This window comes from Phormidesmis sp. 146-20 (assembly GCF_052939475.1).
The window spans coordinates 1-54862 of sequence record NZ_JBJPHT010000049.1 but is presented as its reverse complement, the minus strand read 5'-3'; the positions used below and the strand labels follow the sequence as shown (position 1 = coordinate 54862).

Below are 54862 nucleotides of genomic sequence, written 5' to 3'. Positions count from 1 at the left end.
GGAACTCTTCTCCCCTAGAATGACCGGGATTCTATTTCTTGGCAAGTCCCTTAGCTCGACTTTCTCCTGAACAACGAAGCAAAAATTCTGAAGCAACCCAATGCTACAAACCCGGAATCAATCTCTTGAAATGAGCAAAATCACGCCACCGATAATTAAACCCATTCCAGCCAGACGATTGATGGGAATCGACTCCCCAAAAATAAACTTGCCCATCAGCACCGCAAACACGTATTGCAACGCCACCGCCGGGCCAAGGACACTCAGCTTTACACGAGTCAACAGCAGAATGTAGAGAATAGCCCCGATCGCATAAAAAAACAACCCAATCACCAATTCTGGCGTGGTCGCAATCCCCAGCACATGACTCAAGAAATTTCCAGAACTGACGCGACCTAGCTTTAGGGCACCCGTTTTGAGAAAAAACTGTCCGCCCGTGCCTGCGGCGATCGACAGCAAAAACACAAGAAATTCTTGAAAACCCACAAGTTATCCTTTAGGTAAAGTCTATCTAGCCCCAAACAAACCCACTTCAGAGGTTCAAGCTGCCAATCATAGTAACGGTATAACATTTCTAAACCGTTGAAATAAGCAACTCTCACCAGATCAAAAGGTTCTAGTTTTCCAGACTACAACTAGTTTAGAAATGAATCAGGCAAATTATGATATCCCTTAAAAAGACCCCGAAGCGTGAGGATGCTCACAGACATGGAAAAAACTTCCGCTTTTTGCACTGACACACAAATTTCCGTTTGGTTACGCGCTTTGCTGAGTTTGGCCTGGGCAGATGGCGATTTTGACCAAGCAGAACAGTGTCTAGTTGCGTCGATCACTCACCACGAGTTGACGATCGAAGAAGACGCAAGAGCCTTTCAGCCCGTCACGTCAGAGGAGTTGTCTACAGCCTTTGGACAAGACCCCAAAATGGCAGAAAATTTTCTCAGAACGGCGGTGATGGTGTCTCTGGCGGATGGCTCCTACACCTCTAAAGAAGATGATCTGCTGCATCAATTTTGTCAGGCGTTGCAGTACCCAACTGAGATTTTAGAAACCCTGCGGCTGACTCTAAACGACCGCACCCCTCCCCAATCTGAACCTCAAGCCGCGATCGCTTCAACTCAGCCACAAGTAGGCGCTTCTCACCCGGATGACTTGCTCGATCCCTTGAGAGCGTGGTTAGACAATATGGAGATTCATGATCCCAAGGTGGCTCACTTTTTGTGCAAGATGATTCCGCCGCAGTGTCCCTTTGAGCGAGACATCAAGCTCTTTGGTCACAAAATCGTCCACATTCCCCCGTTGTGCAAGCTCAATCCACTTTACGAACAACTCGTCGGACTGCGGTTTCGATCGCTCTCCTATTTGGCAGATGACTGCGGCGAAGATGTTGCAGAGTATTGCTAATCAAACGTGCGATCGCTTAGGGATAGATCAAAATTTTGTAGGTTTCTGGCGTGGGCTTGACGGCTCGATCGACTGCTTGCGATAAATCCTTGAGGGGGTAGCGATCGCTCACCAAAGCATCCACATCAATGCGACGGTTAAATACAATATCTGCCGCCAATGCTTGAACGCGATACGAAGAACTGTAGCTGCCCATCAAATCAATCTCTCGCCGATAGAGAACATTGGGATTGATCGGAATCTCAACTTCATCGGGAAACTCAGCAAAGAAGAGAATCTTGCCACCTTTGCGAGTGCAGTCTAACGCTTGAAAAAACGCCTTATCGCTAGAAACCGCCAGCAGACTCGTGTCAACGCCCATTCCTTGAGTCAGCGCCTGCACTTTGTTGGGCAAGTCAGCATCACGAGCATCAAACGCCGCATCCGCCCCTACGCTCAAGGCTTTCTCAATGCGAGACGGCATCAAATCTGTAACGATCGCCCTTGCCCCAAAATACTTCACCAACATGATGAACATGAGTCCGATCGGCCCCGCCCCCGTAATCAGAACCGTTTGACCGGGAGAAATTTGCGCTTTTTTCACCGCTTTTAAGCAACAATTGGTCGGCTCGACAAAGCTGGCCTGCTCAAACGTGATGTCATCAGGAATCTCAATCAGTCCCCCATTCCGAACAATGTGACCCGGAACCTTGACGTATTCTGCAAACCCGCCCCCACTGGGAGCAAACCCCGCCGTTGTGGTGATATTTTTGTACACATCGCACATTGAGAAATTTTCATTCAGACAATAGGCGCAGTGCATACAGGGAATGTGATGAAGCACCACAACCCGATCGCCCGTTTGCCATTTCTGAATATCGGAACCGAGGGCGGCGATCGTTCCAGCCGTTTCATGCCCAAAAATTCGCGGCGGCTCATAGAGCGGATACTTAATTTTCTTGATATCTGACTGACACAGACCGACAACCCGCACCTGCACCAGCACCTCATCCGCCCCAACTTCGGGCAGCGGCACTTCTTCGTAACTCAGTTGGTCAACCCCACGAAACACCTGTGCCTTCATCGATCGATTCCTTCAAAACCCTTCGATTGTGACTGTACCATTAGCAATTGATAAAGTTTTGAGTTTTGGCGCTGAATGCAAATTTTAGAAACTGAGGTTCTCATCGTCGGAGGAGGAACCGGAGGAACGGCCGCCGCCATCCAATCTGCTCGACGAGGCGCAAAGACGATTTTGGTGAGCGAGTTTTGCTGGCTAGGAGGAATGCTCACCAGCGCTGGCGTGACGGCTCCCGACGGCAACGAATTGTTAGCCTTTCAAACGGGAATCTGGGGCGCATTTTTGCAGGAATTACGGCAGCGACAGCCCGAAGGATTGGACAACGCCTGGGTGAGTTTTTTCACCTACGATCCTCAAATTGGCGCACAGATCTTCTCAGATTGGGTGTCCGAACTGCCGAATCTACAGTGGATTTCAGGACAGGTGCCGCTGGAAGTCTTGCGCCAGGGCAATCTCAAAGAGACATCTGCTGAACCCGGTCTCAAAGAGATATCTGCTGAAGCAAATCGCATCACAGGCATCCGGTTTGAGAATTTAACCATTTTTGCCAAAATCGTTCTCGACGGCACTGAGCTGGGTGATTTGCTGGCTTTGGGAGAAGTGCCGCATCGCTGGGGGTGGGAGTTGCAGTCAGAATGGGAAGAACCAAGTGCGCCGATCTCTTCGAGTTACCCGCAAGGGGTCGCGTCGAGTTACCCGCTAGGGGTTGCGCCCAATGCCCTCACTCAGCGGTATCCAATTCAAGCGCCTACCTGGGTCGTCGTTTTACAAAAATTTGCCAAAGCCGCTCCCAAAATTCCACCGCCGCCCCACTACAATCCAGAAAAATTTGTGGGAGCCTGGGACAATCATGGAGCCGAAAGCTTTTTGAACTACGGACGGCTACCGGGCGATCGCTTCATGATCAACTGGCCAATTCGCGGCAACGATTATGGCGAAGGCGTAGAGAGACTGATTGGCAGCACAGAGGAACGATTACAGTTTCACCAAGAAGCCCTCTGGCACACCCAAGGCTTTGCCCACTTCATCCAATCTCAATTAGGTCAGCACTACGGCCTCGCCGAAAACATCTTCCCTCACGCCCCCAAAGGAGAAGATCGCACCCCTCCCTCTTCCCTCTTCCCTCCTCCCTCCTCCCTCCTCCCTCCTCCCTCCTCACCAAGCGGAGCCTACGCCCTGCATCCCTACTACCGCGAAGGCAGACGGCTCATCGGATTGGTGACCGTGCGCGAACAGGATATTTTGCCCAAGGGACAGGTCGCCCCCTTGCCTCTGGTCACGATCGCTCAAGGCTGTGAATTTGCCGAAAATGTGTGTCAGGCGATCGCGATCGGCAATTATGCCAATGACCATCACTATCCCAGTGGTGACATTCCCCTCGCCCCTAAATCGATTCGCTGGGGCGGTCGCTGGACGGGCACTCCCTTCACGCTTCCTTACGGCTGTCTCGTTCCCGAAACGATAGACGGACTGCTAGTTTGCGAAAAAAACATTTCTGTCTCGCATATCGCCAACGGAGCCACTCGCCTTCAGCCGATCGTATTGGCGATCGGGCAAGCCGCAGGAATGGCGGCCGCTTTGTGCATTGAACAAAATTGTCAGCCCAGAGAACTCCCCGTGCGATCGCTCCAGGAAGCCTTACTACAAGACCCGATCGCCCCTGCCGCCGTCGTTCCTCTCTTCAACCTGCCCCCCGACCATCCCGACTGGCTCAAGTGGCAGCGCTACTACCTCGATTTTCCCGAATCCTATGCCAATACTGGCTATTGCCCGATTGCTTTGAGCTACCCGCAAGGAGTCGCGCCCCATACCTCACGCCTCACGCCTCACACCTTACCCTTCTCAGGCATCTTCCATCGCCACGCCGAACAGGATTACACGCTGACCCTAGATCCCCCCGAATCGAGCAAGTCCTGGAAATTGGTGACATTGGATGCGGAGATCGATCGCCAACTCAGCGATTTCACTTCGGGGAAAACACTTAGAACTTTGGGTAAACTAAATTACACTGAGAGCTGGCTACTCGTGGAAGCCCTTACGTAATTCTCCTGTCACAGAGGGGTAAATACACACCGTCCAACTTCGTTTACGCAAGACCACTGAATTTATAAAGGCTACATAGATTTGTCCTGATGCCTCAGTAGAGGGTCTGTATTTGGCAGTAGGTACACCGAAACAGATTCACTCTTATGCGCCTTCAAACTTCTGTGATGGTCAGTCTATTGCTTACATCCGCTGCGATCGGTCTTCACCAGGTCAAGTCTCAATTATTGGGAACCCCGATCGCCAGCGCTCCTGCTCGTGTCTGCCCTGCCTCCAACAACAGCCCGCTCTGTCATCGAGGAAGCGGTCGGCTAGAAAACAATTTCAATCTCAAAAGTGTGAGGCTGGCTTAACGATTCTCTTGTGGCTGAAGATCGATCGCCCTCGATCATTAGCTCATTCAACTCAGGAGCAAGTAGCCCCCAATTTCTCCAGGTTGAGACTTGAGAGACTCCTTTCAATTCACTGCCAAAACACAACCTCTTCAGGATCGTCTAGACCATCTGCTCAAGAGCCTGTTCCTTCTAACTAATCCCTCATCAGGATTTCTTGCTCAAAATTTGCTGTCTGGCAGTGGAAGCACCTGATCAACTAGGTTCGCTTCCATTTTGCCTTTTGGGTAGCTTTCGGTTGATTCTTCATCAAATCGGGAACTTTACATAAAGCGTATTTAATAACATTGATTAGGGATAAAATTGTGAGCAAACGACCCAGATAAGCTAGCTTTGCTATCTCTGACTGCCCTGAGCCAACTGTTTAGCCCTCGGCAAAAAGCAGTATCCCCAATAACAGGCTCAGTAAATTTTCAGAGCAATTCTGTATTTACTCTTCCATAAATGTTCCTGAATATGACAAACGATCTCGATCTGATCAAGCTCCTTAGCCCCAGTGCTATGGATCAGATCATGCTCTATCTCGCCTTCAGTGCCATGCGAACCAGTGGACATCGACACGGGGCGTTTTTGGATGCGGCCGCCACAGCCGCTAAATGTGCCATTTACATGACCTACCTGGAGCAAGATGGCAACCTGCGTATGACAGGGCATCTTCACCACATTGAGCCAAAGCGTGTCAAAACGATCGTCGAAGAAGTCAGACAGGCCCTCACCGAAGGCAAGCTGCTCAAAATGCTGGGTTCGCAAGAGCCGCGCTATCTGATTCAACTCCCCTACGTCTGGCTAGAACAGTATCCCTGGCAACCGGGGCGATCGCGCGTCCCTGGAACCAGCCTTACGTCTGAAGAAAAGCGCCACATTGAGCAAAAGCTTCCTCCAAATCTGCCCGATGCTCAACTGGTTAATTCCTTTCAATTTCTGGATTTGATTGAATTTTTGCATGGGCGATCGCAAGAAGAGTTGCCCACCGATCAGCAAATGCCCCTCAGCGAAGCGCTTGCAGAACATATCAAACGCCGCCTGCTCTACTCAGGCACGGTCACTCGCATCGACTCCCCCTGGGGAATGCCTTTCTACGCCCTGACTCGCGCCTCCTACTCTCCCGAAGATCAGGAAGAACGCACCTATGTGATGGTCGAAGACACGGCTCGCTTTTTTCGGCTGATGCAAGATTGGGCCAATCGCCAGCATCGAGTCATGCGGGTGTTAGAAGAGTTGGATATTCCGGTCGATCGCCTCGATCGAGCGCTTGAAGAACTAGATGAGGTGATTCGCGCCTGGGCCGATCGTTATCATCAGGATGGTGGCAAGCCTTTCGTCGTGCAAATGGTCATTGGCCCGGTCGATCAGTCTTAAAAAATCCAGTCTTTAAAGATATAAGTCGTCAGCGAAGTAAGAGAGAAGCAGATTGGAGCAGTCCGATCGCCAGTCCTAAAATGCCGCCCAGATTGACGATCGCTTGCAGTTCACTCTTCACGATCCCATTGATGGCATTTTCTAAATCTGCGGGCGAAGTCGCTTTGACGCGATCGATAATTACCTGATCAATATTCAAAATTGGGATAGCCTGCTCGACAATTTTCTCCAAATCCCGCTCTAGATAGCGTTCCAAAATTAAGGCGAGTTCCTGACTGATTAATCCCAGAGAACTGCTCACCGCCTCTGAGGTTTGGAGACGAGTCAAAATTACGTCAGCCACATTTTCCCAATCTACCGACGCGCTCAAGCCTTGCAGCACTTCTGAGCCACGATCCTGTAGATACACTCGGACACTTTCGCGCATTGTTTTGCGAAGCTGGCGCACAGTCGAAACGGGCAAATTTTGTAAAGAGAGATTTTGCAGCCATTCCTTCGATCGCTGCTTGACTCCTAATGAAAACACCAACTCTGCCAAAACCGTATTGCAAGCCTCTCGCTCATCCAAACAAAAGGTACGCAGACGAGTCAGAGAATTTCGTACCCCAAACAGATTGGCTACGACCCAATACGTGCCGCTGGTTTTTTCGCGAAAGCCTTCGTCAATTACCTGAATATTGCGATCGGTCAAAAAGTCGATCAAGGTTAGACGAATGCGATCGGGCGGCAAAACGACCTGTAGCAGCCAATCGGCCAACTTATCCGCTTGCTCATCACTCAACTGAAACTCTAAAACAATTTGATCAAAAATCTGATTGAGCTGATCTTCGAGAAAGTCATCTCGTCGAGCCAACACCTTCAGCAGTCGCGGCAACGATTGACTAAACAAATCTCGCAAAATATTTGCCAAAATCTTGGCGGTTTTCTGTTCCTTGCCGGATTGAATTTGATCCAGCGCCAGTTTTAAAAGCCACAGCAAAGCTGACTCGACTCGTTCAGTTTTGAGCAGCCGTCTCGCCAATTTTTGCAGTTCTTCGGGCGTGAGCAGCGACCCCATGATCGTGTCAGAAATACGCTTGGCCAGTCGCTCCTGGTTACGAGGAATCAGACCAGGGGTAAACGGAACCCGCTTGCCGCCAATGTAAAGAGTCCGATAAGGGCGAAACAACATCTTGATCGCCACATCGTTGGTGAAATATCCAATAATTCCACCGACCACAGGGGGACTAATGATGAGCCAGAGGTTTGAGAGATCCACAGGTTAGGGAGGGATGAGGGAGGTAGGGGGAGAGATGAGGAATGAGGGATGAGGAATGAGGAATGAGGGATGAGGGATTAAACGCGGATCTCTTTAAGAGAAATCACGATCGAGATCTCCGAGATTTCTGTAGAGGTTGGATTTCAACGACGCTGATTAAAACCGCTAACGTGTTCGTCAGGAGCGAATTTTAAGAATTTTGAGTTACATCCCTCATCCCTTCTTAAGGGCTAACACTCCCATCGTACCGCCCGCGATCAGATAGTGTGTGGCGATCGTAAAACCTGCTTGACGCGCAAGGCTGACCTGTTCTGGGCCCGTCGGAAATTTGTCGAGGCTGGGCGCAATGTAGGCATACTCTTCAGTGAAGCCAAATCGTTGAGCCGCCGGGACGACCACTTCATCGAGATACCACTGCTGAAAGCTTCTCACCCACGGATGGTCGGGTCGGTGCATGTCGAGAATGGCGGCGGTGGCTCCTGGTTTGAGAACGCGATGAATTTCCTTCAAGCTTTGCAAAATATCGAGAACGTTGCGTAGCCCGTATCCCATCGTGGCACAGTCAAATTGACCATCCTCAAAGGGCAAACTCAACACATCAGACTCGACCCAATGAATGGGTGGTTTCAAACAGCGGCGATCGGCGCGATCGCGAGCCACTTCTAACTGAGCCGCAGAGAAATCAACGCCGTAAACCTGTCCCGTTTTGCCTACTTTTTCGGCGAGCATTTGGGCGATGTCACCGCTGCCACAGCAGAGATCAAGGCAGATGTCTCCCTGTTTTGCACCGCTCCATTTGACGGTCATTTGTTTCCAGATGCGGTGTTGTCCCAGGCTAAGGACGGTGTTGAGTTCGTCGTATACAGGCGCGATGCGATCGAACAGGGCTTGAATTTGGTCAGAGTTCATCCGAAGTTTTGGCGTAGCGATTTTGGATTTAACGTCAGTTCGACAACGTTTTTTCGCTTCGATGTTTGGCGCTTTTGCCCCTCATCCCCTCAATTCTGGAGGACTTTAAGATAAGCGTTCCGGTTCAAAGTTCCTCAAGCTTAGGGGATTTAGGGAGCAACCCAACTTCATAAACCGAAGCGGACACTCTCATCGAATTCACGTTGGATTCAGTGTCCCATCAATGAGGGGGTTTAAATCTTCAAATCCCCAGCTTTTGTGAGAAGTCGGGGATCGAGAAACCTCTTCAGGCGTTTAGACGGTTCATCCGACTCTACACGGTGGCAACGGCGGGAGCGTAACGGCTACAAGTCAAAGCTAATGAGACTTGTTGAGCAGAGAGATGCAGCAACAACAACTCATCTTCTCTAAGGGTACAGGGCTGTCTCCATTGCAGAGAAAGGACGGCCAACACCTCCCCTCGCAGCGTCACCGGAACAATCAAATGAGCCTGAATTCCAGAATCTGTGTAGTGTGCGACCTCAGAGAGACGGGCATCTGTGGAAACGTTCAGCGCTACCTGCATTTTTTGAGCAGCGATCGCCGCCTTTGCCAGCGGGTCAATGTCTAACCAATTTTCTAAAACAGACGTTGACTGATAGGTGCCTTGAGGTGAAATTAAATTTTCTTTCTCAACCAGTTGTAGGATACATCCGTCCGCATAAAAGTTTTTGCCAAAGGCGATCGCGATCGGTTCCAGACTTTTCTCCAGGCTAGAGGCTTCTTGAGCGACCGAGACGATCGACGAGAGGAGGGCAGTTTGGGCTTGCGATCGCCGCAGTTCTTCGGTGCGTTGCTTTAGCAAGTCGTAAGTTTCAGCCGCCCGTCGCACGACAGCTTTCAGTTCGTTAGGGTCCCAGGGTTTGGTGATGTATTTGTACACCTGCCCGGAGTTGATCGCTTCGACGAGATCCTCAACGTCGGTGAATCCGGTCAAAATGATCCGCATCGTATCGGGAAATTGAGGCACTGTGCGGCTGAGAAATTCTGTTCCTTTCATCTCGGGCATTCGCTGGTCAGAGATAATGACGGCGACTTCTCCCTCTTCAGATAAGACTTTTAGCGCCTGAATGCCGCTTTCTGCTTTGAGTACCTGAAAGTCTCGGCGGAACGTGCGATAGAGCAGATCAAGGTTGTCGGGTTCGTCGTCTACCACGAGCATCTTGGCCTTTTTGGGGCGTTCCAGGCTCATCAACTGTCGGCTAATTGTATCGAGCGCTGGAATCACAGGTTCCATAAATGATTAACTCCTTTGCAAAGCTGGTTGGGGACAGCCGATCTCTTTGAGTTACCCGCGAGGGGTCGCGCTACAGAAATCCCGGTTTGGGCGTTCGGCAAAGGATTCGGCTTGAATTCTCTTAGTCTTGCCAGTTTCATTCTTTTATTAACAGTCTGGTGAGAAGAACGGCGATCGAGCAGGTGCCAATTTCCGGTCTCTCCAGGTCTGCCCTCAAGCGGTAGAGTTAAGATATTCGGAGTTTGTCGGGAGCGGCAATATGCTGACGTATCTTCTAGCTTTCGCAATGGGTTTGGGCAGTCTCGCCCTTTACTTGTCTGCCTTCTTTTATCCACAGGTCTACCGCAAAGGAGACTTGATCTGGAGCGGAATTGGATTATTTTACGCCTGGGTACTATGGGTTTGTGCAGAACGAATCACTGGAGGCGTTTTATTAGGCCAAATGGCCAGTATTTCGCTGATTGGCTGGCTGGGTTGGCAAGCGTTTAATGCCCGATTGGGACGGTCAAGCGAGTTGCCCTCTACGACTGATTTGCAGGCTGGGGTGGGTCGCGTCCTTTCGCCCGAAATCACTGCCAAACTCAAGCAGCAATTCAACACCGTCAAGGATTGGGCACAGGGACTCGTCGCAACCACTCAGTCAAAAGCTCCCGAAGCGCCTGCGGTCAAACCCTATCAGCCCCTTAAGCGAGAAGATTTTGGTCAGCCAACCGTCACCGTTGAGACGACTGCTGAAAAAACACCCCTTGCGGCTAAAAACGATCCTTCTGCGGAGACTCCTGCAAACAAACCTAACATCGTTTCGACTGTTACAGAACGTGTGAAGTCGATCGCCATCTCCTTTCAGAAGCCCAAGAAAAACACGTCAACCTATGTCAGAAAAGAGTTTCGTGATGAACCCGTCGCCGAAGATGCAGACGCAGAAGCGTTTGACTTTGAGGCAGACAGTCCTGAAGTCAGCAATTCTGAGCCAGCGCAGACGGTTGAATCGATCCCCGTGGAGTCAGCACCCATTGAGGCAGTTGAGGAAGCTGCGATCGACGAGCCAACCATCACAGAAACGACCCTGACAGAAACAACGGTGACAGAAACAACGGTGACAAAGATAAGGGTAACGGATGTGCCTTCCGACTCGATGATGCCTGCTGACGAACTGCTGCAAGAAGAACTCGAATTTGAAGCCAGCCGCAACGATTTAGACCTGTCTCCTCATAATGCTCCTCCGGACGACGAAGAACCGACAACACAGACTTCTAATCCCGTAGAGGTTTCGGAAGAAGATGTCCTGGAAGAAGAAGTGCCAGAAGTCCATAACTCTGAAGCCAGCGAAGACGAAGAGATCGTTCCGCCGCCCATTCCTCCGCGCCCGCCTCGCCCCGATCTCGTAGAAGCCGCGATCGCCGATGCCGAAGCCAAACATCTGCCTGCTGACCCGCCGGAGACAATCGAAGACATTTCTTAAGCCGATTAGACCAAACTGCACTGATTTGTAACAGGTATATTACAATGTAGTATGCCAATGTAGAAGACTGTCCCTCTCTTACCCCACTCCCCAAAATGACCACAGAACCAGGATCTTATAAAGACACCGTTAACTTGCCTAAAACTGCTTTTGACATGCGGGCGAATGCTGTCAAGCGAGAACCCGAACTCCAAACATTCTGGGCAGAGCAGCAAATTTATGAAACGCTGTCACAAAATAATCCTGGTGAGTTGTTTGTTTTGCACGATGGGCCGCCCTATGCGAACGGGGCGCTGCATATCGGCCACGCGATGAATAAGATTCTCAAAGACACAATCAATAAATACCAACTGCTGCAAGGGCGAAAGGTGCGCTATGTACCAGGGTGGGATTGTCATGGGTTGCCGATCGAACTCAAAGTTTTGCAAGCCCTCAAACCCGAAGAGCGCCGCCAACTTACGCCGATCACGCTGCGCCAAAAAGCCAAAGACTTTGCCTTGAAGACGATCGACCAACAAAGTCAAAGTTTCCAGCGATATGGCGTATGGGGCGACTGGAGAAATCCTTATCTGACACTCAAACCAGAATATGAAGCGGCTCAGATTGGCGTATTTGGTGAAATGGTCGTGAAGGGCTACATCTATCGAGGATTAAAGCCCGTCCATTGGAGTCCGAGTTCTAAAACCGCCCTCGCAGAAGCCGAACTTGAGTATCCCGAAGGCCACACCTCGCGCAGTTTGTACGCAGCCTTTGAGGTGCGAAACTTATCGCCAGGGTTGCAAGCGCCCCTTGATTCATTTTTGGGCGAATTGGGTGTGGCGATCTGGACAACCACGCCTTGGACAATTCCTGCCAATCTAGCGGTGAGCGTTAATCCTGATCTGGTTTACTCCGTGGTTGAGGTGGGAGACGGGTCGGTTAGCCAGTTCAAATATCTGATTGTGGCAAAGGATCTGGTCGATCGCCTTTCTGAGATTCTGGGCACGTCGCTCACCATTCAAGCCTCAATGATGGGTCGGTTATTAGAACACACCACGTATCGCCATCCTTTATTCGATCGCATCAGCGAGATTGTAATCGGCGGCGACTATGTGACGACGGAGGCGGGGACTGGCTTAGTTCATACGGCTCCCGGTCACGGTCAAGAAGACTATCAGGTGGGACAGCGTTACGGGTTGCCGATTCTGGCTCCGGTGGATGACAATGGCGACTTTACCGAAGAAGCCGGCCCGTTTGCAGGACTGAATGTATTAGGTGAGGGCAATACAGCCGTGATTCAAGCGTTGGCGGAGGCACGATCGCTGCTCAAAGAAGAACCCTACGTTCACAAATATCCCTACGATTGGCGCACCAAAAAGCCGACGATCTTTCGGGCGACTGAGCAGTGGTTTGCTTCGGTAGAAGGCTTTCGGGATGAGGCATTGAAGGCGATCGCCAGCGTTCGGTGGATTCCGGCTCAGGGCGAAAATCGGATCACGCCAATGGTTGCGGAGCGATCGGACTGGTGCATTTCTCGGCAGCGCAGTTGGGGCGTTCCGATCCCTGTGTTTTACGACGAAGAAAGTGGCCAACCGTTGATGAACGCAGAAACGATCGCCCATGTGCAAGCGATCGTCGCCGAAAAAGGCTCGGATGCCTGGTGGGAACTCTCTGTTGAAGAATTGCTCCCCGAAAAGTATCACGGCAGAGCCTACCGCAGAGGGACGGACACGATGGATGTCTGGTTTGATTCTGGCTCGTCTTGGGCGGCGGTTTGTGAGGCGCGATCGGCGTTGCGCTATCCGGCTGACCTCTATCTCGAAGGCTCTGATCAGCATCGGGGTTGGTTTCAATCAAGCTTACTCACCAGTGTTGCAGTTCACGGACAAGCTCCCTACAAGACGGTGCTAACGCATGGCTTTACGCTGGATGAACAAGGACGCAAGCAAAGTAAATCATTGGGGAATGTCGTCGATCCGATGGTTGTGATCGAAGGCGGCAAAAACCAACAGCAAGAACCACCCTATGGAGCAGACATTCTGCGGCTGTGGGTTTCGTCGGTGGACTACACCAATGATGTGCCGATCGGCAAAACGATTCTCAAGCAAATGTCGGATGTCTATCGCAAGATCCGCAATACGGCAAGATTTTTGCTGGGCAATCTGCACGATTTTGATCCCACACAGCACGCGGTTTCTTATCAAAACTTGCCAGAACTCGATCGCTACATGCTGCATCGCATCACTGAAGTGTTTACCGAAGTTCAGGACTCTTTTGAGAGTTTTCAATTCTTCCGCTTCTTTCAAACGGTGCAAAATTTCTGTGCGGTGGACTTGTCCAACTTTTATTTAGATGTCGCTAAAGATCGGCTGTATATCAGTTCGGTTAATGCGTCTCGTCGTCGGAGTTGTCAAACTGTGTTGGCGATCGCCCTAGAGAATTTGGCGAAAGCGATCGCGCCCGTTCTTTGTCACATGGCGGAGGATATTTGGCAATCTCTGCCTTATTCGACTCCTCACAAATCGGTGTTTCAGTCCGGTTGGGTGACGTTAGAAGAAGAATGGAACGTGCCAGAACTTTCAGAAAAATGGGAGACACTGCGGCAAATTCGAGCCGAAGTCAACAAAGTTTTGGAAAAAGCACGGGCAGAAAAAGCGATCGGTTCCTCCCTCGAAGCCAAAGTTTTGCTCTACGTTCCCGATGCCCAACTGCGTCAGACGCTCACCCACCTCAACTCACCGACTGGCAATGGTGTAGACGAATTGCGCTATCTGTTTCTCACATCTCAAGTGGAATTGGTGGGAGCGCCCGATCGACTTGCTGGCTCAAAGTATCGTTCTCAAGCGGAGACATTAGAGATTGGGGTCGTGGACGCAGACGGGGAGAAGTGCGATCGCTGCTGGAATTATTCTACTCACGTCGGCAAATCTCACGAACACCCCCTACTTTGCGAACGCTGCATTCCGGCTTTAGAAGGACAGTTCTAACCATTCAAAGGGAGTTAGCCGTAGTCACATTTGCAATCCCCCATCGAAGTCATCTACCCCGACCAAGACGTTGATCCCGATTAATTGTGAGGGACGATCGCTACTGGTCTGAATCCCGTTTGCCCGTGAAATTGATCCCAGTTAGCGAGGAATCTAATCGAATTTTTCCTCGCAGGTTGTTTTGCGAAAAGGTGCCCTCAATTTTTACCGTTGGCGATCGTTCACCGTCTTTTTGACAGTCATCCAAGTAAGAGAGAAGACCTGACAATTCTAGTTTTTGCTCCTCCCAGGTGCCTGACAGCGAAGGTTTTTTTCTAGCTGCCGTGATCGTCTGACTCGTCTCATTCTTCGATAAAAGTGAGGCACTGAGATAAACGCCCGACTGCTGAATCATCAAAACCACCGGATCGTCGTCTTTCAAACATCCAGGCAGATTTTGGGCTGGAATACGATAGCGACCTTCAATTTTGGTAGAAGCTTTGAGATTGGCTTCTCCATAAGCAGTCGTGAAGCTAAACAGGGCCACCACAATGCCGATCGACCCCACATAAAACGTCAAAGACTTGAGATTCATCGGCTAATTCCTCCCCGACTCAAGGCTGGTGCTGGTCAAAATCGAAGTCAGGTGAGACGCAACATGGCTATAGCGGCGAGTGATCACCAAAGAAGACCGACAGCGAACCGCTAACTCATCGGCGTAGCGTCCCAAGGTTTGGCGATCGAGTCCCCATTCTCGGCTGGCTCCCGCGATCGTCAAGTCTGCCATTTTAGAAGCGTCCACAACGGCCAAAATCGGACTGTCTGCCTGAATAATTGGCGTAGCAATACGATCGCGCACCGAATTGGGCAGCCGCGCCATCAGGTTGTGAAACTCATAGCTAAACTCGCTCACAGGCTGATCGTCACAGGCGACGCGAAGAATCGTGAGATCTGTGTTTTGGCAGTTGATCAGCAGTCTCACGGCCAGTTCTAGCCCCAGATCAGTGTGAATATTGGCAACATAGGGTAGCAGCAGGCGTTCCAGTTTTGAGGTTTGGCGATCGATATACACCGCCACATCGACCGGAGCCGTACTAAGAATCTGACCAACTCGCCCACCTAGTCGATTGCTGCTAAAGGCGGGACGATGCCAGCCGACAATCACCAAATCCGCCTGATCCCGGACTGCAATCTGAGCCGTTGCTCTGGCGACATCATTGGACACTTGAATAATCGGACGGACTAACTTTTGCAGGTCAGAAGGTTCTAAGCTTTGCACCAGATCATCCAACTGTCCCTGACGAATGGCTAGACGACGATCGGCTTCAGCAGGGGTGCTTTCGTAGACATAATCTTCTTCGAGTTGGATAAAGCTCAACGGAGACACGATCGCTGCCCGACGCGGTTGAGACGGCATATTGCCAAAAGCGAGCGCCATCGCTAACTGAATCAAGCCCCGCTGACTACTCGGATTGGCGATCGGCACCAGTACTCGATACCCCGGCTCAATTTCATCCATCGGCTTGACGATCGTCTTGCGAATCTGCTGTTTGGGATACGTCCACTCCAAGAGAGGCGAAGTCATAAAGGTTGTCACCAGCGCCATCATCACCAGTATCGTAAACAGCAACGGCGAAATCACACCCAGACTTAAACCGATATTCAAGACAATCAGTTCGGTCAGACCGCGCGTATTCATCAACCAGCCCAAAGCGGACGCATCTCGTTTATCGATGCCAGACACCCGCGCTGCGACATAGGTGCCAAAATACTTACCAACGATCGCCACCAGCACCACCAGCAAACACAGCCCCCAGAGAATCGGACGATTTAATAACCCAATCTGAGTTCTCAAGCCGCTATAGGCAAAGAAAATAGGGAGCAGGAATGTGAGTACAAAATCCTCAGTTTTTTGGGCCAATTCTCTCGTCAGTCCAGGGTTTTTGGGCATCACCGCCCCCAGCAAGAACGCCCCAAAAATCAGGTGAATTCCAATCAACTCAGTCGTCACCGCAGACACCACAACACCCATGTAAATGAATGCCAAAACGGATTGACTGAGCTTACCGACGCGATCGTAATAGGTTGCCAGGTGTTTCAGTAGTTTGCGCCCCACTGTCGCCATCAGGGTAATATAGGCAACCGATGCCAGAATTGTGGGTAGCGCTTCGATCATACTGTTGGTGCGAGTGACGGCGATCGCCAGAGCCAGCAGACACCACGCGGTCACATCATCTACTGCCGCACAAGCCAGCGCCAACGCGCCTAGCCGACTATTCTGCAAATTATTTTCTGTAATAATCCGCGCCAGCACCGGAAACGCCGTAATCGACATCGCCGCCCCCAAAAACAGCGCAAAAGCTGTAAACGACACCCCATCACTGGAGACCAGGGGATAAAGCAACAGCGAGAGAATGGTTCCGAGTGAGAAGGGCACCAAAATGCTGACGTGAGAAACTAAAATCGCCGTATTCAGCCCATTCTTGAGATATTTGGGGTCGAGTTCCAGTCCGATGAGAAACATAAAAAAGATCAGCCCAATTTGAGACAAAACCCCCAAAAAAGGGATCGTCTCTGGAGGAAAGACAGCCGCCGCTGTTTCGGGAGCCACCATGCCAAACAAAGACGGGCCGAGCAAAATTCCCGCTACGATTTCACCAATTACCAGGGGTTGTTTGATTCGTCGAAACCCCAATCCCACGATTCGTGACAGCCCAATCACGAGCAGAACTTGAATCAGAACCTGGACAACGACATCAAAGTGCATGGTCATACCTTGAAACAATGAGGGAGTTTTGAGCTAGAAGCTTTGAAGTTTGCGTTAATGCCTGCTGGATCTCTTCGAGTTACCCGCAAGGGGTCGAGTTTTTTCACTTCGTTGTTTAGCACTCCTCCAACCCTCACTTCTGAAAGACTTTAAGACAACATCTCTAATTCAACGTCAATTCGATGAGGTTTTTTCGCTGCCCTGTTCAGCGCCTCTGTCCCTCAATGCTGGGACTTTAAGACGAGATTTCCCGGTCAAAGTCCCTCACGGGTGAAGAATTTGGGGAGCTGCTTTGAGAACCGCAGCGAAAGATTTTATCGAATTCACGTTAATTCAAAGTGCCTCACTAAAGAAGTAGAGACAGCCTCAAACTGCCGCCCCTCGCAAAGACCAAAGCGAATTTCAGTAGATTCAAGTTGAGTTAATTTCTCCTCACTCCTCACTCCTCACTCCTCACTCCCAGTCAAGCGCCTGCCTCGCCACGTCCAGCCCCAACCTGTCTCCGTTTTGATGACAGAAACGATCGCAATTGCACTCACAAACAGTCCCCCAATCCCGGCTAGCCACCAGTTGCGCGGCGAGATGCTTGAGAATTTCTGACTGAGGCAGTACAGATTGTATTGCAGCGCGATCGCGATCAATGCCAAAAAAAGGGTACTGAGATCCACCCAATTGAAGGGCAAGAGCAGGATTTTTGCAAGAGCGATCGCGGCTCCGATCCAGGGCACCGCAAACACCAAAAAGGTGACAAACGCGATGTAGAGAATGGCTCTGAGGTTGCGATCGACTCCCACATACCAGTTCTTTGTCCACCCTTCCCAGAGTGCTGCCGTTGATTGATACATTCGCACGTCTGCCAGGTCGTGTCCCAGTCCGTACCAGATCTTCAAGCCATTTTGTTTGATGCGTCGTCCCAGTTCCACATCTTCGACAATTTGACTCGCCACCGCAGCGTGACCGCCAATCCGATCGTAAGCCTGCCGTCGAAACAGCATAAACGGCCCAACCGCAAATGCCGTTTCACGTTTGGGATCATTCACTTCTTCAAAATCAAAGCCAACTGCAAACAAACTCGTGATAATCGGCTGTGCCAACCATTCGGCAAAACAACCACAGACGATCGCCATCCAAAACGTCAGCAAGTCTACCTGTTCCTGCTCGGCGGTGAGAAGGGCGGTCTCGATCGCGCCCCGTTTTAATCGCACGTCAGCATCAATGAATAGCAGAAAATCGCCCTTTGTGTGAGAAGTGACCTGAGCGCAAGCCCAATTTTTTCCCATCCACGTCTCATTCACAGGCCGGGGCTGCCCTGCAAGCACCTTTACACGGGGATCAAGAATGGACTGAGCGATCGTCAGCGTCTCATCGGTAGACTGATCATCGACGACCCAAACCTCCAGCTTTTCGGCGGGCAGATCAGAACTTTTGAGCACCGAATCGACGCAATCCCGAATGTTTACCGCTTCGTTGTAGGCAGGGATGATCACCGACACCGTGGGCAAATCGTCACTTTCTAACGGGGAGATGATCGCTAGTTGTCTGGCTTGTGGAATTGCCGATCGCAGTTTGTCAGAAAAAATTTGAATTCCAATTAGCGCCCCAACGATGACAAATAGTAAAACAATCACAGCTACCTACCCTGAGAGATCAACAATCCACCTGACCAGCGACTCAGTATAGCGAGTTTCAATGCTTAGAAGCGTTCACTAATCCTGCGGGCAGCGCATCCAGATCCAAAACTTAGACCTCGTAATACAAAAAAACTTTTTCGGGGAAGAACTTTATATGAGGAAGGATTTTGCATCCTTGCGTATAATCTGAACAGGAAACTTTACAGTTTGTCGAGTTCCTACATGAATAAACATTCGTAAACCGACTTAATGATGCCCCGGATTCTCGTCATTGATGATGACCCAGCTATCTCAGAACTCGTCGCGGTCAACCTCGAAATGGCTGGCTACGATGTCAGTCAGGCAGCAGACGGAATTCGCGGTCAGGCCATGGCGCTGCAAATTCAGCCCGACCTGATCATGCTTGATCTGATGTTGCCCCAGGTGGATGGGTTTACTATTTGTCAGCGCCTGCGTCGAGATGAGCGCACGTCAGATATTCCCGTTCTGATGCTGACAGCCCTGGGTCAAACACAAAACAAAGTCGAAGGCTTCAATGCGGGTGCCGATGATTACCTGACCAAGCCTTTTGAGGTCGAAGAACTACTGGCTCGCGTCCGGGCATTGTTGCGGCGCACCGATCGCATTCCTCAAGCCGCCAAACACAGCGAAATCCTCAGCTATGGGCCTCTAGTTCTCGTGCCTGAGCGCTTTGAAGCTATCTGGTTTGGCAAGACGGTCAAGCTGACTCACCTAGAGTTTGAACTGCTGCATTGTCTACTTCAGCGTCATGGGCAGACGGTTTCACCTAGCGAAATTCTCAAGGAAGTTTGGGGATACGATCCCGATGATGATATTGAGACGATTCGAGTTCACGTTCGTCATCTGAGAACCAAACTCGAACCCGAACCCCGTCATCCCCGCTTCATTAAGACCGTTTATGGGGCAGGCTATTGTCTGGAGCTTCCGACGGGGGGCAATGCGGATGAAGGCGTTGAGTCTTCGATGGTGGGGTAGAAGAAGGGATGAGGGAGTTCGTTCTGCTTTGCGAGGAGGAATGAAGATAAATCGGCGCGGGGATTGCTGCTTTGACCCCTTAGTTTAAGATTTGCGAGAGAAGCGGGTATCCAGAGTGTAGTTTGCTGTAAGGGGGTGTGTTTCATGCCTAGTCTCTACACTGAAATCGAAATCAACTCGCCGCGATCGCTAGTCTGGCAGATTCTCTTTCACAAAGAACGCTGGAAGTATTGGAATACCTTTCTTTATGACTGCCACCCTGATCTGCCGTTTGTGCAAGGTCAGGAAACGCTGTTGTCACTCAAACGGACACGAGGCGAAGACGATATTGAGTTTCAGCCATTGGTGACGCTGATCCAGCCGGGGGTCTGTCTCAAGTGGCTTTCGACGATTCCGGGATTTCGCAATGAGCATGTGTTTGAGCTTCAAGACATTGGCGGCGATCGTACCAAGTATGTCCATCGAGAAAACTTTTCGGGGGCGCTGAGTCCCGTCTTTTTGCCGTTTATTCGTCGAGATGAGCAGCAGGGTATTCGTCGCATGGCGCAGGAGTTAAAGGAATACGCCGAGACACAAAAAAACGGAATGAACCGTGGCCCATCCCGTCGATAGATAAAAGTGAGCAGATAAGCGTGAGTCTGGTGTTAGAAATTCATTTCCGCAGCCTGGACTCTTTCGACTTGCTTCTTCTTTAAGACGAGCATGATTTGGGTAAAGGTGACGATCGCAAAGAACGCCAGCAGTCCTTTAATCCGGTTGGGGCTTTGCAGCACGATTTCTTTGTCAACCTGACCAAAGCCGCCCACATTGGGATTGTTGGTGAGCGCGTCTCCAGCCTTGACTTCTTGACCTTCTGCGACCAGCAGTTCTGGGCCAGCGGGAATGGTTTCACTCACAGCGTCTTTGCCTTCAGGTTGGATCGTGACCACAAATCCACCTTCTTCTGCTTTCTCAATCTTGGTGATCTGCCCCGTTGCAGGCGCACTGTAGATAGCGTTGTTGCTCTTGTTGCCAGCGGGATAAACCTGCCCGCGACCCCGGTTGCCGCCCACGTGAATCGAATACTTGCCAAAGCGGAGGGCTTTGTTGGTATTGGGATCAGGCGACAAAATCGGGAAGGTGATTTCGCTGTATTGCTCACCGGGCAACGGCCCGACGACGAGAATGTTTTCTTTGGTGTCGCTGTAGGGTTGGATGTACAACTCAGCCAGCTTTTCCTTCATCTCTTCGGGGACGCGATCGTCAGGAGCCAGCTTAAAGCCTTCGGGCAGCATCAACACTGCACCTACATTCAACGGCCCTTTGGAGCCATCGCCCGTGACTTGCTGAACACTCATGTCGTAAGGGATTTTCACCACCGCTTCAAACACGGTATCAGGCAACACGGACTGAGGCACTTCGACTTCGGTCGGCTTTGCGCCCAGGTGACAGTTAGCACAGACGATCCGACCCGTAGCTTCGCGGGGATTTTCGTACTGTTGTTGAGCAAAAATGGGATAGGCAGCCGCCGCTTGAGGAAGCGCCAAACTACCCGACAGTAAAACGGTGACGGCGACGATCGCAACCAGTACCTTTTGAGCCACCTGGAGTTTGCGAAGCCACATCGACGATAAAAAGCGTGTTCTCATCTCTAACGAAAATAGTGTAGGGACAACGAGAGGAAATACAAGAGGGTAGCGATTAGCTCATTTAGAAAGTCGGTGAAAAAGTTGATACGGTGCCAAACTTCTCTGCCAGACTCTCAGCCAACCGCTAAAAACTGAAGACCTAAAAATGAGACCCTAAGCCCACCAGGGAGCTTCGTCAGTGCGAAAGTCGGTTTCTGTCCAAGGGGTAAAGCTGACTTTGTTGTCTTCGACGGCAGCATGAACGAGGGCCAAAGAGAGCGGTGCCGGCCCACGGACGACTTTACCTGTGTTGTCGTATTGCGACCCGTGACAAGGGCACATAAATTTGTTCTCGTTAGCATTCCAGGGGACGACGCAGCCCAGATGAGTACAAACCGCGTTGATGCCGTAGCTGCCGATCGATTGATCTTCTTGCACGACGAGATAGGTAGGGTCTCCCTTGAGACCTTGAGCCAGGGAGCGATCGCCAGGGGGATGGGTTTTGACATACTCGCTGACGAGAATATCGTTGCCCAGCGCATCTTTAGCGGTCACGCCACCAGAGCCACTCCCTGACGAGGGAGGAATAAAGTATTTCACCACCGGATAGAGTGCGCCCACTGCAACAAGTGCTTCGGAGCCAAACATCAGGAGGTTCATAAATTGGCGACGACCCATGCTGGGTACATCATCAGCAGATCCAGTTAGTTGTGCCATGTCTACGCTCTAGAGATATCGGGGAAAATGATGAAACGCCCTGAACTTAATCTTAAAGGGGCTGTGTTTAGATCTATTTACACACGGGAGCCAAAACGACTGAATTTAAGAATTCTTTCAGCTATGTAAGGTGCTAGAAATCCTTTAAGTCAGCGATTTGTGGGCTTTGTTGGGTGTATTATACAAACTTTAACATTAGCATCATAGCGAAGAGGCAGTGTCTCACATTTATACGAAATGTTACAAATATCTACACGATCGCAGCCATGACCGGACAAGACCTTCACCAGCTTTTACTTAACAAATGGGGTCGCTCTTACGATATTCAGCTACGCCGAACGGGGGGCAAGATTTTTGTACAAGTCATGTGGAAGTATCTGGAGCAGGCTTCCTTTCCGCTCAGTCAGGTTGAGTATCTAGAGCATCTTGATCAAGTAGGCAGCTATCTTGCCGCTTGGGGAGCCACCAATCAAGTAGAGTCCTACATTCAAAAAACGCGCGAACGCCCTCGATTAGGAAAAGCGGTTAACATTCCCCTGGATCTCGGCGATCGCACCTCAGAGTGGATTCTAGAAGACTTTTAGCGCATCCCTCATCCCTCTCGCGAAGCGGATTACCCCAAAAGGGGGAACAGATCATCGAAGTTCTCCCTCATCCCTCATCCCACCCCCAACCAATCCTGCAAGTACGATCGCAGGGTTTGATTGAAGTGCGATCGCTGCTCAAATTTCTCAGTTCTCACAGGTTTACGCTCTGGGTCAAGCATCCACCCATAGTCGCTGCTCAGACGTAGATTTCCTTGCCAGTCGGCGATCGACACGATCAGTTGAGGGGCTGGAGAGTTGTCGTAATCTTTGACAAAAAATACATAGTTAAACGTATTTTGACTAGCCGCCGCCACGGTCGAAGGTTGCCCAAACTTTTGTTCTAACGTCGCCCTCACCTGCTCCGACAAGCCTGGCTGCTGAATATCTTCGAGCGTTCGGACGGCCAACGTCAGTGCAAAATAAAACTCTTCAACTGGGACAAACTCAAACTGCATAAGTCAGCGAACCTAGAAACTCACTGAATTATCGTATGGATGGGTAAGGTTTTGAGTTGTGAGCTAGTTTTCTCCTCACTCCTCACCCCTCACTCCTCACCCTCTTCAACACGCCGCCGACATCCAGCGCCCCCTTGCGGGTAACTTGGAGCGATCGCTGGCGGGTTCAAAAAAATCGCTGCTCACACGCCACGGCAAAATCTCCGGCGTTGCCAGCCCAAACCCCTGTCCCATATCCACGCCTAGCTCTCGGCAAAAATCAACATCGTTAGCGTCTTCTAGCCCTTCTGCCAACACAGCAATTCCTAACTCATGGGCAAATTGCAGCAGACTCTTGATCATGACTTGCTTTAAGACATAGCGACTACAACCCTGAATCAGTCGTCGATCGAGCTTGATCACATCCGGGCGAAACTCCAGGCAGTAGTGATCGATCGCGACGTTGCTCCCCAGGTCATCGATCGCCAGACCAAACCCCCAGTCGCGAATCTGCTCAATCAGAGTGGAGAGTTGGGGATAACTTTCTAGGGCTTCGACTTCGGTAAGTTCAAACACAATTTGTTCAGGGCGCAGCCCCAGGTCTATCACCTGCTGAAAGTTTTGCTCCAGAGTTTTGGGGTCGCGAGCGATCGCATTGGGTAACACATTCACAAAAAAAGTCTGCGGAGTTTCTACCCTTCCGACTCTGGTGCAGAGCTTTGCTAAGGAGTCTAGACACGTCGATCGGGCTAACTCGTCAAACTCAAATGTTAAATTCATGGAGAGGGCAGCGTCAATTAGCTCTTGACCACCAAAGCACTGTCCCTGCTCACTTTTTGCTCTGGCTAGACACTCGTGAGCGACCACATGCCCGGTAGCCAGGTTAAAAATCGGCTGATATTTAAAGAATAAACGCTGCCTCGCTAAGACCTGAAGAAACCAGGCATTCTTGATCATCAGGGTCATACTACTAAGCGGTTGAGCGTTGAGAAATTCGACCAGGAGATTTCGAGAATCGAGAGAAAACTGAGTGACCAAAAAGCGGGAAGCCACCTGAGCAGAATCAGGAATCAAATGACTAATTCTAAAAAAAAGGTCAGCGAGATTGGTCTCCTCTGCCGTTCTGTAGAGTAGCTGGGGCACGGCTGCGATCGCTCTAAATCCCAATTGATCGAGATACCGCTCTGTTTCGCGATCGCAAGGCTGGATAATAAGTTTTAGATCGTCATTTGATAGATTCACATTCTGCACTAGTCAACGGTTCCTCTCGTTGCAAAGTATACGATCGTGCTTTATATGCAAGACACTTACCGCTACTGACTCAGCGTCATCGTGATCACAAACGGATCACAAACTGCGATACTTTTACATCTGTCTGGGATTGGAGTAACCTACCACATTTAACAAAATAGTTTGATGCACTTTAATGACTAATTAAATACTGATCAGGCGAGTTGATCGCTACCGTCAACCGGGTGAACAGGGGTCATTTTGCCAAAACCCTCAACCCAAAACAGAACTGTGTTTGGATAAACCTGTGCAAAATCATTAGATTTGTCAACCAAAGATTTGTCAACCAAAGCAAACATTCCTTTTTATTCCTTTTTGCGTGTCAAGAACATGACTCAATCTTTACCGACTCCTGCTGCCCCAAATTTAAGCAACGTCACGCCGGAAAGCTCGGCTCAATGGTCAAGTCTGCTGCAACAGTTACTCGATCGCCAATCTCTTTCCAGCGATCAAGCCGCCAATCTGATGCAGGGCTGGCTAGCTGACGCGATTCATCCGGCGCTCTCTGGAGCCATTCTCGTCGCGCTGCAATCCAAAGGCATCTCTGCGTCAGAACTGGCAGGCATGGCAAACGTTCTCCAGTCTCAATCCGCTTCTCCCACACTCCACACTCCACACTCCACACCGCTGATTGACACCTGTGGTACGGGCGGAGATGGCGCGTCTACGTTCAATATTTCGACGGCTGTGGCCTTTGTAGCGGCGGCGGCTGGGGTCTCGGTTGCAAAACATGGCAATCGTTCGGCTTCGAGTCAAGTCGGATCTGCGGATGTGTTGGAAGCGCTGGGGATCAATCTAGCTGCCCCCGCCGAAAAGATTCAAGCGGCTGTGCAGACGGTGGGGATCACGTTTTTATTTGCTCCCGGCTGGCACCCGGCACTCAAGGTTGTCGCTCCCCTACGCAGGCTGCTCAAAGTGAGAACGGTTTTTAATCTGCTGGGGCCGTTGGTCAATCCGTTGCGGCCGACGGGGCAGGTGATTGGCGTTTTTGACCCTGATTTGTTGGAGGCGATCGCTCAAGCTCTCAATCAACTTGGTACGCAAAAAGCGATCGTGCTGCATGGTCGAGAACGGCTAGACGAAGCGGGATTGGGGGATTTAACGGATCTAGCGATTTTGTCTAATCAAACCGTTCATCTGACGACTTTAGACCCACGAGAATTAGGAGTCGAGGCCGCAGCGATCGCTTCACTCAAAGGAGGCAATGTGCAGACCAACGCAGAAATTCTTAAAAATGTCCTACAAGGAAAAGGGACACGCGCACAAATGGAGGTCGTGGCTCTCAATGCTAGTCTGGCCCTACAGGTTGGAGACGTAACTGACGATTATGCAAAAGGTCTTCTCTTAGCCAAAGAGATTCTCGCGAGTGGTGAAGCCTGGAGAACTCTGGAGCGGCTTGTCGAATTTTTGCAGTGACGGATTAGGGGCAGAGACTAGACAAACCCAACGAATCAAGGCGCGGCGATCAAGACAAAACTTGCTTTTCAGGCTAAGTAACGTTTACGGGAAGGTTGGTCAAACCCAACGAATCAAGGCGCGGCGATCGAGACAAAACTTGCTTTTCAGGCTAAGTAACGTTTACGGGAAGGTTGGTCAATCGGCGCGGTACGTCGTAAGTCCAGAAGTCAGAAGCCAGGTCGGTGTTGGGGAAGATTGAGCGGGCTTCTTCTAGCAGATTTTTGAGTTCGATCGGGTTCCCTGGCGCATATCGCGGACTGAAGTGCGTCATGATCAGTTTGTTGACTTGTGCCCCTAATGCGACTTGAGCCGCCATCGTGGTTGTGGAATGGAGACGCTGATAGGCTAACTCGGCATCTTGATGGGCAAAGGTGGCTTCGTGGATCAAGACATCGGCATCTTTGGCGAGTCCGACCGCGTTGTCACAATAAACGGTGTCTGTGCAATAGACGACCTTTCTGCCAATCTCTGTCGGGCCGCACAAATCCGCTCCATTGATTTGCCGCCCATCGGGAAGCGTGACGCGATCGCCGCGTTTCAACTGTCCATAAATCGGCCCAGAAGGAATTTTTAGCGCTTTGGCGCGATCGACATCAAAATGACCTGCCCGATCTTTCTCGGTGACTCGATACCCAAAGGCAGGCACTCGATGCTTGAGCAGACTGCAACTGACCGAAAATTCTTCGTCTTCAAACACCAATCCCGGTTTGACCGTGTGAACCTTGACGGGGTAAGAGAAATGCGTTTGTGAATAGCGCTTACAGGCTTTGAGATACTCATCCAGGTCGGGCGGCCCGTAGATGTCAATGCGATCGGGATTGCCCGCCAAACCACAACTTGCCAGCAGACCCATCAAGCCAAAAATGTGATCGCCATGCATGTGGGTGACAAAAATTCGTCGAATCTGACTGACCCGCAGATCGCTGCGTAAAAATTGGTGTTGAGTCCCTTCGCCACAGTCAAACAGCCACACCTCGGCGCGTTGAGGCAACCGTAGGGCGACTCCAGACACATTTCTCGATCGCGTCGGCACCCCAGAACTCGTTCCTAAAAATGTGATCTGCAAAACTCGATCGACTTGTTTTATGTAAGTTATTTCACTTCTTCATGGTGACACAGGAAGCAAAAAACGATGGAATTCTAGGATGCAGGAAACTGAAATTTGTAGTTCATGATTTGCAGAAAGGTGGCTGCCACATTTGCTGATTCACCAGATTGGAACCTATGAGAAATTTCACAGTCAAAACTATCTGTGAGTCGTTGGTTCAAAAACACTCAGTATTCTTCACAAATCTTCATAACCCTACATCTATGGTTTTAGTGCCGAGATCGTTTGGTTGTGACTCTACATAAGAAATGCTGCCCTTAAGCTTGCCTTTGGGTTAAAAAATTCTGATACATCCAGAGCAGGAAAATTGACTTATATTAAGCAGCGTTGGCAATCTGCATTCAGATCAATCCAGATCCGGCAACCGATCGCTTGTGATCTGTTACAAAGCACCCTGCAAGGAAATTTCTGATGATAGTTCGCTCACTCCTCCCGTTTCTCATGTCAAAACTCAGCGTCACGACAGGAAAAAACTGGTGGCTGACTGCCCTGATTTGGTTCGCTGCGATCGCTCCCGCATCCGCGCTGGAACTCCGCGTTGCCATTCAACAAAACGTCAAACAAATTAATGTGGGCAGTTCGACTAAGGCTGTGGTTCGAGATGAGTCGGGTCGTGCCCTGGGCGAGATTCAAGGGATGAATGGCTTTACAGCTCAAGCAAACGGGGGAACGGTCGCCCTCGATCGCTGGAATGGCGGAGAAATCTCAGTCGAGCCAACCGAAGGCGGTGTTGTCTGGATAGGCGATCGCTGGTATCGGGGTCGGGCCCTTCTCGTACCTAGGGGATCAGGACTTACAGCCGTCAATTACGTTGACTTAGAACATTATCTCTACAGTGTTCTCGGCAGCGAAATGAATGGCAACTGGCCACAAGAAGCGTTGAAAGCGCAAGCGGTTGCGGCCCGTTCTTACGCGCTGTATCAGCGTCAAAGTGCGAACACTGTGTTTGATGTGGGCGATACAGATTCGTGGCAGGTGTATACGGGGGTCGATCGCGAGTCACAGGGGACGCAGATGGCCGTCGAAGCCACCAAAGGGCAGGTTATTGTCCACAACGGTCGAATCATCAATGCCGTGTTTCATTCCTCGTCAGGGGGCTGTATTGATAACGTCGAAGAAGTCTGGACACAGCCGTTACCCTATCTGCGCGCTAAGAGAGATTTTGACCAGGGTGCTCCCGTTTACCAATGGAGCAAGCCGTTTAGCCGCGATCAACTGAGTCGTCGCATCACTGGGGTCGGCGAAATTGTCTCAATGGTGCCTGAGAAAGTCACAACCTGCGGACGAATTGTGTCAATGCGGGTTAAGGGTGATAAGGGAGAGCGATCGATCAGTGGTGATGCTCTACGCGCTGCGCTTGATTTAAGAAGTACGCTTTTTAGCGTGAGTTCGCAAGGGGGGCAGGCGACAAAAAGTAACAGCAAACCCTCTCCGATCTCGTTTGTGGTCAACGGCAAAGGGTTTGGTCATGGGTTAGGACTGAGCCAATATGGTGCTTACAATCTGGCCACTCAACAACGCTGGAATTATCAGCAGATTGTGCGGTACTACTACGACAACGCTACGCTGGCAAAGATTGAAGTGAAGTAGGCGTCAGGGAGGGCTTTGCCCCACATTCGCGAGGAGGGAGAACTTCGATGATCTGTTCCCCCTTTGGGGGTAATTCGCTTCGCGAGGAGGGAGGAGTCCGAGGATTAGCCTCCTAACTTCTTTAGTTTTTTGTTCCTTCTTCAAGGCGTTTTTGCCACTCGGCATCGATTTGATCAGCCCGATCGAGGTCTTGCTCAATGAGATCGCGATCGCTGCTGTAAACCAAATCCTCATTTTGAATCACCGTTTCAGTCGCAAATTGTTGGGCGTAGAGTGACTTCTGTTCGACCACAGGATCGGCTTGTTCTAGAAGTTGAAGGCGCTGCTGACGTTGCTGATTTCTGGCGAGAATCTTGCGGTTGCGTCCTTGAATCCAGGCGCTGCGGATCAGAGGAATTGTCAGATAAGCAGCACTGTAACCAAGAGAGAGAATGGCGATCGTTCTTCCCAAAACCAACGCAGATCCAGAAACAACGGCTCCACCCCAGGTTAGTCCCGCGAGGGTGATTCCCAACCCCAACAGCACCACGCCCAAACTTGCTGCCAATACGATTTGCCCCTTGCTAGCCCGACTAAAGGCAAACAGCGCTTCTTTCAAATAGGCTGGCACCGACTTGCGACGCTGTTCGGTTACGGTCGTTTGTAAATCTGGGAAGTGGTAGACGATTTGACCTTCGGGACTGACTTCGGGGCGACCGTTAAATCGAGCCAGCACAGGCAGCATATATTGTTCGTATTCACGATCGAACCCTTCGCCCACTTCGTCTAAATAGGGTGCGATTTGTTCAGCGATTACGGCTCCTTGGTGGTTGCGAATTACCGTCCCGATCGTTTGCCAGCGTCGTTCTTCAAGGTCTGCGTTGGGGTTGCCGTCACCAAACAAGAAAGAAAAGACGGCTTCCAAAAAGTTAAGCTGGCTGGACTGTCCCTTAGCACGTCGCCGTTCGTAGCCTGTGTCGTAGTTGGGAGAAAAAATCCAAAAGAAATCAGGCGTAATCCAGAAACCCGGCATATTAAATCCGCCACCTGAGTCGCCCCGATCGTCGTCTCCCCGACTGGAATTAATGGCAATGACGGCCACCACAATGGCAGCGATCGCCAACACAATCAGCAAAATCAACATAATCCCAAAGGAGATGCGAATCAGATAGAACAAAACTCGCCAAACCTTGTCCCACCACTCTTTGAGCCGCAGCCGAAAGTATTTGTCACGCAACACATTCCGAAAGTCTGGCGGAAACTGATAGATCATGTCTCCCGACTCGGCTACTTGCAGGTGTCCCCCGGTTTCGGAGGCTAAAACCAAAAGCCCTTGTTGTGCCAGATTGACATCCAAGCCAGCCTGGGCCGCGACATCGCCAACCGTGACACGATAGTCTAGTCGCTCGACTGCTTTCATCACAGCAGGATCGGGTGTCGGATTGTTCATGTTTCTTTCCCTAAGAAAAGGGTTCCGTCTCCAGTATAAGAAGTGGGTTGGCGAGTCGGGGAGAAATTCAATGGACTTTGGATTCTGGACTGTGCAGCTTTGAACGTCTCCTGTCTTCTGTCTTCCCCGTCCCCAAGGGCGCTAAACTGATAGACGACGCGATACTGTTTCTCCAATTTTTCACGACGCGATATGCCTAGATCACAACGCAACGATAACTTTATCGACAAGAGCTTTACGGTGATGGCAGATCTGATTCTGAAGGTGTTTCCTGCCAGTCGAAAAGAAAAAGAAGCCTTTGCTTATTACCGGGATGGCATGTCTGCTCAAGCAGAGGGCGAGTATGCTGAGGCGCTAGAAAACTATGAAGAAGCGCTGACTCTGGAAGAGGATGATAACGATCGCAGCTACATTCTCTACAACATGGGGCTGATCCATGCGAGTAATGGCGAACACGAAAGGGCGTTAGGCTTTTACCATCAGGCGATCGATCTCAACCCCCGACTACCACAGGCGCTCAACAACATCGCGGTGATTTTGCACTATCAGGGCGAAAAAGCCAAAGACGACGGCAAAGATGCAGAAGCCGACAAGCTGTTTGACGAAGCTGCCGAGTTTTGGAAACGCGCCATTCTCCTGGCTCCCAACAATTATATCGAAGCTCAAAACTGGCTCAAAACTACGGGGCGATCGGGCATGGATATCTACTTCTAGTCCCGTCATTACCTGATTATTGACCGCTAACCGTCATGATTACAAGCTTATGAGTCTCGATCGCCAACAAGTTCACAAAGTTGCTCATCTGGCCCGTCTGCAACTTACGCCCGAAGAGGAAGAAAAATTCTCCACTCAACTCAGCAGTATCTTGGATTATTTTGAGCAGTTGAGTGAGTTAGATGTGACTGATGTGCAGCCGACGACACGCGCGATCGAGGTTAGTAATGTCGTACGCCTTGATCAACACAACCCTTCGACTGAGCGAGAGGCAATTTTGGATAGTGCGCCCGATCGAGAAGGCGAATTTTTTAAGGTGCCCAAGATTGTCACGGGTGATTGAGTCGATGGTTGATGGAAAAACCGAAACTTCTGTTTGTTTGCAGTCACTATAAATGGCGAAGTCTGACGGCCGAAACGCTGTATCGAGGGGACGATCTCTTTGAGTTACCCGCAAGGGGTCGCTACGCTGTTAAGTCTGCGGGAACGGAACAGGGTGCGAGAATTCGAGTCACAGAGGGACTGTTAGGCTGGGCAGATCTAATCTTTGTCATGGAGAAGCGGCACCGCGAAATCCTTCAGCGCAAATTCAGCGAGATTCTAACAAACAAGCGATTGATCTGCCTCCCTATCTCTGATGGCTGTGAATATATGAATGTTGAGTTGATTGATAGTCTGAAGGCGAAGTTGAGCGACTATATTGAACTGCCGGAATCGAATGATTATACAATTTGATCCGCTAAAGCGATTAACTGGTTAACCAGTTCCTTTAACGCTGATAGGTGACGTGCTGTAAAGATTCCGCCGAGAAATCCGAATAGGTGTCCCTCCCACGAAATTCCTTCCTGCAAAGGCACGATGCCCCAGAGAAGTTTTCCAAAAAAGAAGGCAAGCAGCGTCAAGATCAGGGCGGTCGAAAGCGTACGATCAAAATAGGCTAACGACAGCAGAAATCCCAGGTAGCCAAAAATCACGCCACTTGCGCCCATGTGAATGACTCGCTTGCCGCGTCGATTAGCAATGCCAAACAGCCACGTTCCTAGTCCGCTAAATAATGCTGTGGTCGCGGTCACTACGCCAAAATTACTCGATTCTTGAAGCAAAATCAGCCCGCCAAAAATCACGAAGTAGTAAGTATTGCCTTCGAGATGATGCCAGGTGACATGCAAAAAGGGGGCAAACAAAATTCCGGGTAGTCCCGCCAGAGTGCGCGGCTGAATGCCTAACTGATCAAGCCCATCTTCTAAAAGTCCGAAGTTGACGATCGAAACCAGCCAGGCGATCGCCACCAGATAAATCAAAAATCGAGTCTGAGAAAGCCAGTCGGTCAAGACCACACGACTGATATCGTTCTGCATAGAGGGCTAGGATGGGATGAAGTTGCTGAGTGCCCAATCATCCTACTCTTTCCATGACCTTTTTGAATCCCGTCGATCGGCTTGAAGATTACCTCCAAACCGCCGCCCCTAACGCGATCAAGCTAGACGAAAATTCAGAAGTGCTGCGATCGGCGCTACACGATCTAGCAGATTTAAATTTGCTGGCGCTGCGGGTTCCAGAATTTTGGCAGGGATCAGGGGTGGATGAAGCGACTTTCTACAGCTTTCAGGAACGGATTGCTAGATATTCAGGCGCGCTGGCCTTTCTGCAAACTCAACATCAAAGCGCGGCCTCTCTGCTCGTCAAAAGCCAAAACGAATCCCTCAAACAAGCCTACCTCCCGTGGATGGGCAGCGGGCAAAAACTCGTCGGCATCGGCTTTTCTCATCTGCGTCGCGAAGACAATCCCCCGATTAAAGCGATCGCCATTCCAGGAGGCTACCGACTTTATGGACAAGTGCCCTGGGTAACGGGCTTTGGCTGCTTTGAGACTTTTATTGCGGCGGCGGCGTTGCCCGATGGTCAAGCGGTCTATGGCATGGTGCCCTTTGTCAAAACTCAGCAGTTCGGGGGCGAAATTCTGTTTAGTGAACCGATGCCTCTGGCGGCCATGAATTCGACTCAAACTGTTGCTGCTCATTTGACCGAGTGGATCTTGCCCGATTCTGAAGTGGTCTTTGTGCAACCTGCGGGAGCGATTCATCAAAGCGATCGCCTCAACGTTCTCAACTCCAGCTTTTTTGCATTAGGCTGCGCTCAGGCGGGATTAGATTTGTTAGAAGCTAGTTCGAGATCAAAACCTTTTTTACTGATCGCGCCCGCTTTAGAATCCCTATCTCAAGAATTAAACGACTGTCGCCATCAGGTTTACGCCGCTCAACAGCAAGGCGAATCCTTTGAGGAAAAATTACGCCTAAGAGTCTGGGCGATCGACCTGGCGAACCGATGCGCCCAAGCCGCGGTAACCGTTTCCAGTGGAGCCGCCAACTCTAAATATCATCCTGCCCAACGCATCTATCGAGAAGCCCTGGTGTTCACAGTTTCAGGACAAACGATCGCCGTCATGGAAAGAACGCTCGATCGCCTGGTGAGGTCAAGTAAACGATCGTGAATTCGATGAAAAGTGTAGAATCCCGTTTTTCTAGCGTAGTCCACAGTTTCGAGAAGCCAAAAAAAGGGGCATACAATTTTCGTACACCCCAAAGTTTTGATTGAATGTAGTGGCTTACTTGGCAAGCGTCCGACGCTTCGAGATCATTCGGTAAGCCTCGATAATATCGCCCAATTCCCAGGCGCTAAAACTATCAAGACCGATACCACACTCGTAGCCAGCGTTGACTTCCCGCGCATCCTCTTTCATCCGCTTCAGCGAATCGAGGTTGCCTTCGTGAACCAGCTTGTCGCCGCGACGCACTCGCACCTTACAGTTCCGAATGATCTTACCCGACAGCACATAACAGCCAGCCACCGCGCCGCGACCCACTGGGAAGACAGCCCGGACTTCGACCTGACCCAAGGATTCCTCGACCATTTCGGGTTCAAGTAGACCCTCCATCGCGCCCTGAACGTCATCCAGCAGTTTGTAGATGATGTTGTAGTCGCGCACATCCACCCCGGCTCGATCGGCAGCCTGTCGGGCCCCCGGTGCCAGCGTCGTGTTGAAGCCAATAATGACCGCATCACTCGCTGCTGCCAGGTCAACGTCTGTTTCAGAAATCTCACCCGGAGCCGCAAACAGCACCCGCACCTGAACTTCGCCTTGAGGCAACTGGCGCAAAGAACCGAGGATTGCTTCGACTGACCCTTGTACGTCAGCCTTCAGCACCAGATTCAACTCCTTGAGATCGCCTTCTTGAGCCTTCGCAGACAACGTGTTCAAGCTGACTCGGCGAGAAGACATGGCTGCCAACAACCGAGATTGGCGCTGCTCATCGGCTCTGTCAGAAGCGACCGCACGCGCATCCTTCTCGTCCTGGAAGACTTCAAACTCATCCCCCGCCGCCGGAACGTCACTCAACCCAAGAACTTCTACGGCAAACGACGGTGAAGCCGCTTGAACACGTTGGAGACGATCGTCCACCATTGCCCGAACTTTACCCAGCGACGACCCTGCGACTAGCACATCGCCCACTCTCAAAGTCCCATTCTGAATCAGCAACGTGGCAACGGGGCCTTTCGCCTTGTCCAGGTGAGCTTCGATGACGGTTCCTCTAGCAGCGCGATCGGGGTTTGCCGTCAAATCCTCAACTTCCGCAACTAGAAGAATCATCTCCAGCAGCGTATCCAAATTGTCGCCGCTCAAAGCGCTCACCGGAACCATAATCGTGTCGCCGCCCCATTCCTCAGGAACGAGTTGGTATTCTGTTAGTTCTTGTTTGACGCGATCGGGCTGTGAGCCTTCTTTGTCAATCTTGTTGATTGCAACGATGATTGGCACCTGCGCCGCTTTAGCGTGACTGATGGCTTCAATGGTTTGAGGCTGTACTCCGTCATCGGCAGCCACCACCAAAATTGCAATGTCAGTTACCCGTGCGCCTCTTGCTCTCATCGCAGTAAAGGCTTCGTGACCTGGAGTATCCAGGAAGACTACTTGTTGTTCGGCACCATTATGCTCAACATCAACGTGGTAAGCCCCAATGTGTTGCGTGATGCCGCCCGCTTCTCCCTGAGCCACTTTTGTTTTGCGAATCGAGTCGAGCAGCGTCGTTTTCCCGTGGTCAACGTGACCCATAATCGTCACAACAGGCGGACGGCGAATCAGATGATCTACGTCTTCCACACCAACCATTTCGGTGAGCTTACGGGCAGCTTCTTGTTTCTCGCCTGCTTCGACCAGCGTGCCGTATTCCTCAGCCACCATTGTCGCGGTGCCAATATCAAGCGTTTGCGTAATCGTGGCCGCAATGCCCTTCATAAACAGCTTGGTGATCACCTCAGTTGCCGGAACAGCCAGCTTGGTCGCCAACTCTTGAACGGTCAAACCGCCTGTGAGAGTAATGATTTCTGGACGTTCGACCTTAGCTTCTTGCTCACGACGATCGCGGCGATCGCGCATACTGCTGCCGCCGCCAGACTTTTTGCGCTGAGGGGCTGCTGGAGTCGGAGCCGCTGCCACTCGTGTTTGCTGACCCGGTAGACTCTTGGGCCGTGCTGGGCGGGCGAGCGAAATGCTAACCTGAGCGGGATCAACGATGGACGCATCCAATAGCTGGTCGAGGTCTTCTTCGTCCTCTTCGTCAATTTTGGGTTGGGCCCGCCGCTTGCCTTTGGCAGCCAGTTGTTTGGCCTTTTCAGAAAGCTCTTGCACTTCCTCTTCCTCGTCATCCCAGCCTTTAGTACGCTTGGGTTTGGGAGGAGTTGGTCGGTTTAGCTGCATGTCGAGCGCGCCAGGAGCCACAGGGGTCGCGGGGGCATCACCAGGTCTGACCGGGCGATTGACTCGTAAAACGGGCTGCCCCCCTGCTACCGCACTATCCGCTAGAGCTGCCACTTCTTGGGGCGACTGAACGGGTTTGGGACGGCGCAACTCCATGATTTGAGGACGCGGAGTTGTCCGTTCTTCAGAGGGCTTGGCAGGAGCAGGACGGCGAGTTCCAGGGACTGGAGTGCCACCTTGAGGTCTGACTCCTTCTCTTTGGGGCGCTCCACCTTCTCGGCGGTCTGGAGCAGGCTGTGAAGCGGCTTGTTTATCGCGCTTGAGCAACGGTTTGTTGGTCAACCCAGGTCGCGCAGACTGAGAAGTGACGGCAGGTTTTGCGGGAGGTTGGGGAGGAGCCTGAACTTCGATCACGGGGATAGAAGGGGCACTGGGCGCTTGAAGAGAGGTTGGCGCTTCGGGTGCCGCTGCTTCTAGGTTAGGGGCCATGGCTTCTACTGGGAGGGCAGGCGCTTCTACAGGAGGAGGAGGGCTAACGGGGGAAGTGTCTGGCGCGATAACAGGAGCAAGCCCCTGCGGGGAACTCGAAGAAATCGACTCAACCGAATCTTCGGACTCTGAAACTGGAGAACGGGCTGGGCGACTTGGCTCGGCAGGCTTGGCGGGAGGTTGACTGGAAGGGGGCACTGGAGGAGTGCGTAGCTCGGTCTGCTCAGAGGTCGATCGCGTGATCGGTCTACGGATTTCTAAAATTTGTTGTTTTTTCTGGATATTCAAGGGCGTTTTCTTTTTAGACTCAGCAGGTTGTGAAGGCGCAGTCGGACGACTGGGGGCCGATTTTGGAGAAGGGGGGTGACTGGCAACATATTTTTCAGCAGCAGAGCGGATTTGTCCCGCTTCACCTTCTGAGATGGTACTGCTGTGACTTTTGACAGAAATATTTAGTTGTTCGCAAATGGCCAGGAGGTCTCTATTGTCCAAATTTAATTCTCGCGATAGCTCGTAAATTCTAACTTTGCCGTTGTTCATCCACTCTTCCCTCGATTCGATTCCAGTTGTCACATAGTTGCCTTCTGTTTTGACTAAAACTACATTCGTTCTGGGTTGACTAATTGCGCTCCTGAGAAGGTTCTCGATTCTGAGGACAGGCTGTTCTAAGAACGAAAAGTCTTCAGGGGCGGTTTGCTTGATTAAACAGTCTTTGTAAACTAGACTGCTCTACACTGTAAACAGCTTTAACATCATTTTGCACAAATCTAAGGGTTTCAGCAGAGCAAACGGCTGATTTTCTTAAGTTTGTGGGAGATTTTTGAGCACTTGTCACTGTCTCACACTGTCTGCACGATTGTCCGATCGGACTCTAAACGTCACTGCCGCAACTGGGCTGGAGGACTGTAACGGACAGTCTTAAGCTGGAGGGATGTTAGTTAGGGAGAAGACGTTTTACCTCAGAGTCAATCAAGCTTGGCAATCTCCTACAGGGAATCAGTAGATGGTGATGAGTGCAATAATTCAATCAAGTTTGGGGAGGATAGTCAAGTCCACTTTACTTTAGCAAATCCACTTGACCAGCATCGTGTGCACATTTTCTAGTTTTCTTTGCCTTCCAGGGGTTTGTCTCACAAGTAGACGCTGGAGTCGGCAGCACATCCCTTAAACTTCTCCGTCCATCATATCGCAGTTTTGTCAGGGGTTGTGTGGGTCTCAAGGAGATTGAATGGTGTGATGAGGGAGACGTTCTTTTAATGTCTGAAAGATGAGTTCGGGGACGGGGGTTTTGAGAACTCGGCTCAGGCGTTCTTTTTTTTGGGCAGCTTTGAGGCAATCTGGGGTGGGGCAGAGGTAGGCAGAGCGTCCCATTCCCTGGTCGAGGGCGATCGTGTGGTCTGGATGAGTTCTCACGATGCGCCAAAATTCTGATTTGGGGGCAGTCTTGCGGCAGCTAATGCAGCGACGATGGTTAATTTCCATGAGCGATCGTCCATTGATTTTGTCTACAGGGGAAGGCACTAGATGTCATGGTAAGCGTTGTAACATAGAAGGCAACGAGGCGTTGTAAAAAAATGAGCCAGGCCGTCGCACTCTATAGATGGACAACTGATCGCTATCACCTGGCCGTAGAAGCCGGAATTTTTGACGATCAGCCTGTCGAATTACTAAACGGAGAAATTGTTGAAATGGCACCAGAGGGTAAGCCGCATGTTTTCTTTCTGGATCGATTTGCTAATCAACTCAGACGGCTGCTAGGCGATCGGGCGCAAGTTCGTGAGGGGCATCCGGTAACGCTGCCTAATCATTCGGAGCCTGAGCCTGACATTGCGATCGTGCGGCCTCTCAATGAAGTGTATCTGGAGCATCACCCTTACCCAGAAGATATTTTTTGGTTGATTGAATACTCAGATTCTTCTCTTAAAAAGGATTTAGAGGTTAAGAGCAAGGTTTATGCATCTGCGACTATTCTTGAGTATTGGGTGGTTAATCTGCAAAAAATGGAGCTAGTTGTATTTCGCGATCCGATGGATGGGGAGTATCGATCGCAGCTTACGCTCACATCGGGAACGATCGCGCCTCTAGCTTTTTCAGAGATTCAAATTGAGATTGGGCGATTGATGCATGTGTGAATGGAGCGAAAGGTAATTTTGGCTGGCGGTTAAAACAGTAAGACGAATCTCTCCTGCTGGCAGTCAAAAATTCTCTGTTGGTCGCCTAACGAGGGTGGGAACTCTAGGCTAGTAAAATTCGCAGGTTGCGTTTATGTCTAGTAGAGGTTTGAATAAGTGGGTTGTGAGTGGGAATTTGGCAGCCGATGCTCAAATCAAGACCGTTCAACTCAAGAGTGGTGAAGAAGCTCAGGTCGCAACCGCAACGTTGTATGTGCAAAAACCACGCGATCGTGAGGGTTCGTTTACCGTTTCTCTAAGCATTTGGGAAAAGTCTTATGGGTGGCGCAAGCTGCCGTTTCTCAAAAAAGGCTCTCTAATCATTTGCACGGGTAGCATTGACCCCAATCCTTTTATTTCGAGCAATGGCAATGTTCCCAAGGCAGGTTTGCAGATGACGGTGCTGGACATTGATCTCGATATTATTGCTCGCGATGAAGAGAGTGAAGAAGCTTCGACAGACGGTGAGTTTGTTGAGGGAGTCATGGCCACCGTTTAGTAAATCTGGGGTGGCGACGAGTGCCCCTTTCCACCCCGCCCTAGAGCATCCATTCGAGTCCAATCCCGACACGATCGTCCCTCCCCCGATTTGTATTTTGCCTTTGCAGGTCGGTTGAGAGCCGAAGCTGACGAGTTAGCGCGTAACCAAACGAAAGGGTTGAGATTCCAGTCTCTTGATCACTTCCTGGAGCAACCCACGTCTGAGTCAGTGAGATATCAGAACCGCCGCCGCGTGAGAGCACAAAGAGTAGGCGGAAGCCAAGATTGAGACCATTTGTTGAAGAGCTATTATTTTTTAAGTGGCGATAGCCTACGACAGGCGCGACATTGACATCGCTTCCTAGAGGACGCACGTAGTAACGCAGGTCAGCGCCCCAGGATTGTCGATCGCCCTCAAAAGTCCTTTGATAATCTGCGCTGAGAGTAAGGCGAGTGCGATCGACTCGAAGTTCCTCAATGCCAGCGTTGAATCCAGATCTGTGATCTGAAGAAAAGTTTGAGTACCCTAGTCGAATTCGAGTGCGGAAGCTGGGATCGTTTTTAATCTCAGAAGCAACGTCAGGAATTTCATTTACCCATCGCCGCAGAACTGGGCTTTTCTGGATTAAGGTTGGATCTAAGTCAAGTGGGTTTTCAGGCTTAGCGTCTGAGTTTTGGGTGAAGACCTCCTCTCTGCTCTCTCCCCTCTCCTCACTTTTCACCAAGTCTTTAGCCGAATATGAGATGGACTCGTCAGCCCAAGCTAGAGAAGGCTGATACATCAGGAGAAGGGTTAGCCCTTGAAGAAGGCAGATTGTTTTTGGATTCATGAACGCCTTCTAATCTCACAAACTCTAGCTTCACAAACTCTAATTTCACAAAAAAGGCTCCGTCTAGAGACAGAGCCAGATTATACCAAGGGGCAATCAAAACAATTAGCGGACGACACCCTGCGCGGGAGCGGCAGCGATCGGCTTCATCAAATAGAGCCGCACCAGTTGCCACGCATTAGAAGCGTAGAGGGGAAGTTTTCGCAGAACTTGCAGTGGCTTGAACGTGTTGGAAGCAGAAATCTTTGCCAACTTGCGGTTGTTCTCGACACAGACATCGAGCCGCTCGTAAAATTCGGGGCGATCGACATCCAGCATCACTGGGAAGACCCGCCCCGCAGTTTCGTTGGTTTTTTGGATCACATAAGTCTCGTACTCACGAGCATCTAGCCCCAGTACCTCATAGAATCCTGGCTCCTGAGTGTCTCGGATGTACATCGTCCCAAAGACAGCCAGCAAGAAGAAACGGCACCAAAGTTTTGCCTTCCAGGTGTTGAGCGACTGAGGTTGAGCCTTCATCAGCGCATCGAAGAAGTCTCCGTGACGGTTCTCATCCTGACACCAGTTTTCAAAGAAGCGGAAAATCGGATAGATGCGCTTGTCAGGATTCGCTTCGAGGTGGCGATAGATGGTGATATACCGCCAGTATCCGATCTTTTCAGATAGGTAGGTCGCGTAGAAAATGAATTCTGGCTTAAAGAAGGTGTATTTGCGGCTCTGGGTGAGAAACCCCAAATCGAGTGACAGATTAAAGTCTGCCATTGCTTTATTGAGAAAGCCAGCATGACGCGCTTCATCGCGAGCCATCAGCGCAAAACATTCGGCCAAAAGGGGACTTTTGCCCTTGAGCTTGCGGCTGAGTTCTTTGTAGAGCAAGAAGCCAGAAAACTCAGAGGTGCAAGACCGCTCCAAAAATTCGATAAACTGCTTGCGAACTTCCCAATCCATGTGATCCCAGGATTGCTCAAATTCAGCATCGCGGACGAAGTGGTGGCGGTTGTAGTCGGCTCGAAACTCTTCGAGAATTGCTTTCAGTTCGTCTTCGTTGGGCGAGATGTCCATTGCTGCCATCGCCTCAAAGTCCGTGGTGTAGAACTTAGGCGAGAGAATGGTTTCTTTTGCAGGAGTTTTGATTCCAGGACGGAGTTCTTCAAAACCAGGTTTTTTAAGGGAATCTACCATGTGTGATGACCGCTCTTTTGTCTAACTTCTCTGTCTATTTCTCTGTCTACAGCTTGAGCGCGAAGGCCGCATCTCTCAAGGCTAATTTTAAGAACCAATTGCACTAGCATGATTGCTGGAGCGCGTTTTGGTTATGTAGTCCTTAGTTTACCAAGGTAGACGGTGAGGACAAAGCGGCTTTTCGTTAAGAGTTGCAACAGTTGGTCAAATTTGATGAGGCGATCGTCTCCATCCATCAAGAATTTACAATCGTTAAAGCTTTGTTCTGAATCATTCATCAATTTAGTCCTGAGGCAGACTGCCACTTTCAGCGCAAAGTTTCTATGATGAGAACGTGAGCATCTGGAGCGCAATGGGAGACCTATGAACAAAGTTGGCACCGCTTATGTTCTTTGGTTGGGCGGCTTGGTGGGACTGGCGGGGCTGCATCGTTTGTACAACGGCAAAACCTGGACGGGATTGTTGTGGCTGTTTAGCGGTGGATTGTTTGGCGTGGGGCAGTTGCTCGATCTGGTGCTGATCCCCAAGATGGTCGATAACCATAATGCAAGGTTGCTTGACCCGCAAAATGTTTCAAGTTTCAGCGCGTCGCTTTATCAGCCTGCAATTCAGCGAGTGGTTGAGCCGTCGGATTTGGCGTATCGCAATCAGGCGATCGTTGACCTCTTAAAAGCCGCAGAAGCCAAAGGCGGAAAGCTCTCGGTGACGCAGGGTGTGATTGCGACAGGTTTGAGTTTCTTCCAGGTTGAAGAGATGCTGCAAGAAATGCTGAGAACGGGCTATGTAGAAATTGGCAATGATCCAGAAACGGGTGTTGTCATCTATGACTTTAAGGAAATGTAGCGGTTAACTTCAAAGACAAAAAAAGGAGTCCGCATCTAAATAACGAACTCCCGATTGAAACCAGTTTGAAGGCTAATTTCTAACCAACCATTTCTGACCATTTAGGCGTTGGACGGCACCAAATACGAGTAAGTCAAGGCTGACTCTGCGTTCGTCAATCAAAAAGGATTCTAGAGTGCTGGGTTTGCCATTACTCTCGGCGCAGGAAAAGCCCTTCAGACCGTTGATAGTTTCGTCGAAGAAGTAGATATTAAATTGGCGAGGTTGTTTAGCGGATTGCCATTTGCCCACGATTTGCCAGCACTGATCCTGGGTGTAGCCTGCGATCGGAATCCCTTTCTTCTCAAACGCCAGATCGACTTCTTGAAGGCCTTGACTCGCCAAACCTTTCTTAAGGGCAGGCAGATAATCCTGCTGGATGAAGTCATTAAACGGCTTGTCTTCCAGAGCGGGAGCTTTCTCTTTTTTGGCCTTGGCCGCAGGTTTCTCACCCGCTTCACCGTCCGCAGGCTTTTTGGCTCTAGCAGGCTTTTCGTCTGCCCCTTCACTTGTTTTGGGAGCGGCCGCATTGGGGTTGTCTATGCTGCTCACCGCAGTCGGGTCAGGCGCGTTTGCGGTGGGAATTGCGGACGTTTCAGGGGAGTCTGTGCTAGGCGCGTTGTCTTCTGCAACATCGGGGGCTTGCTTCTCAACGGTGCTGGGTGCCGTTTCCCCGGCTTCGTTATGGTTGGTTGCTTCTGCCATTGCTCAGGTTCATCCTTCTTCCTAGAGGGTCGATCGCTTTGAGCTACCCGCAAGGGGTCGCTTGATTCAAGCCCAACTTTGAGAGCTTGTGCTATTCATAATAAACGATGGACTTGCCGCAGACGAGGGGATTTAGAGCAGTAATCCATCAAAATCTGACTGAAAAATGATCGACCCAGAACTATTGATTCTTCAGGGTGAGGCTGCATGAAACTAAATGTTTTAGTCGAAGGTGAGGGATTTCCAATTCTTTGTCTGCATGGACATCCGGGAACGGGACGCAGCCTGTCGGTGTTTACGCAACATTTGTCAAAGCGGTTTCAGACGATCGCGCCCGATCTGCGCGGCTATGGCAACAGTCAAACGCAGCAAGATTTTTTGATGATCGATCACTTAACGGATTTAGAAGAAGTTTTGGATCGCTACAACATTTCTCGCTGTCTCGTCTTGGGCTGGTCACTGGGAGGAATTTTGGCGATCGAGCTTGCTCTGAAATTTCCCGATCGCGTCAGTGGATTGATTTTGGTCGCAACATCAGCCCGTCCCTGGGGAGATCATCCGCCGATCAGCCTACAGGACAACGTGTTTACTGGAATTGCTGCAATTTTGAATCGGTTACAGCCCGGATGGAAATGGAATATCGAAACCTTTGGCAAGCGATCGCTCTTTCGTCATCTCGTTCAACAACAAACGCCTGCCACATACGAATATTTAGCCAACGAAGCCATGTCTGCCTACCTCCGAACTTCGGGAGCGGCTACCAGAGCCTTGAGCGTGGCACTAAGACAGGGCTACAACCGTTTGCCAGAGCTTGAGAAGATCCAATGTCCTTGTCTGGTCATGGCTGGAGAAAAAGATCGTCACATCACCGCAGCTTCGAGCCTGGAAATGGTGCGATCGCTCTCTAACTGTGAGTGGTACTGTTACCCCAATACGGCTCACTTGCTGCCCTGGGAGATTCCTCAACAGATTTTGGGCGATCTCGATCGCTGGCTAACCAACCATCCCGATATCACCCAATCTATAAGCTGAAGGGCAAGAAATCTTCATCCCTCCTAAAACTGGCTGCTCAAAACCCCCGAAAGTCGTTTACTCGACTGGTCAGCAACCTCGTCGTAGATTGTCAGGTTTTTGGGCTTACAGCGCTTGACTTTGACAGTGATGTTTTGTGCGCCTTCTTGTTCTAAGTCTTCGACGTAACCCGCTTGACTCTCTTTGGCGATCTTTGAGTTTGGAAAAGGGCCAAAATAGTAGACGCAGCGAGGGCTGTCAGTCGTTATCTCAACCCACCAGGCGAGTCCTAAAGAGTCTAGAAGATTTGTCAATAACTCGTTCATAAAGTTGCTTACCAAAGTGATACAGGGTGTCCTATCGGCGGAAACAGTGTTTCACACTTCTTTATACTGGGTCACAGATTGTTTTTCAATCACATAGACTTCTTCGCAGAGCCTAAATGTATGGTATGTGACCAGCGTTGACGATAGATTTCATAGAGTGCCATTCCAGCGGCGACGGAGGCATTGAGGCTGGGCGTACTTCCCTGGAGCGGAATCGAAACCAGAACATCACAGCTTTTTTGCGTCGTCAAACTCAACCCATCTCCTTCTGAGCCAATCACCAGCACAGTTGCCTTCGCAAACTCAACCGTATGAATCGACTGACTCATTTCAGCAGCCGTCCCATAGATCCAGAAGCCTGCTTGCTTGAGTTCTTCCAGAGCGCGAGTCAGATTAACCACTCTAGCAACGGGCAGTTTTTCTAGTGCACCAGCAGCAACTTTCATCACTGTGGAGGTAACCCCTACGGCTCGACGCTGCGGAATCACAACCCCTTGCGCCCCTAGAGCTTCTGCGGTACGAATAATTGCGCCGAGATTGTGGGGATCGGTGATGCTGTCAGCAACGACAATGACAGGATGATCAGTTTTAGCTTTTGCCTGCTCAATCAATTCGCCCAAATCCACGTATTCGTAGGGAGCCACTTGAGCAGCAACGCCTTGATGATTGCCAAATTGGGTAATTTGATTGAGACGGGCAACTTCAACCTCGTCAATAATTGCGCCATTGGCTTTAGCCTGAGTCAGCAGCCCATGAAACCGATGGTCATATCTCAGGTGAGACAAAATCCAGATGCGGTTGAGCGATCGATCTCCCTCCAACGCTGCCAAAACTGAATGCTTTCCATAGATCAAATCGCTTTCTTCTTCGCCGCGAGGCGCGTCTGACTCACTGGGCTGGCTGTTAAATGACGGATGGCTGACGGGTTCTAAAACTCTCTTTTCTTTGTCGCGATAGGGTGCGCCGTTGCCGTTGGAATCTCTGCGGGGGGCACGATCGCCGTATCCAGACCCCTGATATCCACCTTCAGACTCTCTGCGGGGAGCGCGATCGCGGTATCCAGACCCATTTTCTGAATCGCGTCGAGGTGCGAATTTGTCACGGAATTTGGGGCCTGCTTCAGACTCTTTGCGGGGAGCGCGATCGCGGTATCCAGACCCATTTTCTGAATCGCGTCGAGGCGCAGGTTTGTCTCGATATCCAGACCCACTTTCAGAATTTCGCTTGGGAGCACGATCGCCGTACCCAGAGCTGCTTTCTGAATCTTGTCTGGACGCAAATCTGTCTCGAAATTTAGGGCCTGCTTCAGACTCTCTTTTGGGAGTGCGGTATCCAGACCCATTCTCTGCATCACGCCGTGGGGCGGTTCTGTCGCGATAATGTGAACTGCCGCCGTCAGAATCCCGTCGAGGCGCAGGTCTGTCCCCCCGATATCCAGAGCCATCTGAATCGCGTCGGGGAGCCATTTTGTCCCGATATCCAGACCCGCTTTCAGAATCTCCATCTCGTCTAGGCTGAAAGCTGCCTTTGCGCTGAAACTTCTTGGCTGGGCGCTCTTGAGAATCGCTGGGAGTATCAAGGACACGGCGCTTTCCAGCAATGATCCGCTTGCCTTTGACTTTAGGCCTGTCGCTAGAATTTTGGCTCGACCGATCGGGAGCATCGTAATTACGCTTCTTGATAACCATTGGGTTTGTTTCCTGAAAAAATTTGGTTGGTCGGTCTAGCCATTGCCGACAAGTTGAGACGCTCCAGAACCTGGCATATCTTGCGACCTATGAGCGCTGGACTGTTAGTTCTGCGGAGGACTCAGTTCTAGATAACTAAATAACTCTAGTAAACGGGTGGGATCAGTGAGGTAAAGGTAGCCAATTAGAGTTTCTAAGCTGGTCGCTTGCTGATAAATTTCGGGATCGACTCGTTTGGGGCGATTGTAAGCGGCATTGCGACCTCGCTTGAGAATGTCTAGCTCTAAGTCAGTGAGATGAGGCTGGAGCGATCGTAAGCTGTTGGCCTGACTCTCTGCTCTGACCTGTGCAACCACCTGCTGATGATAAGCGTCTAATCGCTTAGGTGGCAACAAATAGCGGCAGCGAATCTGTAGCTCGTAGACCGCATCTCCCAAGTAAGCCAGCGCTGAAGGAGAAAGCCGCTGGACTTGAGCAAGTGTTACAGAATCCGACGCGAGAGTCTCAAGTAATGGACTCGCCAAACCTGCATCTAGAACACCTGAATGCCCTTGCTCATCTAAGGTCACACGTCAATTCTCACTTTAGCAACTCCAGTCTGACAATTTATTATAGCGAGTTCTCAGAGCCATCTCTTGAAACAAGAAAAGAGCTACCCAGAGGTCGATTTCTGGATAGCGAACACACCGGATAGTCTCTACTCACGCTGATTTGATGTTTTCGAGCGCCACTTCCACGGAGGTTTGCAGCGCCAAAAACTTCTCTAACCGAACGAGCTTCACTGTTTGAGTGACACGAGGGTTAGTAACGATTTGTAACGTCCCCTCGGCAGATTGAGCTTTTTTGGCGATTTGCACCAATGAGCCTAACCCAGAACTGTCTACAAAATCGATCTTAGACAAATCCAAAACAACGTGCTTTGGCCCTTCCTCAATGCATTTTGAGAGAACCTTACGGAAGGTCGGCTCAGAAAAGGCATCTAGCAGACCTGTGAGGCGAAATAATTGATAATTATCCCTAACTTCGCGAGTGCCTCTCAAGCTAACAGTTAGGTTCAGTTGCTCAGGAATAGAACCCTCCTAGCTCCTTTACTCCATGAATTCGAGGCTTCAGTATACACCTATCGTAGGGAGTTTGCCACACTTTTAGGAATGAGGGAGAACTTCGATGATCTGTTCCCCTTTGGGGGCAATCCGCTCCGCGAGGAAGGAGGAGGGATGAAAGGGGAAATTTGTACGTCGCACGGACTTCGACGTTTTTTCTACTCACAAATTTGGATATATCCGCCCTCATTCCTGAACAACATCAGTAATAGCTCCCCGCAAATTCATCCTTCCTCCCTCATCTCTCATCCCTGCTTATGCTCTTTCATCGTTGTGACAAACTTTTCAAATAGATAATCGGCATCGTGAGGGCCGGGGCTGGCTTCGGGATGGTACTGGACGGAGAACATCGGAAGCGTCTTGTGGCGCAGTCCGGCGACGGTGCGATCGTTCAAATTCAAGTGCGTCACTTCGACACTGGCATCAGGCAGCGAGTCAGCGGAGAGCGCAAACCCATGATTTTGGCTGGTGATCTCGATGCGATCGCGTAGTCCGGCAGGTTGGTTTAAGCCACGATGACCAAACTTGAGCTTAAAGGTTTCAGCTCCTAGCGATAGTCCGAGAATCTGGTGCCCCATGCAGATACCAAACACGGGCTTGTCGGCAGCGAGTAGGGCTTTTGTGGTTTCGATTCCTTCTAAGTTAGCGGCGGGATCACCTGGGCCGTTGGAAAGAAAGATGCCATCGGGCTTGTGCTTGAGAATGTCTGCGGCAGAGGTGTCAGCCGGGACAACAATCACACGGCATCCGTAGCTGGCTAGTCGTTTGAGAATATTGCGCTTGATGCCAAAGTCGATCGCCACCACGGTCAACGCTTCTGCGATCGGCTGGGCCGTTGGGCTAAATTCCCAGTCCGCAGGCGTAATCTCAGACCATTCGTAGACTTCAGCGGTCGTCACTTCTCGTACGAGATTTAACCCTTCCATACTGGGCGCGTCTTGTACCTGTTCGAGGAGTTCGGCTGGGTCGAGCACGTCGGTTGAAATTGCTCCATTCATCGCCCCCGTAGAGCGAATCTTACGGGTCAGAGCGCGGGTGTCGATGCCGTAGATGCCGATGACGTTGTGCTGTTTTAAGTAGTCAGACAAAGATTGAGTTGATCGCCAATTGCTGGGACGATCGCAAACATTGCGCGCGATCGCGCCTCGGACGTGGGGGGCACTGGATTCTTCATCTTCAGCATTGACCCCTGTATTTCCCAGTTCGGGGTAAGTAAATGTAACGATCTGACCCCGGTAGCTGGGATCTGTCAGGACTTCTTGATATCCAGTCATGCCTGTGTTGAAGACCACCTCGCCGATCGTGGTGCCGATCGCGCCAAACGAAAACCCTTGATAAACCGTACCGTCTGCCAGCACTAAGAGAGCGGGTTGAGCAACGGAAGAAGACATAGCGTCAGTGCAAAAATTGATCTTCGCCATTATCACACGACTTTTTGGGCTTGCGCGGCTCTGTCAGGGTTTAACAAAGATCACAGAACCACAGAATCTCAAGTTATTTTGGTGAATGAAGGAACACACGCCTTTGAGTCAGGGAATACTGACGTTAATCTGCTGATCATTGCCTTTGATCGTTGCCTTCTGATTCCCCTTCTACAGTTTCTAACCCATGTTGAATCTTTCCCGTAGCGCTGTGCTGCTTAGTTTGTCTGGTGTTTTGGCGTTCAGTCATTTGGCATGCAGTCAGTCTCAACGCAAAAATGAGGCGGTTTCTGCGGCCCCCGAAGCCAAATCGTCTCCAGCCTCGCAAACTCAAAAGCCAGCCAAACCGCAGGCTGCCCGACCTGATGCCCAGAATAATGTTCAAAGTAACGCTTATTCTCTCGCGTTAGACAAAGCTCAGAGTGCCAAAAGTATGAGTCAATCGGTGCAGACTGCGGAAGACTGGAATCTGGTTGTAAGCCGCTGGAAGCAGGCGATCGCGCTTCTCAAACAAGTCCCCAAGTCTGATCCCAACAAAAAGTCTGTCAACCAAAAATTAGGTGAATACCAGCGAAATCTGGATATTGCTCAAAGTCGATCGACCCAGATTAGTCAAGACCGCACCCCAACAATGGAGTCTGGAATCAGTGTGGATACGGCGATCGCTGAAAATATTGCCCCGGCTGCCCCCGGCGGCACCCATCGCGCCAGAATTAAGTATCGTCAGAGCCGCATTCCGGTAATTGATGTGATGTTTAATGGCACTCGTCAGTTTGAAATGATGGTGGATACGGGCGCTTCGGGCACGATGATCACGCCTGACATGGCAGAAGAACTGAGAGCGACTATTCTGGGGACAGCGAGGGCGATGACTCCAGCGGGCCCGACAGAAGTGGCTATTGGACAGATCAAATCAATCCAAGTCGGGGGACGTGTCGTGCGAAATGTGCGCGTGGCGATCGGGCCAGTGCGATTGCTAGGTCACGACTTTTATGACGGCTGTGACATCTCCATCAAGCAAAACGTGGTGGAGTTTCAGCAATGTGGCTAGAACCAAGGAGTTATTAATCTTAATGAAGGTTTTTGACTTCGCTGTAGATGGCTTCTGTCTCCCACCGTCTAATTCTGAGGACTTCAAGGCGAGATTTTGGCTCAAAGTTCTCTATTGAGGGGAGATTTAGGGAGCGTTCTCGAAGGGAAAATTGCACCGAAGAGTTTATATCAAATTCACCCTAAAGAAGGTGCCCATCGCATTAGATCACTGTGGTCTAGAGTCCTTAAGCCGATCGCGGATCTGAGAGAGTAAGGCTTGACTGCTGACGGGCGATCGCGGTTGGGGCAGTTCACTATCAGGCCAGGTAGGCAAATCAGCACAGGGACAGGTCTCAGAAGGCATTCCTACCGTTCGGAGCGGCACGGGCATTGCACACCGAGAACAGTCCGTGATTTCCCAGGCCGGAGATAGGAGATCGGCGATCGTTTGGTCAGTTCCCTCAAGGTGGCTGTCTCGTGCGTCGGGGGCTTGAATGCGTTGCCAGCAGGTTTCAAATTCTGAACTGTAGCGATCGCCTGCAATCACTGGGCTGGGGTGAAGTGCTTCCCCATTGTGAATAACTGGCTTTCCTAGCTGAAACCAGTAGGCGAAATATTGTTTAACTTGCGCTTCAGATGCCATAACTTCTCAGCTATCCAATGAGTGGTGAATCTTTTAAGAAATTAAGAAAATCTTAAGATTAATGCTTAACTTTTACGGCATGTTTCTAACAACAGAGTTTCTATCTTTTGACATAATTTTGTTTAACAAAAAGCCTTTCTCAACATCCATATTACCACAAGAAATAAATGAGCTTTCCGATGGGTGGACGACTTCAACTTAGCAGTTAGAGCCTAACGATCGCGCTCACTCTAATCCGAATCAATCACTCAATCAATCTGGTTAAAGTGCTTCGGCGCAGTGCGGTTAGTTAGCATTGTTTTGCTACAAATGGACATCACGATCGCAAGCCAAAGGAACCTGCTTAATGATGGATTAGTTGATGGGCCAATCGATTGTGTTCTTCAACTAATGTTGGCAGTTCAAGGGTGGTGACTCGTCCTTGATCAACTACTTTTCGGCCATTGATAAAACTGTAATCTACGGTATTGACCTGGCAGAAAATCATGGCGGCGATCGGGTCATGTAGCGCACCCGCAAATTCGGGACGATCCAGGTTGATGGCAATGAAATCTGCTGACATTCCAGGGGCTAGAGAGCCAATGTCGTCTCGCCCTAATACCTTTGCGCCTCCCAACGTCGCAAGCTCCAGCACATCGCGGGCGGTCATCGCAGACGCATCCAATTCACGAACTCGCGCCATTAGAAAAGCCGTTCGAGCTTCATTCAACAGATTTGAGGTGTCATTGGAGGCCGAACCATCGACTCCCAAACCCACAGGAACCTGATAATTGAGCATTTTACGAATGGGTGCCATACCGCTGGCCAACCGCATATTACTACAGGGGCAATGAGCAACCCCAGTTCCGGTTTTGCCAAACTGCTGAATGGCGCGATCGTCTAACTGGACACAATGAGCGTGCCAAACATCCGTTCCAACCCAACCGACGGACGCGGCATAGTCGCCTGGTGTCATGCCAAAGGTCGCCAAACTGTACTCAATATCGGACTTGTTTTCTGCTAAGTGGGTATGCAGTCTAATGCCGGGATACGATCGGGCCAGCGCCGCTGATTCTCGCATCAAATCTTGAGAGACCGAAAAGGGAGAACAGGGAGCCAGCGTAATTCTCAGCATCGCATGACGAGTATTGTCGTGATATTGCTCGATCAGACGTTGGCTGTCTTTCAAAATATCAGCTTCTTTCTCAACCAGCGAATCTGGCGGCAATCCTCCCTGACTTTCTCCGACGCTCATGCTGCCTCGACTGGCATGAAACCGTAACCCAACCGCTTGCACCGCTTGAATCTCATCGTCTAGCGTACTGCCATTGGGATAGATGTAGAGATGATCACTTGCCGTTGTACAGCCCGATAACATTAATTCAACGGCTGCCATTTGAGCGCTGACATACACAGCCTTGGGGGTGAGGTTTGCCCAAATCGGATAAAGCGTTTGCAGCCAGATGAACAAATCACAGTTTTGAGCGGCAGGTATGGCACGAGTCAGAGTTTGGTAAAAGTGATGATGCGTGTTTACAAGACCCGGAAGAACAATGGAGCGATCGTGTAAATCCAGAACTTCATCTGCGGTTTGAGGTAATTCTGATCCGGTTCCAACCTGCTCAATCACATTGTCTCGAACGAGTAATGCCGCATTGCGAATTTCCCGCCGATCTGCATCCATTGTCAGCAAGGTATGAATGTTTTTGACCAGCAAGGTAGACATAGAATTTTAGAAATAAAAGTAATGTGTTTGGTCTACAGCAACGATAAAAGAATGAATGTATTGAGACTCACAATTTTCAGGAGTCCTACCAGAATTGATTAAAATACAAATACGGAACTTAGAGGTTTAAAGACTGATGCTTAAGAACTCTCCAGTGATTAGCGCATCCCCTGAAGTTATGGGTGAAACTCCAGTCTTCGCGGGTACTAGGGTTCCTGTGCAAACACTTTTAGATCTCTCAAAGCGGGAGAATCAATCGACGACTTTTTGGATGGATTTCCAACTGTAAGCAGAGAACAGGTGATCGCTTTGCTAGAAGAGGCAGGAAAGCAGCTTATTGGACTGGTAGCATAGCATGATGCTTCTGCTAGATGAGTGCATCGATCGCAGGTTAGCGAGAGATTTTGTTGGCTATGAGGTGAAAACAGTTCCTCAGATGGGATGGGCAGGAATCAAGGATGGTCAACTTTTTGCGCTTGTTGCGCTTGCAGAAGCGGAGTTTGATCCTCTCATCACAGTCGATCGCAACCTATCGTTTCAACAGAATCTACGACAATTTGATATTGCAGTAATTGTTTTGCAAGCATCATCTAATCGTCTAACAGATTTGAAGCTTTAGTACCAGACGTTTTAGTGCTTCTATCCACGGCAGTTAAGAGCCGATGAAACAGGAAGGAATCTGCAACCTGAGCAAAGCTAGGTTGTAGAGGATGTCAATGTACTGTCTTCGTTTAAGGTATTCACTGCATGGGCTTCGAGGCGGAGACGCAATACTCTCACAAGATTGAGGAATAGCAGATCAAGGGCGATCGCTGTCTCTTCTTTACTTTCAATCAGGGTTTTGGAGCTTTAGATTTAGCAAACTTCTTGGGAAAGTATTTTTGCAGAAATGTATCAGAACAACCAAACCGTTTCAACGCACTGAAGCAATCTCTTGAACGAACTTCTAATAGCAAGCTGGTAATCTCGTCAATCTGCTGCGGTTGAGAGGTTTGGATACGGGCAGCTTTGACACGCTCTAACAACTTTTGCTGCTCCACCTCCTTATATTTCAAAGCGAAATCACTTCGGAAGAGGTTTTTGAGATAAGTAAAACCTGCTTCAAGCTGAATCGTGGCTTGGCGGTTTAGTTCTGTCTCCAAATCTGAAATAAATTCCGCTAGTTTGCCTGCCTGAGCTGATGCCATTTGACTGTAGGCAGGTTGAGTGAGTAGAAAGTAAAATTCACCGAGAGGGACTCCTGCAAATCCCAAATCAATGTTGGCGTTGACGAAGGGCGTGAAAGCAATACCAAAGGTAATGGCTTTTGTGACGAGATCTGGAGTAACTGGAGGCTTAATCGAAGATCCAAACAACAACCAGAAAAAGAGTGTGGGTAAGCTGACTTGAAGCAAAACCCACCACCACAGTCCTAAGGATAACCAAGGGCTGAAAAACGGCGAACGACATTTTCGATTGAATTTTTCATAGGCAACAATCAGATTAAACAATCCTGCTAAACCAGCCACTGCAACCAGTGGAAGCCATTCTCCCAGACTGGTTTGCATAGCTACTTGCCTCGGTTTGCGACTTGAATCAGCGGATGGAGACGAAGATAGCCCGTCGAGGTTAGCGACAGAAATTCATCTTCTGCAAGGCGTTTCTGGCGATCGCTGGCTCTTCTCAGCCCTGGGAACACGCAGTAAGCCAAGGGAGCAGACAACAATTCGACATACCCTTTTTGCCACAACGCTTGCACAACGGTTCGGGTGACGGCGAGGGGTAATCCTATTGAGTAGGTTAAATCTTTTGTTCTGAGGGGATGAGTTTCGAGTGCTTTAAGGATTTCCCATTCGGCTTCGGATGCTTGAGTTGCAAACTCTTGCTGTTGGTGTCGATCGAGAATGTGGAATAGCTGATCGGCAAGGTGGCTCAATCCAGAACGATCGCTGAAGCTGTCGGCAGTCAAAATGAAGCTTTTAGCGCGTTCTTGAGCGGTGTAGGGTTGTCGCTGTGCTTTAAGTGCCTGAGTATAGATTTGGTCGATCGCGGCTGACTGGCTCACCAACTCGCACAGGTGTCGGGCCGAATCTGGTTCCTGATTTTTCCATGCTTTCAACGCATCTAATAGCGCCTGGCTCTCGTCGTCTGGCAGGCTGGCGGCGTAGTGTTCTAAAGCATACTTGAGAACTTCCAGGTCAATTTCGTTGCTATAGACGCTCATGGCACGCTTCCAGTGAGAGTGAATGCTGCCCAATAAAAGGGCTGATTGTAAGGACGATCGCTTGGTTTTATTGTACCCTGTTGCTCTTTTAGAAGGTCTACTTGAACTTCTAGCTCTTTGCGCCAACGGTAGCTCAGTCCTTCCACGGTGAGCGCATTCAGCCAGCCAATGAGTTCAAGGTATGTGACAGTTTTCAGCCAGTGTTGGGCCTGTTTGAGGGCAACAGCGGGCGCGTCTCCGGCTAATAGACCTTGATAAAATCGAATCATCAACCAGGCGCTAGAGATTTCATCGACCTGCCAGAGGGTGCTGAGAACGTTTGCGGCTCCGGCTTTGAGAAAAGCAGTGGCCAGCCCGACGTATTCTGTAGCGATGCTGTCTTTGCCTGTGACGGCGGTTTCGCAACTTGCAAGACAAATCAGATTGTAGCTAGACAGGTTGAGGTGACTGATTTGTTTGGCGGTCAGCAGCCCATCGGTGAGGGCGATCGCGGAGTCTTCTGGCTTGCGAGAGTTGTAGGCGGCGTGTCCGGTGAAGTGAAAGGTTTTGTATGGTTTTTGTAGGTGATGGATTACGCAATCGCAGGAGGCATCGGAGGGGGAAATGTGGGCTGCGTTTTCGATGAGATGCCGAACGATCGCGGATTCTATCTGAGCGAAGGGCATTTGATCTTGTGCTGTTTGAGGATCATCGACATTCAACAGGGGCGAGTAGGTGGTGTGGGTTTGGGGTCGATCGCGCAGGTTTAGCCCGATTTTCAGGCTGGGCAGATAGGAAACGGTGAAGCGATCGGGGAACAGGGCATGGAGTGGGAACCGATGTAAATCACGGTGGGGCAGCAAAATTAAGGTGTGAACGGTGGGGGGCAGTTGCTCACAAAGATCGTCGATGTGCAGAATATTACGCAGTTCGGCGAGTTGCGATTCGAGGGTGGTGCGCCAGGGATGGGACGATCGCTTGCTGGATTCTTTTTTCTGGCTGGCATAGTCGCGATATTGACGATCGTAGTTTTGCATCCATGTTTCAAATTGCTGGGCCTGTTGGCGGCGATTGCAGGCTAAAACTTGGGGCGGCTGACCGTTGGTGAGAATGAAGGTGGTGAGGCGATCGGGGCTGAGGTGCCAATAAAGAATTGCGGTATGGAGATTGCAGAGCGACTGCATTTCGGCAGCGTCAGGGCTGAGAACGGTTTCCTGCCACGCATCCAAGATCCAGGTGAGGCAGCGGTTTTTGTAGAATTCGGCTTGCTTGAGGGCGGCAATGGGGTTGTTTTCACCAATCAGCAGGTCGATTTCTCGCTGGCTGAAGCTGGCAAATTTGGTCTCGAAGGCAGGTTTGAGTGAGTCGTCTTGGGAGGCGCGGAGTTGCTCAAATAGGGTGATGCCTTGTCGCTGATACGATCGAGCGGCGGGAATTTCATCTAGAGCAAGGTGGGCGCGGATCAGTCCTTGCAGCACTTCGAGGTGGGGTTCGGGGAATGAGTCAGCGGTGAGGGTTTGGAGGGCGGTATGGTAGCTGCGAAGAGCATCGCGCCAGTAAGGACGAGGGTTTTCTATGCGGTTGCTGTGTTTGAGATAGATATTGCCCAGATATAGATGAAGGTATCCCCAGGCAAGAGAGCCTTCAGTCAAGTGGGACAATGCTTCCTGTAGAGCAGCAATGTGGGGTTCTGGTTGCTGCAATGCCGGGATGGACTGTTGCTTCATCACTGTAAGCAAACTAGAGCCAGTCAATCGATTCCGGCTCAGGGATTGTAAAATAAATTGTGTCAAAGGTCAGAAGTTGAGATCTAATGAACT

53 protein-coding genes are annotated in these 54862 nt (G+C 50.4%); 22 read left to right on the top strand and 31 right to left on the bottom strand.

What is annotated here, in order from left to right:
- Nucleotides 1-117: 117 nt before the first annotated feature.
- A complete protein-coding gene (locus ACKFKH_RS26925; protein WP_446861432.1) occupies nucleotides 118-486 on the bottom strand; it encodes an EamA-like transporter family protein in 369 nt (122 codons plus the stop codon).
- Between the two features lie 222 nt (nucleotides 487-708).
- Here ACKFKH_RS26925 and ACKFKH_RS26920 point away from each other — a divergent pair, with 222 nt between their 5' ends.
- Nucleotides 709-1404, top strand: a complete 696-nt coding sequence (locus ACKFKH_RS26920) for a Mo-dependent nitrogenase C-terminal domain-containing protein (RefSeq protein ID WP_446861431.1) — start codon at nucleotides 709-711, stop codon at nucleotides 1402-1404.
- Nucleotides 1405-1420: 16 nt separating this feature from the next.
- Here ACKFKH_RS26920 and ACKFKH_RS26915 read toward each other — a convergent pair whose 3' ends face one another.
- Entirely contained in the window at nucleotides 1421-2467 is a 1047-nt protein-coding gene (locus ACKFKH_RS26915) for a zinc-dependent dehydrogenase (protein WP_446861430.1), read from the bottom strand.
- 75 nt (nucleotides 2468-2542) lie between these two features.
- Between ACKFKH_RS26915 and ACKFKH_RS26910 the strand changes: the two genes are divergently transcribed.
- The 3 genes from ACKFKH_RS26910 (at nucleotide 2543) to hetR (ending at nucleotide 6258) form a co-directional block, all read left to right on the top strand.
- Nucleotides 2543-4507, top strand: a complete 1965-nt coding sequence (locus ACKFKH_RS26910; RefSeq protein WP_446861429.1) for an FAD-dependent oxidoreductase — start codon at nucleotides 2543-2545, stop codon at nucleotides 4505-4507.
- Nucleotides 4508-4653: 146 nt separating this feature from the next.
- Nucleotides 4654-4860: a hypothetical protein gene (locus ACKFKH_RS26905; protein WP_446861428.1), complete on the top strand. Its 207-nt coding sequence runs from the start codon at nucleotides 4654-4656 to the stop codon at nucleotides 4858-4860.
- 483 nt (nucleotides 4861-5343) lie between these two features.
- On the top strand, nucleotides 5344-6258 hold the full coding sequence (gene hetR / locus ACKFKH_RS26900; RefSeq protein ID WP_446861427.1) for a heterocyst differentiation master regulator HetR: 915 nt from the start codon (nucleotides 5344-5346) through the stop codon (nucleotides 6256-6258).
- Nucleotides 6259-6286: 28 nt separating this feature from the next.
- Here the strand turns inward: hetR and ACKFKH_RS26895 are convergent, their stop codons facing one another.
- From ACKFKH_RS26895 to ACKFKH_RS26885, 3 genes are all read right to left on the bottom strand, one after another.
- Nucleotides 6287-7516 carry a DUF445 domain-containing protein gene (locus ACKFKH_RS26895; protein ID WP_446861426.1) on the bottom strand — a complete coding sequence of 410 codons (1230 nt, stop codon included), beginning with the start codon at nucleotides 7514-7516 and terminating at the stop codon, nucleotides 6287-6289.
- A 213-nt stretch (nucleotides 7517-7729) separates the two neighbouring features.
- Nucleotides 7730-8425 (bottom strand): bifunctional demethylmenaquinone methyltransferase/2-methoxy-6-polyprenyl-1,4-benzoquinol methylase UbiE, encoded by a 696-nt coding sequence (gene ubiE / locus ACKFKH_RS26890; protein ID WP_446861425.1) that lies wholly within the window; start codon nucleotides 8423-8425, stop codon nucleotides 7730-7732.
- Between the two features lie 313 nt (nucleotides 8426-8738).
- Nucleotides 8739-9701: a response regulator gene (locus ACKFKH_RS26885; RefSeq protein ID WP_446861424.1), complete on the bottom strand. Its 963-nt coding sequence runs from the start codon at nucleotides 9699-9701 to the stop codon at nucleotides 8739-8741.
- Between the two features lie 259 nt (nucleotides 9702-9960).
- On the opposite strand from ACKFKH_RS26885, the gene ACKFKH_RS26880 reads away from it, so the two are divergent.
- Together ACKFKH_RS26880 and ileS are read left to right on the top strand one after the other, a co-directional pair.
- Complete coding sequence (locus ACKFKH_RS26880; protein WP_446861423.1) at nucleotides 9961-11163, top strand: Ycf66 family protein; 1203 nt, start codon at nucleotides 9961-9963, stop codon at nucleotides 11161-11163.
- Between the two features lie 95 nt (nucleotides 11164-11258).
- Entirely contained in the window at nucleotides 11259-14129 is a 2871-nt protein-coding gene (gene ileS, locus ACKFKH_RS26875) for an isoleucine--tRNA ligase (protein WP_446861422.1), read from the top strand.
- Nucleotides 14130-14229: 100 nt separating this feature from the next.
- Here the strand turns inward: ileS and ACKFKH_RS26870 are convergent, their stop codons facing one another.
- From ACKFKH_RS26870 to ACKFKH_RS26860, 3 genes are all read right to left on the bottom strand, one after another.
- Complete coding sequence (locus ACKFKH_RS26870) at nucleotides 14230-14703, bottom strand: hypothetical protein (RefSeq protein WP_446861421.1); 474 nt, start codon at nucleotides 14701-14703, stop codon at nucleotides 14230-14232.
- Between the two features lie 3 nt (nucleotides 14704-14706).
- Nucleotides 14707-16875, bottom strand: a complete 2169-nt coding sequence (locus ACKFKH_RS26865) for a cation:proton antiporter (RefSeq protein WP_446861420.1) — start codon at nucleotides 16873-16875, stop codon at nucleotides 14707-14709.
- 446 nt (nucleotides 16876-17321) lie between these two features.
- A complete protein-coding gene (locus ACKFKH_RS26860) occupies nucleotides 17322-18503 on the bottom strand; it encodes a glycosyltransferase (RefSeq protein WP_446861419.1) in 1182 nt (393 codons plus the stop codon).
- Between the two features lie 255 nt (nucleotides 18504-18758).
- On the opposite strand from ACKFKH_RS26860, the gene ACKFKH_RS26855 reads away from it, so the two are divergent.
- Both ACKFKH_RS26855 and ACKFKH_RS26850 read left to right on the top strand, forming a co-directional pair.
- Nucleotides 18759-19502 (top strand): response regulator transcription factor, encoded by a 744-nt coding sequence (locus ACKFKH_RS26855; protein WP_446861418.1) that lies wholly within the window; start codon nucleotides 18759-18761, stop codon nucleotides 19500-19502.
- Nucleotides 19503-19646: 144 nt separating this feature from the next.
- Nucleotides 19647-20114 carry an SRPBCC domain-containing protein gene (locus ACKFKH_RS26850; protein WP_446861417.1) on the top strand — a complete coding sequence of 156 codons (468 nt, stop codon included), beginning with the start codon at nucleotides 19647-19649 and terminating at the stop codon, nucleotides 20112-20114.
- A gap of 32 nt (nucleotides 20115-20146) precedes the next feature.
- Here ACKFKH_RS26850 and petA read toward each other — a convergent pair whose 3' ends face one another.
- Together petA and petC are read right to left on the bottom strand one after the other, a co-directional pair.
- On the bottom strand, nucleotides 20147-21130 hold the full coding sequence (gene petA, locus ACKFKH_RS26845) for a cytochrome f (RefSeq protein ID WP_446861416.1): 984 nt from the start codon (nucleotides 21128-21130) through the stop codon (nucleotides 20147-20149).
- Nucleotides 21131-21283: 153 nt separating this feature from the next.
- Nucleotides 21284-21826, bottom strand: coding sequence for a cytochrome b6-f complex iron-sulfur subunit (gene petC / locus ACKFKH_RS26840; RefSeq protein ID WP_446861415.1), 543 nt, complete (start codon nucleotides 21824-21826; stop codon nucleotides 21284-21286).
- Between the two features lie 266 nt (nucleotides 21827-22092).
- Between petC and ACKFKH_RS26835 the strand changes: the two genes are divergently transcribed.
- Nucleotides 22093-22410 (top strand): DUF3067 family protein, encoded by a 318-nt coding sequence (locus tag ACKFKH_RS26835; protein WP_446861414.1) that lies wholly within the window; start codon nucleotides 22093-22095, stop codon nucleotides 22408-22410.
- 74 nt (nucleotides 22411-22484) lie between these two features.
- On the opposite strand, the gene ACKFKH_RS26830 is transcribed toward ACKFKH_RS26835, so the two are convergent.
- From ACKFKH_RS26830 to ACKFKH_RS26820, 3 genes are all read right to left on the bottom strand, one after another.
- Nucleotides 22485-22868: a hypothetical protein gene (locus ACKFKH_RS26830; RefSeq protein ID WP_446861413.1), complete on the bottom strand. Its 384-nt coding sequence runs from the start codon at nucleotides 22866-22868 to the stop codon at nucleotides 22485-22487.
- A gap of 105 nt (nucleotides 22869-22973) precedes the next feature.
- Entirely contained in the window at nucleotides 22974-24089 is a 1116-nt protein-coding gene (locus tag ACKFKH_RS26825) for an EAL domain-containing protein (RefSeq protein WP_446861412.1), read from the bottom strand.
- Between the two features lie 203 nt (nucleotides 24090-24292).
- Complete coding sequence (locus ACKFKH_RS26820) at nucleotides 24293-24436, bottom strand: hypothetical protein (RefSeq protein ID WP_446861411.1); 144 nt, start codon at nucleotides 24434-24436, stop codon at nucleotides 24293-24295.
- A gap of 31 nt (nucleotides 24437-24467) precedes the next feature.
- Here ACKFKH_RS26820 and trpD point away from each other — a divergent pair, with 31 nt between their 5' ends.
- A complete protein-coding gene (gene trpD / locus ACKFKH_RS26815; protein ID WP_446861410.1) occupies nucleotides 24468-25553 on the top strand; it encodes an anthranilate phosphoribosyltransferase in 1086 nt (361 codons plus the stop codon).
- 151 nt (nucleotides 25554-25704) lie between these two features.
- On the opposite strand, the gene ACKFKH_RS26810 is transcribed toward trpD, so the two are convergent.
- Entirely contained in the window at nucleotides 25705-26661 is a 957-nt protein-coding gene (locus ACKFKH_RS26810) for a ribonuclease Z (RefSeq protein ID WP_446861409.1), read from the bottom strand.
- A 453-nt stretch (nucleotides 26662-27114) separates the two neighbouring features.
- Here ACKFKH_RS26810 and ACKFKH_RS26805 point away from each other — a divergent pair, with 453 nt between their 5' ends.
- The gene (locus tag ACKFKH_RS26805) at nucleotides 27115-28293 is read left to right on the top strand and encodes a SpoIID/LytB domain-containing protein (protein ID WP_446861408.1); all 1179 of its coding nucleotides are present in this window, start codon (nucleotides 27115-27117) and stop codon (nucleotides 28291-28293) included.
- 121 nt (nucleotides 28294-28414) lie between these two features.
- On the opposite strand, the gene ACKFKH_RS26800 is transcribed toward ACKFKH_RS26805, so the two are convergent.
- Complete coding sequence (locus ACKFKH_RS26800) at nucleotides 28415-29722, bottom strand: hypothetical protein (protein WP_446861407.1); 1308 nt, start codon at nucleotides 29720-29722, stop codon at nucleotides 28415-28417.
- Between the two features lie 192 nt (nucleotides 29723-29914).
- Between ACKFKH_RS26800 and ACKFKH_RS26795 the strand changes: the two genes are divergently transcribed.
- Genes ACKFKH_RS26795 through ACKFKH_RS26785 form a run of 3 tightly spaced genes read left to right on the top strand, consistent with a single transcriptional unit; the run spans nucleotide 29915 to nucleotide 31171 of the window.
- On the top strand, nucleotides 29915-30436 hold the full coding sequence (locus ACKFKH_RS26795) for a photosystem I assembly protein Ycf3 (RefSeq protein WP_446861406.1): 522 nt from the start codon (nucleotides 29915-29917) through the stop codon (nucleotides 30434-30436).
- Nucleotides 30437-30485: 49 nt separating this feature from the next.
- A complete protein-coding gene (gatC, locus tag ACKFKH_RS26790; RefSeq protein ID WP_446861405.1) occupies nucleotides 30486-30779 on the top strand; it encodes an Asp-tRNA(Asn)/Glu-tRNA(Gln) amidotransferase subunit GatC in 294 nt (97 codons plus the stop codon).
- Between the two features lie 11 nt (nucleotides 30780-30790).
- Nucleotides 30791-31171 (top strand): low molecular weight protein tyrosine phosphatase family protein, encoded by a 381-nt coding sequence (locus tag ACKFKH_RS26785; RefSeq protein ID WP_446861404.1) that lies wholly within the window; start codon nucleotides 30791-30793, stop codon nucleotides 31169-31171.
- On the opposite strand, the gene ACKFKH_RS26780 is transcribed toward ACKFKH_RS26785, so the two are convergent.
- Nucleotides 31159-31794 carry a rhomboid family intramembrane serine protease gene (locus tag ACKFKH_RS26780; RefSeq protein ID WP_446861403.1) on the bottom strand — a complete coding sequence of 212 codons (636 nt, stop codon included), beginning with the start codon at nucleotides 31792-31794 and terminating at the stop codon, nucleotides 31159-31161. The genes ACKFKH_RS26785 and ACKFKH_RS26780 overlap by 13 nt on opposite strands.
- A 53-nt stretch (nucleotides 31795-31847) precedes the next feature.
- Between ACKFKH_RS26780 and ACKFKH_RS26775 the strand changes: the two genes are divergently transcribed.
- A complete protein-coding gene (locus tag ACKFKH_RS26775) occupies nucleotides 31848-32927 on the top strand; it encodes an acyl-CoA dehydrogenase family protein (protein WP_446861402.1) in 1080 nt (359 codons plus the stop codon).
- Between the two features lie 114 nt (nucleotides 32928-33041).
- Here ACKFKH_RS26775 and infB read toward each other — a convergent pair whose 3' ends face one another.
- Together infB and ACKFKH_RS26765 are read right to left on the bottom strand one after the other, a co-directional pair.
- Entirely contained in the window at nucleotides 33042-36254 is a 3213-nt protein-coding gene (gene infB, locus ACKFKH_RS26770; protein WP_446861401.1) for a translation initiation factor IF-2, read from the bottom strand.
- A 642-nt stretch (nucleotides 36255-36896) separates the two neighbouring features.
- Complete coding sequence (locus ACKFKH_RS26765) at nucleotides 36897-37202, bottom strand: YlxR family protein (protein ID WP_446861400.1); 306 nt, start codon at nucleotides 37200-37202, stop codon at nucleotides 36897-36899.
- A gap of 53 nt (nucleotides 37203-37255) precedes the next feature.
- On the opposite strand from ACKFKH_RS26765, the gene ACKFKH_RS26760 reads away from it, so the two are divergent.
- Both ACKFKH_RS26760 and ACKFKH_RS26755 read left to right on the top strand, forming a co-directional pair.
- Entirely contained in the window at nucleotides 37256-37813 is a 558-nt protein-coding gene (locus ACKFKH_RS26760) for a Uma2 family endonuclease (protein WP_446861399.1), read from the top strand.
- Between the two features lie 133 nt (nucleotides 37814-37946).
- Nucleotides 37947-38351, top strand: a complete 405-nt coding sequence (locus tag ACKFKH_RS26755) for a single-stranded DNA-binding protein (RefSeq protein WP_446861398.1) — start codon at nucleotides 37947-37949, stop codon at nucleotides 38349-38351.
- A 40-nt stretch (nucleotides 38352-38391) separates the two neighbouring features.
- Here the strand turns inward: ACKFKH_RS26755 and ACKFKH_RS26750 are convergent, their stop codons facing one another.
- Nucleotides 38392-39162 carry a hypothetical protein gene (locus ACKFKH_RS26750; RefSeq protein ID WP_446861397.1) on the bottom strand — a complete coding sequence of 257 codons (771 nt, stop codon included), beginning with the start codon at nucleotides 39160-39162 and terminating at the stop codon, nucleotides 38392-38394.
- Between the two features lie 105 nt (nucleotides 39163-39267).
- Nucleotides 39268-40344, bottom strand: coding sequence for a magnesium-protoporphyrin IX monomethyl ester (oxidative) cyclase (gene acsF / locus ACKFKH_RS26745; RefSeq protein ID WP_446861396.1), 1077 nt, complete (start codon nucleotides 40342-40344; stop codon nucleotides 39268-39270).
- A 363-nt stretch (nucleotides 40345-40707) separates the two neighbouring features.
- On the opposite strand from acsF, the gene ACKFKH_RS26740 reads away from it, so the two are divergent.
- On the top strand, nucleotides 40708-41187 hold the full coding sequence (locus ACKFKH_RS26740) for an NINE protein (RefSeq protein ID WP_446861395.1): 480 nt from the start codon (nucleotides 40708-40710) through the stop codon (nucleotides 41185-41187).
- Between the two features lie 72 nt (nucleotides 41188-41259).
- Here the strand turns inward: ACKFKH_RS26740 and ACKFKH_RS26735 are convergent, their stop codons facing one another.
- A complete protein-coding gene (locus ACKFKH_RS26735) occupies nucleotides 41260-41931 on the bottom strand; it encodes a DUF2996 domain-containing protein (RefSeq protein ID WP_446861394.1) in 672 nt (223 codons plus the stop codon).
- A gap of 207 nt (nucleotides 41932-42138) precedes the next feature.
- Between ACKFKH_RS26735 and ACKFKH_RS26730 the strand changes: the two genes are divergently transcribed.
- A complete protein-coding gene (locus tag ACKFKH_RS26730) occupies nucleotides 42139-42963 on the top strand; it encodes an alpha/beta fold hydrolase (RefSeq protein WP_446861393.1) in 825 nt (274 codons plus the stop codon).
- Between the two features lie 23 nt (nucleotides 42964-42986).
- Here the strand turns inward: ACKFKH_RS26730 and ACKFKH_RS26725 are convergent, their stop codons facing one another.
- The 5 genes from ACKFKH_RS26725 to carA form a co-directional block, all read right to left on the bottom strand.
- A complete protein-coding gene (locus tag ACKFKH_RS26725) occupies nucleotides 42987-43268 on the bottom strand; it encodes a DUF1816 domain-containing protein (protein ID WP_446861392.1) in 282 nt (93 codons plus the stop codon).
- An 89-nt stretch (nucleotides 43269-43357) separates the two neighbouring features.
- Entirely contained in the window at nucleotides 43358-44956 is a 1599-nt protein-coding gene (gene rlmB, locus ACKFKH_RS26720; protein ID WP_446861391.1) for a 23S rRNA (guanosine(2251)-2'-O)-methyltransferase RlmB, read from the bottom strand.
- Between the two features lie 104 nt (nucleotides 44957-45060).
- Nucleotides 45061-45525 carry a Mini-ribonuclease 3 gene (locus tag ACKFKH_RS26715; protein WP_446861390.1) on the bottom strand — a complete coding sequence of 155 codons (465 nt, stop codon included), beginning with the start codon at nucleotides 45523-45525 and terminating at the stop codon, nucleotides 45061-45063.
- 132 nt (nucleotides 45526-45657) lie between these two features.
- Entirely contained in the window at nucleotides 45658-45996 is a 339-nt protein-coding gene (locus ACKFKH_RS26710) for an STAS domain-containing protein (RefSeq protein WP_446861389.1), read from the bottom strand.
- A gap of 308 nt (nucleotides 45997-46304) precedes the next feature.
- Entirely contained in the window at nucleotides 46305-47450 is a 1146-nt protein-coding gene (carA, locus tag ACKFKH_RS26705; RefSeq protein WP_446861388.1) for a glutamine-hydrolyzing carbamoyl-phosphate synthase small subunit, read from the bottom strand.
- 217 nt (nucleotides 47451-47667) lie between these two features.
- Between carA and ACKFKH_RS26700 the strand changes: the two genes are divergently transcribed.
- Entirely contained in the window at nucleotides 47668-48531 is an 864-nt protein-coding gene (locus ACKFKH_RS26700) for a retropepsin-like aspartic protease family protein (protein WP_446861387.1), read from the top strand.
- Between the two features lie 207 nt (nucleotides 48532-48738).
- On the opposite strand, the gene ACKFKH_RS26695 is transcribed toward ACKFKH_RS26700, so the two are convergent.
- The gene (locus ACKFKH_RS26695; RefSeq protein WP_446861386.1) at nucleotides 48739-49155 is read right to left on the bottom strand and encodes a hypothetical protein; all 417 of its coding nucleotides are present in this window, start codon (nucleotides 49153-49155) and stop codon (nucleotides 48739-48741) included.
- Between the two features lie 343 nt (nucleotides 49156-49498).
- Nucleotides 49499-50860 carry an 8-oxoguanine deaminase gene (locus ACKFKH_RS26690; RefSeq protein WP_446861385.1) on the bottom strand — a complete coding sequence of 454 codons (1362 nt, stop codon included), beginning with the start codon at nucleotides 50858-50860 and terminating at the stop codon, nucleotides 49499-49501.
- Between the two features lie 136 nt (nucleotides 50861-50996).
- Between ACKFKH_RS26690 and ACKFKH_RS26685 the strand changes: the two genes are divergently transcribed.
- Entirely contained in the window at nucleotides 50997-51149 is a 153-nt protein-coding gene (locus ACKFKH_RS26685; RefSeq protein ID WP_446861384.1) for a DUF433 domain-containing protein, read from the top strand.
- Between the two features lie 69 nt (nucleotides 51150-51218).
- Nucleotides 51219-51479 (top strand): hypothetical protein, encoded by a 261-nt coding sequence (locus ACKFKH_RS26680; RefSeq protein WP_446861383.1) that lies wholly within the window; start codon nucleotides 51219-51221, stop codon nucleotides 51477-51479.
- 214 nt (nucleotides 51480-51693) lie between these two features.
- On the opposite strand, the gene ACKFKH_RS26675 is transcribed toward ACKFKH_RS26680, so the two are convergent.
- Genes ACKFKH_RS26675 through ACKFKH_RS26665 form a run of 3 tightly spaced genes read right to left on the bottom strand, consistent with a single transcriptional unit; the run spans nucleotide 51694 to nucleotide 54769 of the window.
- Nucleotides 51694-52407 (bottom strand): hypothetical protein, encoded by a 714-nt coding sequence (locus ACKFKH_RS26675; protein WP_446861382.1) that lies wholly within the window; start codon nucleotides 52405-52407, stop codon nucleotides 51694-51696.
- A gap of 2 nt (nucleotides 52408-52409) precedes the next feature.
- Entirely contained in the window at nucleotides 52410-53063 is a 654-nt protein-coding gene (locus ACKFKH_RS26670) for a hypothetical protein (protein WP_446861381.1), read from the bottom strand.
- Nucleotides 53060-54769 (bottom strand): CHAT domain-containing protein, encoded by a 1710-nt coding sequence (locus ACKFKH_RS26665; RefSeq protein ID WP_446861380.1) that lies wholly within the window; start codon nucleotides 54767-54769, stop codon nucleotides 53060-53062. The genes ACKFKH_RS26670 and ACKFKH_RS26665 overlap by 4 nt, the downstream gene beginning before the upstream one ends.
- Nucleotides 54770-54862: the final 93 nt, after the last annotated feature.

What these genes read in the sequence shown, in the direction of transcription:
- ACKFKH_RS26920 (WP_446861431.1), top strand. Translation starts at nt 709, where the DNA reads ATGGAAAAAACTTCCGCTTTTTGCACTGACACACAAATTTCCGTTTGG.
- ACKFKH_RS26915 (WP_446861430.1), bottom strand. Translation starts at nt 2,467, where the DNA reads ATGAAGGCACAGGTGTTTCGTGGGGTTGACCAACTGAGTTACGAAGAA.
- ACKFKH_RS26910 (WP_446861429.1), top strand. Translation starts at nt 2,543, where the DNA reads ATGCAAATTTTAGAAACTGAGGTTCTCATCGTCGGAGGAGGAACCGGA.
- ACKFKH_RS26905 (WP_446861428.1), top strand. Translation starts at nt 4,654, where the DNA reads ATGCGCCTTCAAACTTCTGTGATGGTCAGTCTATTGCTTACATCCGCT.
- hetR (WP_446861427.1), top strand. Translation starts at nt 5,344, where the DNA reads ATGTTCCTGAATATGACAAACGATCTCGATCTGATCAAGCTCCTTAGC.
- ubiE (WP_446861425.1), bottom strand. Translation starts at nt 8,425, where the DNA reads ATGAACTCTGACCAAATTCAAGCCCTGTTCGATCGCATCGCGCCTGTA.
- ACKFKH_RS26885 (WP_446861424.1), bottom strand. Translation starts at nt 9,701, where the DNA reads ATGGAACCTGTGATTCCAGCGCTCGATACAATTAGCCGACAGTTGATG.
- ACKFKH_RS26880 (WP_446861423.1), top strand. Translation starts at nt 9,961, where the DNA reads ATGCTGACGTATCTTCTAGCTTTCGCAATGGGTTTGGGCAGTCTCGCC.
- ileS (WP_446861422.1), top strand. Translation starts at nt 11,259, where the DNA reads ATGACCACAGAACCAGGATCTTATAAAGACACCGTTAACTTGCCTAAA.
- ACKFKH_RS26870 (WP_446861421.1), bottom strand. Translation starts at nt 14,703, where the DNA reads ATGAATCTCAAGTCTTTGACGTTTTATGTGGGGTCGATCGGCATTGTG.
- ACKFKH_RS26865 (WP_446861420.1), bottom strand. Translation starts at nt 16,875, where the DNA reads ATGCACTTTGATGTCGTTGTCCAGGTTCTGATTCAAGTTCTGCTCGTG.
- ACKFKH_RS26855 (WP_446861418.1), top strand. Translation starts at nt 18,759, where the DNA reads ATGCCCCGGATTCTCGTCATTGATGATGACCCAGCTATCTCAGAACTC.
- ACKFKH_RS26850 (WP_446861417.1), top strand. Translation starts at nt 19,647, where the DNA reads ATGCCTAGTCTCTACACTGAAATCGAAATCAACTCGCCGCGATCGCTA.
- petA (WP_446861416.1), bottom strand. Translation starts at nt 21,130, where the DNA reads ATGAGAACACGCTTTTTATCGTCGATGTGGCTTCGCAAACTCCAGGTG.
- petC (WP_446861415.1), bottom strand. Translation starts at nt 21,826, where the DNA reads ATGGCACAACTAACTGGATCTGCTGATGATGTACCCAGCATGGGTCGT.
- ACKFKH_RS26835 (WP_446861414.1), top strand. Translation starts at nt 22,093, where the DNA reads ATGACCGGACAAGACCTTCACCAGCTTTTACTTAACAAATGGGGTCGC.
- ACKFKH_RS26830 (WP_446861413.1), bottom strand. Translation starts at nt 22,868, where the DNA reads ATGCAGTTTGAGTTTGTCCCAGTTGAAGAGTTTTATTTTGCACTGACG.
- ACKFKH_RS26820 (WP_446861411.1), bottom strand. Translation starts at nt 24,436, where the DNA reads ATGTTTGCTTTGGTTGACAAATCTTTGGTTGACAAATCTAATGATTTT.
- trpD (WP_446861410.1), top strand. Translation starts at nt 24,468, where the DNA reads ATGACTCAATCTTTACCGACTCCTGCTGCCCCAAATTTAAGCAACGTC.
- ACKFKH_RS26805 (WP_446861408.1), top strand. Translation starts at nt 27,115, where the DNA reads ATGATAGTTCGCTCACTCCTCCCGTTTCTCATGTCAAAACTCAGCGTC.
- ACKFKH_RS26800 (WP_446861407.1), bottom strand. Translation starts at nt 29,722, where the DNA reads ATGAACAATCCGACACCCGATCCTGCTGTGATGAAAGCAGTCGAGCGA.
- ACKFKH_RS26795 (WP_446861406.1), top strand. Translation starts at nt 29,915, where the DNA reads ATGCCTAGATCACAACGCAACGATAACTTTATCGACAAGAGCTTTACG.
- gatC (WP_446861405.1), top strand. Translation starts at nt 30,486, where the DNA reads ATGAGTCTCGATCGCCAACAAGTTCACAAAGTTGCTCATCTGGCCCGT.
- ACKFKH_RS26785 (WP_446861404.1), top strand. Translation starts at nt 30,791, where the DNA reads ATGGAAAAACCGAAACTTCTGTTTGTTTGCAGTCACTATAAATGGCGA.
- ACKFKH_RS26780 (WP_446861403.1), bottom strand. Translation starts at nt 31,794, where the DNA reads ATGCAGAACGATATCAGTCGTGTGGTCTTGACCGACTGGCTTTCTCAG.
- ACKFKH_RS26775 (WP_446861402.1), top strand. Translation starts at nt 31,848, where the DNA reads ATGACCTTTTTGAATCCCGTCGATCGGCTTGAAGATTACCTCCAAACC.
- ACKFKH_RS26760 (WP_446861399.1), top strand. Translation starts at nt 37,256, where the DNA reads ATGAGCCAGGCCGTCGCACTCTATAGATGGACAACTGATCGCTATCAC.
- ACKFKH_RS26755 (WP_446861398.1), top strand. Translation starts at nt 37,947, where the DNA reads ATGTCTAGTAGAGGTTTGAATAAGTGGGTTGTGAGTGGGAATTTGGCA.
- ACKFKH_RS26750 (WP_446861397.1), bottom strand. Translation starts at nt 39,162, where the DNA reads ATGAATCCAAAAACAATCTGCCTTCTTCAAGGGCTAACCCTTCTCCTG.
- acsF (WP_446861396.1), bottom strand. Translation starts at nt 40,344, where the DNA reads ATGGTAGATTCCCTTAAAAAACCTGGTTTTGAAGAACTCCGTCCTGGA.
- ACKFKH_RS26740 (WP_446861395.1), top strand. Translation starts at nt 40,708, where the DNA reads ATGAACAAAGTTGGCACCGCTTATGTTCTTTGGTTGGGCGGCTTGGTG.
- ACKFKH_RS26735 (WP_446861394.1), bottom strand. Translation starts at nt 41,931, where the DNA reads ATGGCAGAAGCAACCAACCATAACGAAGCCGGGGAAACGGCACCCAGC.
- ACKFKH_RS26730 (WP_446861393.1), top strand. Translation starts at nt 42,139, where the DNA reads ATGAAACTAAATGTTTTAGTCGAAGGTGAGGGATTTCCAATTCTTTGT.
- ACKFKH_RS26725 (WP_446861392.1), bottom strand. Translation starts at nt 43,268, where the DNA reads ATGAACGAGTTATTGACAAATCTTCTAGACTCTTTAGGACTCGCCTGG.
- rlmB (WP_446861391.1), bottom strand. Translation starts at nt 44,956, where the DNA reads ATGGTTATCAAGAAGCGTAATTACGATGCTCCCGATCGGTCGAGCCAA.
- carA (WP_446861388.1), bottom strand. Translation starts at nt 47,450, where the DNA reads ATGTCTTCTTCCGTTGCTCAACCCGCTCTCTTAGTGCTGGCAGACGGT.
- ACKFKH_RS26700 (WP_446861387.1), top strand. Translation starts at nt 47,668, where the DNA reads ATGTTGAATCTTTCCCGTAGCGCTGTGCTGCTTAGTTTGTCTGGTGTT.
- ACKFKH_RS26695 (WP_446861386.1), bottom strand. Translation starts at nt 49,155, where the DNA reads ATGGCATCTGAAGCGCAAGTTAAACAATATTTCGCCTACTGGTTTCAG.
- ACKFKH_RS26690 (WP_446861385.1), bottom strand. Translation starts at nt 50,860, where the DNA reads ATGTCTACCTTGCTGGTCAAAAACATTCATACCTTGCTGACAATGGAT.
- ACKFKH_RS26685 (WP_446861384.1), top strand. Translation starts at nt 50,997, where the DNA reads ATGCTTAAGAACTCTCCAGTGATTAGCGCATCCCCTGAAGTTATGGGT.
- ACKFKH_RS26680 (WP_446861383.1), top strand. Translation starts at nt 51,219, where the DNA reads ATGCTTCTGCTAGATGAGTGCATCGATCGCAGGTTAGCGAGAGATTTT.
- ACKFKH_RS26675 (WP_446861382.1), bottom strand. Translation starts at nt 52,407, where the DNA reads ATGCAAACCAGTCTGGGAGAATGGCTTCCACTGGTTGCAGTGGCTGGT.
- ACKFKH_RS26670 (WP_446861381.1), bottom strand. Translation starts at nt 53,063, where the DNA reads ATGAGCGTCTATAGCAACGAAATTGACCTGGAAGTTCTCAAGTATGCT.
- ACKFKH_RS26665 (WP_446861380.1), bottom strand. Translation starts at nt 54,769, where the DNA reads ATGAAGCAACAGTCCATCCCGGCATTGCAGCAACCAGAACCCCACATT.